Source organism: Azospirillum oryzae (genome assembly GCF_900177515.1).
Lineage (GTDB): Bacteria > Pseudomonadota > Alphaproteobacteria > Azospirillales > Azospirillaceae > Azospirillum > Azospirillum oryzae_A.
This window is the reverse complement of sequence record NZ_FXAK01000007.1, coordinates 165925-223595: the sequence shown is the minus strand read 5'-3', so window position 1 is coordinate 223595 and position 57671 is coordinate 165925. Positions and strand designations below refer to the sequence as shown.

Annotated in this window: 40 protein-coding genes and 4 pseudogenes (2 of these 44 only partly in view); 26 read left to right on the top strand and 18 right to left on the bottom strand. The window is 66.9% G+C overall.

Annotated elements, in window-relative coordinates:
• Positions 1-267, bottom strand: partial view of a sigma-54-dependent transcriptional regulator gene (locus tag B9N97_RS13530; RefSeq protein ID WP_085087231.1) — the 5' end (the start) only. Its footprint begins 1155 nt before the window's first position; 267 of the gene's 1422 nt are visible here — the first part of the coding sequence; its start codon is at positions 265-267; the stop codon falls past the left edge of the window.
• A gap of 237 nt (positions 268-504) precedes the next feature.
• On the opposite strand from B9N97_RS13530, the gene coaBC reads away from it, so the two are divergent.
• The 4 genes from coaBC to B9N97_RS13510 all read left to right on the top strand — a co-directional run bounded on the left by coaBC (position 505) and on the right by B9N97_RS13510 (position 8772).
• Entirely contained in the window at positions 505-1737 is a 1233-nt protein-coding gene (gene coaBC, locus B9N97_RS13525; RefSeq protein ID WP_085087229.1) for a bifunctional phosphopantothenoylcysteine decarboxylase/phosphopantothenate--cysteine ligase CoaBC, read from the top strand.
• 172 nt (positions 1738-1909) lie between these two features.
• A complete protein-coding gene (gene dut / locus B9N97_RS13520) occupies positions 1910-2365 on the top strand; it encodes a dUTP diphosphatase (RefSeq protein ID WP_085087227.1) in 456 nt (151 codons plus the stop codon).
• An 83-nt stretch (positions 2366-2448) separates the two neighbouring features.
• Positions 2449-6300: an ATP-binding protein gene (locus B9N97_RS36740; RefSeq protein ID WP_085087225.1), complete on the top strand. Its 3852-nt coding sequence runs from the start codon at positions 2449-2451 to the stop codon at positions 6298-6300.
• 261 nt (positions 6301-6561) lie between these two features.
• The gene (locus B9N97_RS13510; RefSeq protein ID WP_244560708.1) at positions 6562-8772 is read left to right on the top strand and encodes a PAS domain-containing sensor histidine kinase; all 2211 of its coding nucleotides are present in this window, start codon (positions 6562-6564) and stop codon (positions 8770-8772) included.
• A gap of 28 nt (positions 8773-8800) precedes the next feature.
• On the opposite strand, the gene B9N97_RS13505 is transcribed toward B9N97_RS13510, so the two are convergent.
• Positions 8801-9838 (bottom strand): NAD(P)/FAD-dependent oxidoreductase, encoded by a 1038-nt coding sequence (locus tag B9N97_RS13505; RefSeq protein ID WP_085087221.1) that lies wholly within the window; start codon positions 9836-9838, stop codon positions 8801-8803.
• Positions 9839-10125: 287 nt separating this feature from the next.
• Between B9N97_RS13505 and B9N97_RS13500 the strand changes: the two genes are divergently transcribed.
• The 9 genes from B9N97_RS13500 to trxA all read left to right on the top strand — a co-directional run bounded on the left by B9N97_RS13500 (position 10126) and on the right by trxA (position 20894).
• A complete protein-coding gene (locus tag B9N97_RS13500; RefSeq protein ID WP_085087219.1) occupies positions 10126-10557 on the top strand; it encodes a hypothetical protein in 432 nt (143 codons plus the stop codon).
• Positions 10558-10638: 81 nt separating this feature from the next.
• Positions 10639-11121 (top strand): tRNA (adenosine(37)-N6)-threonylcarbamoyltransferase complex ATPase subunit type 1 TsaE, encoded by a 483-nt coding sequence (gene tsaE, locus B9N97_RS13495; RefSeq protein WP_085087217.1) that lies wholly within the window; start codon positions 10639-10641, stop codon positions 11119-11121.
• Between the two features lie 11 nt (positions 11122-11132).
• Positions 11133-12161: an aminoglycoside phosphotransferase family protein gene (locus B9N97_RS13490; RefSeq protein WP_085087215.1), complete on the top strand. Its 1029-nt coding sequence runs from the start codon at positions 11133-11135 to the stop codon at positions 12159-12161.
• A gap of 1 nt (position 12162) precedes the next feature.
• A complete protein-coding gene (locus B9N97_RS13485; RefSeq protein ID WP_085087212.1) occupies positions 12163-12903 on the top strand; it encodes a nucleotidyltransferase family protein in 741 nt (246 codons plus the stop codon).
• A gap of 163 nt (positions 12904-13066) precedes the next feature.
• A complete protein-coding gene (addB, locus tag B9N97_RS13480; protein WP_085087210.1) occupies positions 13067-16042 on the top strand; it encodes a double-strand break repair protein AddB in 2976 nt (991 codons plus the stop codon).
• A gap of 117 nt (positions 16043-16159) precedes the next feature.
• Positions 16160-16555: a BrnT family toxin gene (locus tag B9N97_RS13475; RefSeq protein ID WP_208621218.1), complete on the top strand. Its 396-nt coding sequence runs from the start codon at positions 16160-16162 to the stop codon at positions 16553-16555.
• Positions 16542-16802: a BrnA antitoxin family protein gene (locus B9N97_RS13470; protein ID WP_244560707.1), complete on the top strand. Its 261-nt coding sequence runs from the start codon at positions 16542-16544 to the stop codon at positions 16800-16802. Before B9N97_RS13475 ends, B9N97_RS13470 begins: the two co-directional genes overlap by 14 nt.
• Before the next feature lie 97 nt (positions 16803-16899).
• A complete protein-coding gene (gene addA / locus B9N97_RS13465) occupies positions 16900-20421 on the top strand; it encodes a double-strand break repair helicase AddA (RefSeq protein WP_085087206.1) in 3522 nt (1173 codons plus the stop codon).
• A gap of 149 nt (positions 20422-20570) precedes the next feature.
• Positions 20571-20894, top strand: coding sequence for a thioredoxin TrxA (trxA, locus tag B9N97_RS13460; RefSeq protein ID WP_085087204.1), 324 nt, complete (start codon positions 20571-20573; stop codon positions 20892-20894).
• A 73-nt stretch (positions 20895-20967) separates the two neighbouring features.
• Here the strand turns inward: trxA and B9N97_RS13455 are convergent, their stop codons facing one another.
• Positions 20968-21825, bottom strand: coding sequence for an alpha/beta fold hydrolase (locus B9N97_RS13455; RefSeq protein ID WP_085087203.1), 858 nt, complete (start codon positions 21823-21825; stop codon positions 20968-20970).
• 181 nt (positions 21826-22006) lie between these two features.
• Positions 22007-22840: a tetratricopeptide repeat protein gene (locus B9N97_RS13450; protein ID WP_085087202.1), complete on the bottom strand. Its 834-nt coding sequence runs from the start codon at positions 22838-22840 to the stop codon at positions 22007-22009.
• A 120-nt stretch (positions 22841-22960) separates the two neighbouring features.
• On the opposite strand from B9N97_RS13450, the gene B9N97_RS13445 reads away from it, so the two are divergent.
• The 5 genes from B9N97_RS13445 (at position 22961) to gyrB (ending at position 30863) form a co-directional block, all read left to right on the top strand.
• Positions 22961-23836, top strand: a complete 876-nt coding sequence (locus B9N97_RS13445; RefSeq protein ID WP_085087201.1) for an SDR family oxidoreductase — start codon at positions 22961-22963, stop codon at positions 23834-23836.
• 170 nt (positions 23837-24006) lie between these two features.
• Positions 24007-25746, top strand: coding sequence for a hypothetical protein (locus B9N97_RS13440; RefSeq protein ID WP_085087200.1), 1740 nt, complete (start codon positions 24007-24009; stop codon positions 25744-25746).
• Between the two features lie 157 nt (positions 25747-25903).
• Complete coding sequence (gene dnaN, locus B9N97_RS13435; protein WP_085087199.1) at positions 25904-27034, top strand: DNA polymerase III subunit beta; 1131 nt, start codon at positions 25904-25906, stop codon at positions 27032-27034.
• A gap of 64 nt (positions 27035-27098) precedes the next feature.
• Positions 27099-28283: a DNA replication/repair protein RecF gene (gene recF, locus B9N97_RS13430; RefSeq protein WP_085087197.1), complete on the top strand. Its 1185-nt coding sequence runs from the start codon at positions 27099-27101 to the stop codon at positions 28281-28283.
• A gap of 90 nt (positions 28284-28373) precedes the next feature.
• A complete protein-coding gene (gene gyrB / locus B9N97_RS13425; RefSeq protein WP_085087195.1) occupies positions 28374-30863 on the top strand; it encodes a DNA topoisomerase (ATP-hydrolyzing) subunit B in 2490 nt (829 codons plus the stop codon).
• Between the two features lie 177 nt (positions 30864-31040).
• On the opposite strand, the gene B9N97_RS13420 is transcribed toward gyrB, so the two are convergent.
• The 7 genes from B9N97_RS13420 to B9N97_RS34985 form a co-directional block, all read right to left on the bottom strand.
• Positions 31041-33140, bottom strand: coding sequence for a site-2 protease family protein (locus tag B9N97_RS13420; protein WP_085087193.1), 2100 nt, complete (start codon positions 33138-33140; stop codon positions 31041-31043).
• A gap of 3 nt (positions 33141-33143) precedes the next feature.
• On the bottom strand, positions 33144-34532 hold the full coding sequence (locus B9N97_RS13415; protein WP_208621217.1) for an efflux RND transporter periplasmic adaptor subunit: 1389 nt from the start codon (positions 34530-34532) through the stop codon (positions 33144-33146).
• 13 nt (positions 34533-34545) lie between these two features.
• The gene (locus B9N97_RS13410) at positions 34546-41685 is read right to left on the bottom strand and encodes a VCBS domain-containing protein (RefSeq protein WP_143266705.1); all 7140 of its coding nucleotides are present in this window, start codon (positions 41683-41685) and stop codon (positions 34546-34548) included.
• Positions 41686-41702: 17 nt separating this feature from the next.
• Positions 41703-42547 (bottom strand): IS5 family transposase gene (locus B9N97_RS13405; protein WP_244560564.1). Its coding sequence is split into 2 segments (ribosomal slippage): positions 41703-42172 and positions 42172-42547, totalling 846 coding nucleotides; the frame shifts between segments, so codons are not numbered across the junction.
• 62 nt (positions 42548-42609) lie between these two features.
• Positions 42610-45159 (bottom strand): Ig-like domain-containing protein, encoded by a 2550-nt coding sequence (locus tag B9N97_RS13400; protein WP_085087188.1) that lies wholly within the window; start codon positions 45157-45159, stop codon positions 42610-42612.
• A 42-nt stretch (positions 45160-45201) separates the two neighbouring features.
• Positions 45202-46011 carry an efflux RND transporter periplasmic adaptor subunit gene (locus B9N97_RS13395; RefSeq protein WP_085087186.1) on the bottom strand — a complete coding sequence of 270 codons (810 nt, stop codon included), beginning with the start codon at positions 46009-46011 and terminating at the stop codon, positions 45202-45204.
• Positions 46012-46013: 2 nt separating this feature from the next.
• Positions 46014-46220, bottom strand: a complete 207-nt coding sequence (locus B9N97_RS34985) for a hypothetical protein (protein ID WP_143266704.1) — start codon at positions 46218-46220, stop codon at positions 46014-46016.
• A 218-nt stretch (positions 46221-46438) separates the two neighbouring features.
• Here B9N97_RS34985 and B9N97_RS13385 point away from each other — a divergent pair, with 218 nt between their 5' ends.
• Positions 46439-47635, top strand: coding sequence for an IS256 family transposase (locus B9N97_RS13385; RefSeq protein ID WP_085085269.1), 1197 nt, complete (start codon positions 46439-46441; stop codon positions 47633-47635).
• Here the strand turns inward: B9N97_RS13385 and B9N97_RS13380 are convergent.
• Positions 47563-48972: a TolC family protein gene (locus B9N97_RS13380; protein WP_085087182.1), complete on the bottom strand. Its 1410-nt coding sequence runs from the start codon at positions 48970-48972 to the stop codon at positions 47563-47565. The two genes, B9N97_RS13385 and B9N97_RS13380, sit on opposite strands and share 73 nt — an antisense overlap.
• Before the next feature lie 544 nt (positions 48973-49516).
• Here B9N97_RS13380 and B9N97_RS13375 point away from each other — a divergent pair.
• Positions 49517-49855: pseudogene (locus B9N97_RS13375) on the top strand (transposase); the annotation flags it as partial.
• Positions 49856-50063: 208 nt separating this feature from the next.
• Here the strand turns inward: B9N97_RS13375 and B9N97_RS13370 are convergent.
• Positions 50064-51116: a DUF1403 family protein gene (locus B9N97_RS13370; RefSeq protein ID WP_167393301.1), complete on the bottom strand. Its 1053-nt coding sequence runs from the start codon at positions 51114-51116 to the stop codon at positions 50064-50066.
• A 447-nt stretch (positions 51117-51563) separates the two neighbouring features.
• Positions 51564-51857 (bottom strand): annotated as a pseudogene (locus tag B9N97_RS36260) (DDE-type integrase/transposase/recombinase); the annotation flags it as partial.
• A 119-nt stretch (positions 51858-51976) separates the two neighbouring features.
• Between B9N97_RS36260 and B9N97_RS34980 the strand changes: the two are divergent.
• Both B9N97_RS34980 and B9N97_RS35630 read left to right on the top strand, forming a co-directional pair.
• Positions 51977-52153, top strand: a pseudogene (locus B9N97_RS34980) (IS256 family transposase); the annotation flags it as partial.
• A complete protein-coding gene (locus B9N97_RS35630) occupies positions 52092-52622 on the top strand; it encodes a hypothetical protein (RefSeq protein ID WP_208621266.1) in 531 nt (176 codons plus the stop codon). The pseudogene B9N97_RS34980 and the gene B9N97_RS35630, both read left to right, overlap by 62 nt.
• Before the next feature lie 10 nt (positions 52623-52632).
• On the opposite strand, the gene B9N97_RS13360 is transcribed toward B9N97_RS35630, so the two are convergent.
• From B9N97_RS13360 to tnpA (B9N97_RS37020), 4 genes and pseudogenes are all read right to left on the bottom strand, one after another.
• Positions 52633-54186, bottom strand: coding sequence for an IS66-like element ISAli15 family transposase (locus B9N97_RS13360; RefSeq protein ID WP_085087174.1), 1554 nt, complete (start codon positions 54184-54186; stop codon positions 52633-52635).
• A gap of 70 nt (positions 54187-54256) precedes the next feature.
• Positions 54257-54613 carry an IS66 family insertion sequence element accessory protein TnpB gene (gene tnpB / locus B9N97_RS13355; RefSeq protein ID WP_085087173.1) on the bottom strand — a complete coding sequence of 119 codons (357 nt, stop codon included), beginning with the start codon at positions 54611-54613 and terminating at the stop codon, positions 54257-54259.
• On the bottom strand, positions 54610-54993 hold the full coding sequence (gene tnpA / locus B9N97_RS36735; protein WP_085087171.1) for an IS66-like element accessory protein TnpA: 384 nt from the start codon (positions 54991-54993) through the stop codon (positions 54610-54612). The genes tnpB and tnpA (B9N97_RS36735) overlap by 4 nt, the downstream gene beginning before the upstream one ends.
• A gap of 42 nt (positions 54994-55035) precedes the next feature.
• Positions 55036-55185: pseudogene (tnpA, locus tag B9N97_RS37020) on the bottom strand (IS66 family insertion sequence element accessory protein TnpA); the annotation flags it as partial.
• Positions 55186-55243: 58 nt separating this feature from the next.
• Between tnpA (B9N97_RS37020) and B9N97_RS35625 the strand changes: the two are divergent.
• The 4 genes from B9N97_RS35625 to istA all read left to right on the top strand — a co-directional run.
• On the top strand, positions 55244-55450 hold the full coding sequence (locus B9N97_RS35625) for a hypothetical protein (protein ID WP_167393299.1): 207 nt from the start codon (positions 55244-55246) through the stop codon (positions 55448-55450).
• A 70-nt stretch (positions 55451-55520) separates the two neighbouring features.
• Positions 55521-55763, top strand: coding sequence for a hypothetical protein (locus tag B9N97_RS13340; protein WP_085087168.1), 243 nt, complete (start codon positions 55521-55523; stop codon positions 55761-55763).
• Positions 55763-57097: an ATP-binding protein gene (locus B9N97_RS13335; protein WP_085087166.1), complete on the top strand. Its 1335-nt coding sequence runs from the start codon at positions 55763-55765 to the stop codon at positions 57095-57097. Before B9N97_RS13340 ends, B9N97_RS13335 begins: the two co-directional genes overlap by 1 nt.
• Positions 57098-57159: 62 nt before the next feature.
• Positions 57160-57671 carry the 5' end (the start) of an IS21 family transposase gene (gene istA / locus B9N97_RS13330; protein ID WP_085084042.1) on the top strand. The gene runs 1009 nt beyond the window's last position, so the window shows 512 of its 1521 coding nt (coding positions 1-512); its start codon is at positions 57160-57162; the stop codon falls past the right edge of the window.

Genomic DNA, 57671 nt, shown 5'->3' with positions numbered 1-57671 from the left:
CACCGAGCCGTGGGCGGTGATGACGATGACGGCGCAGGGCAGCGCCTGGGCGTCGATGCGCTTCAGCACCTCCATCCCGTTCATGTCCGGCAGTTGCAGATCCAGCAGCACGACCATCGGCGCGCCGCCGTTCAGCTGAGCCAGCGCGTCGGCCCCCGTCTCCACCGAGATGACGGTGTGGGATTCCTTTTTCAGGTATTCCGCATAGACACGGGCCAGCGACGGCGTGTCTTCGATCAGCAGGACGGGAATGGAACCTGGCGGCATGCTGTGGGTGACACGCGAAGGGTGGGGACGGAACAGCCCCTATTGTCTAACAGATAATTCTGAAAATCCCACCGTTACGCGCATGGCCGACAGCACGAACACATCGAAATCGCCACCGGACAGAGTGTGTCGCGGCGCCGCCGCTTGCCGGAGGCGGCGCGATGAACTATCAGCAGCGGGCAGGAGACATCGGGAAACGGGCGCCTGAAAACGGGCGGCGGGAAGAGGGGGTTCGCCATGGCCGATCACGCCATTCTGGCCGGCAAGCGCGTGCTGCTGGTCATCGCCGGCGGCATCGCCGCCTACAAGAGCCTGGAACTGATCCGCCGCCTGCGCGAACGCGGCGTGACGGTGCGCGCGGTGCTGACCGAGGCCGGCGCCCGCTTCGTCACCCCGTTGTCGGTACAGGCACTGACCGAGGATACCGTCTACCGCGACCTGTGGTCGCTGACCGACGAGTCGGAGATGGGCCACATCCGCCTGTCGCGCGAGGCCGACCTGCTGGTGGTGGCGCCGGCCACCGCCAACCTGCTGGCGCGCATGGCCGCCGGCATGGCCGACGATCTCGCCGCCACCGTTCTGCTGGCCACCGACAAGCCGGTGATGGTCGCCCCGGCGATGAATGTGCGCATGTGGCAGCATGCCGCGACCCAGGCCAACATGGCACTGCTGGAAAGCCGCGGCGTGCTGCGCGTCGGCCCTAACGACGGGGTGATGGCCTGCAACGAATACGGCCCCGGCCGCATGGCCGAGCCGATGGAGATCGTCGACGCCATCGCCGGCTTCTTCGCGGCGGAGGCGAACCGTCTCCAGGGGCCGCTGGCCGGCCGCCGCGCCATCGTCACCAGCGGCCCGACGCACGAGCCGATCGACCCGGTGCGCTACATCGCCAACCGCTCGTCGGGCAAGCAGGGGCACGCCATCGCCGCGGCGCTGGCGGCGCTGGGGGCCGAGGTGACGCTGGTCAGCGGCCCGACCCGGCTGCCCGACCCCGCCGGCTGCCGCGTCACTCATATCGAGACGGCGCGGGAGATGCTGGCGGCGTGCGAGGCGGCGCTGCCGGCCGACATCGCGGTCTGCGCCGCCGCAGTGGCGGACTGGCGCGTCGATGGTGCGTCCGACCGCAAGCTGAAGAAGGACGGCGGCGGCCCCCCGGCTCTGGCCCTGACCGAGAATCCCGACATCCTCGCCACCCTGTCGCAGCCGGGCGAGCGCCGCCCGGCGCTGGTGGTCGGCTTCGCGGCGGAGACCGGCGACGTGCTGGCCTATGCCACCGCCAAGCGCGCCCGCAAGGGCTGCGACTGGATCGTCGCCAACGACGTCTCCCCCGGCACCGGCACCTTCGGCGGCAGCGACAACACCGTCCACCTGATCCGCGCCGACGGGGTGGAAAGCTGGCCGACCATGCCCAAGGACGCCGTCGCCACCCGGCTGGCCGAGGCGGTGGCGGCGTTTTTCGCGGGGAAGTAGCGTCTACTTTGAGCCCCCACTCTGCGGTGCCCCCACCCTAACCCTCCCCCGCTGGGCGGGGGAGGGGATTGATGCTGATGCAGAAGAGCGGCGGCAGTCCCTCCCCCGCCCAGCGGGGGAGGTTAGGTGGGGGCAATCGTAAGCCTGAACGTCAACACCACAGGACCCACCCATGCCCCCCACCGTCGCCTTCCTCCGCCTGCCCGGCAACGACGACCTGCCGCTGCCTTCCTACGCCACCGACGGAGCGGCCGGGTTCGACCTGCGCGCCGCGGTGCCGGCCGATGCTCCCCTCGTGCTCGATCCCGGCAAGCGGGTGCTGGTGCCGACCGGCTTCGCCGTCGGGCTGCCGGCGGGGTGGGAGATGCAGATCCGGCCGCGCTCCGGGCTGGCGGTGAAGAATGGCGTCACGGTGCTGAACACGCCGGGCACCGTCGATTGCGATTACCGCGGCCCGGTCGGCGTCTGCCTGATCAATCTCGGCGAGGAGCCCTTCACCATCGCCCGCGGCGACCGCATCGCCCAGGCGGTGATCGCCGAGGCGCCGCAGGCGGTGCTGGTCGAGGTCGACTCGCTGGACGAAACCGCACGCGGCGCAGGCGGCTTCGGCTCCACCGGCGTGGCCTGACTTCCCGCTCCCCCACCCCGCTTTCTATGGCATGATCCGTGGGCCGACAGGCATAAGGAACGGCAGCGGGCGAGGGGGTGGGCATGTGGGGTCCCCGGCGGAGCGTGGCGTTCCGCATCCTGGCGGGGTTGACGGTCATCGGCGGGCTGGCCGCGGCGACCAGCGTCGTCGCCGTTTCGCTGTTCTCGCGCTTCCACCAGGGCTACGAGCAGATCGCCACCGCCAAGGTGCCGGGGCTGGTCGCCGCCGCCCAGCTGGTGCAGCAGAGCGGCGCCGTAGCCGCCATCGTCCCGGCCCTGGTCGCCGCCCCCGACCAGGACGCGCGCGATGCGGTGATGGCGCGGATGGACGGGCAGCTGGCAAGGCTGGAGGAGCTGACGGCTCGGCTGATCGCTCTTGGCAGCACCGGGGGCGGCCCCGGGGCCGTCACCATGCGCCATACCGACCGGGCCGGGAACGGCCGCGCGGATCTGGCCGAACTGGACCGCCGCAAGAACGAGCTGGTCGGCACGCTGCTGACCCTGAACGCCCAGGTCCGGCAGCAGTTGTCCCTGAGCGCCGAGACCGGGGCCCGCGCCCAGGCGCTGGCCGCCCTGACCGCCCGGCTGGCGGCGGCCGGCACGCAGGAGGCCGACGCATCATGGCCGATGGAACTACGGGCCGGCCTGCCGGATGCGGAGGCGGCGGACCGCGGCCGCGCGGCGCTGGAACGCTGGCGCCGTGAACTGACCGGGGCGGCGACCACGCTGCTGGCGGCGCTGCGGGCAGAGGGCGACAGCCAGCGCGACAGCAACGGCGACGGCCAGCTAGACCGCCTCCGGGCCGACAGCCGCGCCGCGCTGGACCGGGCGGCCGAGGCGCTGGCCCTGCTGCCGGCCGACCGGGCGGCGCGGCTGGAGCCGCTGCAGCGCGAGGTGGCGGAGCAGGCCTTCGGTCCATCCCCCCTGTTCGCTCTGCGCGAGGCGGAGCTGTCGCTGCAACGGGCGATCAAGCGGTCGACGGCGCGCAACCAGGCGGTTTCCGACCAGCTGGTCGGCATCGTGTCCGACTATTTCCTGGCGGTGGAGCAGGACGTCGCCCGCCGTTCCGACGAGTTCGAGCGGGTGATCCGCGACGGCAAACGGGCGGTGATCGCCATGGCGGTGCTGTCGATCCTGGGGGCCGCCGCCATATTCGCCTACATCCACCGCAACGTGGTGGCGCGGCTGCGCCGGCTGCGCAGCGCCATGCAGGCGGTGGAGACGGCCGAGCCGGCAGGGATGTCGGTTTCGTTGCCCGACCTGGACCTGCCCGCCGTCACCCCGGCCGGCAGCCGGGCCGGCAGCCGGGCCGAAAACGAGGCCGGAAGCAGGGACGAGATCGGCGAGATGGCCCGCGCGCTGGCCTATTTCGTCACCGCCATCCGCGCCCGCGAAAGCGCGCTGGCCGAGGGCGAGCGCCGGCTGCGCACCATCCTGGAGCAGAGCCCGGTCGGCGTCTCCATCCGCCGCGCCGACGGCACCGTCGCCTTCGCCAACGCCCGCGCCGCCGAACTGGCCGGCCGGCCGCTGGAGGAGTTCGTCGGCAGCCGCCACGCGCCGGTCCTGCCCGCCGGGTTAATCGGCCAGGGCAGCCGGGAGCCGGAGAGCGGCGGCGTGCTGGTGCGCGATGCGGAGGCGGCGGTGGTCCGTCCCGACGGCAGCCGGGTCTGGGCGCTGAAGACGCTCCAGCGCACCAGCTTCGAGGGCGAGCCGGCGGTGCTGGCCTGGAGCTACGACATCACCGCGCGCAAGCAGGCGGAGGAGGCGCTGCGCGCCGCCAAGGAGCAGGCGGAGATCGCCGCCCGGTCGAAGGCGGAATTCCTGGCGACGATGAGCCACGAGATCCGCACGCCGATGAACGGCGTGCTGGGCATGCTGGAGCTGATGGCGCTGACCCCGCTGGACGAGGAGCAGCGCACGCTGGTCTCCACAATGCGGGACAGCGGGGCGGCGCTGCTGCGGATCATCGACGACATCCTGGACCTGTCGAAGATCGAGGCCGGGAAGCTGGAGCTGGAGGACCTCGACCTGCGCCCGGCGGAGCTGGTGGAGGGGGTCGCCGACCTGCTGGCGCCGCAGGCCCACCAGAAGGGGCTGGCGCTGATCTGCGACATCGACCGCTCGGTGCCGGATCGGCTGCGCGGCGATTCCGGCCGGCTGCGCCAGATCCTGTTCAACCTGACCGGCAACGCCATCAAGTTCACCGACCGCGGCCGGGTGGTGCTGCGCGTCCACGCCGACGATCCCGACCCTTCCGACCCTTCCGACCCGGCCCGAACCCATCCAGGGGGCCCGGACCATGTCCGCCTGCATGTGGCGGTGGAGGACAGCGGCATCGGCATCGGGCCGGAGGGGCAGGCTCGGCTGTTCCAGCCCTTCAGCCAGGCCGACAGCTCCACCACGCGGCGCTTCGGCGGCACCGGGCTGGGTCTGGCGATCTGCACCCGGCTGGTCGAGCGGATGGGCGGGCGGATCGGCGTCTCCTCGGCGCCCGGCCGCGGATCGACCTTCTGGTTCACGGTGGAGCTGCCGCGCGCGGCGCCGGCGCCCGCCTTGTCACCCGCTCCGGCGCCGCTGGACGGCCTGTCCGTTCTGGTGGTCGACGAGGACGAGGTGCAGCGCGCGGTGCTGGCCCGCTACCTGGAACAGGGCGGCGCGACCGTGACGACCGCCGCGATGATGGCCGACGCCGCATCGAAGCTGGGACGCGGAGGATTCGGGCTTCTGGTCACCACCACGGCGCTGGCCGGGCGGCTGGAGCCGCTGGCCGGCGCCCGCTGTCCCGGCCTGCCGCGGCTTCTGCTGGGCGACGGCAGGACGGGCGGCGGCATGGCGGTCGCCTCTCCCCACGCGGTTTCGGGCCAGATGGCGGGACTGGTGCAGCCGGTCCACCGCACCGCCCTGATCCGCGCCGCCGCGATCCTGACCGGCCGCTGCGCGCCCGATGCCGCCGGCCCCGCCGTGGAGGCCCCCTGCCTGCCGTCATGTCCGCCGCCCTGTCTACCATCGCCGGTTCCCGCCGATCCGGGTCCGATCCTGGTGGCGGAAGACCACCCGACCAACCAGCAGGTCGTGCTGCGCCAGCTGCGCCGGCTCGGCTATGCGGCGGAGCTGACGGCCGACGGCGAGCAGGCGCTGGCGGCGTGGCGGCGTGGACGGCACCGGCTGGTCATCACCGACTGCCACATGCCGGTGATGGACGGCTATGAACTGGCCCGCCGAATCCGGGCGGAAGAGGACGGCCAGCGGGAAGGGGGGCAGCGGGAAGGGGGGCAGCGGGAAGGGGGGCAGCGGGAAGACGGGCAGCGGGAAGGGGGGCAGCGGCACACCCCCATCGTCGCCATGACCGCCAACGCCCTGTCCGGCGAGATGGAACGCTGCCTTGCCGCCGGCATGGACGATTACCTCGCCAAACCGGTGACGCTGGCGCAGCTTGCGCGCGTGCTCGCCCGCTGGCTCGCCCCCCGCATGGTCCCGGAGCTGCGGACGCCGGAGCCGCAGCCGGCGCCGGAGGCGGAAGAGGCGCTGCCGGTGCTCGACCTCGACCATGTGCGCGAGACCTTTGGTTGCACGGAAGGAAGCAGCCTGGATGCCGGCACGCTCGACATGATGGACTTCTTCATCGAGACGACGCGCCCCACGCTGGAGCGGGTGCGGCAGACCCTGGACGCCGGGGAGATGGAGGAGGCGCGGGCCGCCGCCCATTCGGCGGCGGGCGCGGCGCGGACGGCGGGCGCGCGGGCGCTGGCCGCCGCCTGCACCGCACTGGAACGCGCCATCGTCGAGGAGCGCGCCTCCGATGTGGAGCGGCACGCCCGCGCGATGGCCGCCGCCTTCCCGAAGGTCGAAAAGGCGATTCACGACCTGCGCCACACGAAAGAGACGGTGCCCAGCCCGGAAGAGACCATGGCGTAACCGGACGTGCCGGAGCGAAAACTACCTGGGCGGGAAGGAAATCTCGAAAAGGCGCAAAGCGGACGGCTGTTCGCTTGTCGGTGGGAGAGGGCTGAACTACTCTGCGCTTCTTGATTCATTTCGACAGATTCGGCCGGGCCAGCGACAAGCCCGGCGGTCCCGGGGGTGAAAAGCGTGGTCGGTCTCGCTGGCTTCTTTTGGAACAAGGAAACCCGGCGCCAAGCCGATCACGCTGCCGCAGACCGTGACCGATGGCGGGCCATGCTGGCCGCCGCGCCGCATCCCTGGTGCGCCTGGACCGACCAGGGCGACAGCGCGTTATCGGACGAGGCGGCGACCCTTCTGGGCATCTGCAATGCCGACGACCTGACCGTTTGCCTGACGGCGCCGGAATTGGCCCCCGCACTCTCCCGCCTGCGCCGGGACGGCGAGCCCTTCCGCTGCGAGGCGGCGGCGTCCGATGGGCGGCGGCTGGTGCTGACCGGCCGTCGCGGCCAAGCCGGCGATACCCATTGCGACGTGGTCTGGATCGAGGATGTGACCGTCGCCCGCGACGCCGCCAACGACGCCACACGGCGTCAGGAGCAGGCGACCGGAGCCGCGCGCTCCCGCCTTGCCGAGCTGCAGGCGATGGCCGATGCGCTGCCTGTCCCGGTGTGGATGCGCGACCGCTCGCTGCGGCTGTCCTGGTGCAACCGCGCCTATGCCCGCGCCGTCGACGGCGACCCCGACACGGTGGTGGCGGAGGGGCGTGAGCTGACCGCCGCCGGCCGCGCGCTGGCCGAACGGGCGCGCGGCGGCGGCTTCGCCCAGTCCGACCGCGCCCCGGTGGTGATCGGCACCGAACGTCGCCTGCTGGAGGTGACGGAGGCGCCGCTGCCGCTGACCGACGGCGGCGGCACGCTGGTGGTCGGCTATGCCCTCGACCTGACCCCGCTGGAGGAGCTGCGCGGCGAGCTGGACCGCCACCTGACCGCCCATGCCGAGGTGCTGGAGCGCTTGGGCACCGCCATCGCCATCTTCGGCCCCGACACCCGCCTGACCTTCTTCAACCAGGCCTATGCCCGGCTGTGGGAGCTGGACGAGGCTTGGCTGCGCACCGAGCCGACCAACGCCGAACTGCTGGAGGAGCTGCGCGCCCGCCGCCGCCTGCCGGAATATGCCGACTACCAGACCTTCAAGCGCGAGCGGCTGACCCGCTACACCCATCTGGTGGAGCCGGTGGAGGAGATGCTCCACCTGCCCGACGGCACGACGCTGCGCCATCTGGCCGCGCCGCACCCGCAGGGCGGGCTGATCACCATCCTGGAGGACGTGACCAACACGCTGGCGCTGGAATCCTCCTACAACACGCTGATGGCGGTGCAGCAGGAGACGCTGGACAATCTGGCGGAGGGCATCGCCGTGTTCGGCGGCGACGGCCGGCTGAAGCTGTCCAACCCGGCCTTCGCCCGCATCTGGGATCTGGCCGACGGCGACCTGCACGGCGAACCGCACATCGCCGACGTCATCGAGCGCATGCGCCCGCTGCTGGAGATGCCGTCAATTGACAAGGGAGCCGACAGGGGGCCCGACAGGCCGGGCGAGGCCGCCACCTGGGAGGCGGTGAAGGAGGAGCTGATCGGCGCCACGCTGGAACGCAGCGTCCGCTCCGGCCGGGTGGAGCGCAGCGACGGGTCGGTGGTGGAGTTCTCCACCCTGCCGCTGCCCGACGGCGCGGTGCTGAACAGCTATCTCGACGTCACCGACGGCGCCCGGCTGGAGACGGCGCTGCGCGCCTCCAACGCCGCGCTGGAGGCCGCCGACCAGTTGAAGAGCGAGTTCATCGCCAACGTCTCCCACCATCTGCGCACACCGCTGAACGGCATCATCGGCTTCGCCGAGATGCTGGCGAACCAGTATTTCGGCGAGCTGAACGACCGCCAGATGGAGTATGTGCGCAGCATGCTGACCGCCGGCCAGCGCCTGCTGGAACTGATCGACGACGTGGTCGACCTGACCAGCCTGGGGGCCGGCGTCACCACGCTGGACCGCGGCGCGGTCAACCTGCCCGACCTGCTCGAGTCGGTGGCCGGCCTGACCCGCGACTGGGCACGGCGCGAGGGGCTGCGGCTGGAGGTGGTGGCGCCGGAGGCGCTGGGCGAGATGGAGGGCGACGGCAAGCGGCTGAAGCAGGCGCTGTTCACCCTGGTGGTGGGCGCCATCCGCCACCCGCCGCCCGACCGCCGCATCCGCTTGGGCGGCGAGCGGCTGAACGGCAGCATCACCCTGTCGGTCAGCGGCGCCGCGGCGCCCGACGCCGACCCGCAGGGTGCGGCGGCGCTGGGCGTGTCGCTGGCCCGCAACGTGGTTGAGCTGCACGGCGGCCGGCTGGAACTGGACGAGACCGCCGCCGCCGGGGTCTACCGCAACGCCCATGTCCGCTGCATCATGCCGGTGCGGGCCCCGGTGAACGGGGTGAAGGGGGAGTAATACCGCCCTCTCCCGAGGCCCCCTTAACTCACGCCGCGCCGGGCACACCCTTCGAGGTCGAGTATTCGAAGTGCAGCGCCTCGCCGGGATAGACCAGCGGGCGGATGGCGTGGGCGGCCTGCGCTGCTTCGGCGAAGCCGCAGAGGATCAGCTTCAGCTTGCCCGGATATGTCGCGATGTCGCCGATGGCGAAGACGCCCGGAACGTTGGTGGCGCAGCCGGGCTGGGACACTGCGATGTGGCTGCGCTCCAGATCCAGGCCCCAGTCGGCGATGGGGCCGAGATTCATCGACAGGCCGAAGAAGGCGAGCAGCGCATCGGCCGGCAGCGCCTTTTCCTCGCCGTCGAGCGTGGCGACGCGCACGGCGGTCAGCTGGCCGTTCTCGCCGTCCAGGCCGGAGAGCTGATAGGGCACCACCATTTCGATCCGCCCCTCGCGCACCAGGGCTTCCATGCGGGCGACGCTTTCCGGCGCGGCGCGGAACTTCGGACGGCGGTGGACGACATAGACGCGCTCCGCCACGTCGGCCAGGGAGATGGCCCAGTCGACCGCGCTGTCGCCGCCGCCGGCGATCACCACCTTCTTGCCGGCGAAGTCCTGGCGGCGGCGCACCATGTAGAAGACCGACTTGCCCTCAAAGGCCTCCAGCCCGTCGAGGGGCGGGCGGTTGGGGCCGAAGGCGCCGCTGCCGGCGGCGATGATCACCGCCTGGGTGTCGATCTTGGTGCCGATGCTGGTCTCCACCAGCCAGCGCCCGCTGTCCTGGCGGGTCAGCTTCTCCACCTGCTGGCCCAGGTGATAGGTGGGCGAGAAGGGAGCGGCCTGCTCCGCCAGCCGGTCGATCAGGTCGGCCGCCTCGATGGAGGGATGGGCCGGGATGTCGTAGATCGGCTTTTCCGGGTAGAGCGCCGTGCACTGGCCGCCGACCATGTCCAGCGCGTCCACCACATGGCAGCGCATCTTCAGCATGCCGCATTCGAACATGGCGAACAGCCCGACGGGGCCGGCGCCGACGATGACGACATCGGTGGTGAGGACATCGTGGCTGGAGGCGGTCTGCGACATGAAAGCCAATTCCTTGAGACTGGGTGCCGGTGGAGGATGATGCGGAAAGGTCGGCGAACGGTCTTTCCATTGTCCGCATTTCCCGGCCGGGTCAACCCCCCGCAAGGGGAAAGCGGTGCTGTGTCGCGTGCGAGGCAGAACGACGGACCGTCGAAGCCGGGAAACAATTTCGCATAAATTCGCTTAAATTTGTCGATTGCACGCGGCGGTGGCGAAGCGGAAAGTGAAGGTCGGCGGCGGATGGCCGGGCTTTCTTTGCCCGGAGGCCGATCGGGTGGAGGCCCGGAATGAAGGAACTTCGGTGTCTGGTCTTCACCGACCAGGAGGTGGTGCGGGCCGTGCTGGACCGCCGGCGGCGGGTGAAGGACACCTTGCCGGTCGGCACCGTGTCCAAGGTCGTCTATCACCGCAACGAGGGGCCGGAGCAGGAGGGCATCGAAACCCGCCTGAGCATCACCGACGACGACGGTGCCGTGACCGAGCTGGTGCTGGCCGACACCGAGGTGACGGCGGCGCTGGTCGGCTATTGCATGGGCCGGCGCATCCCCCTGCCGGTGGCGTCCGACAAGATGCTGCACCTGATCAACGGCGCGCTGACGCTGATGATCACCATGAACTTCAACAAGGCGCCGCGGCTGGTGGTGGCCGGCGCGGCAGAGGGAGTTGGCGCGGGAGCAGCGGCGGACCGGATGTCGCCGAAGCGGCGGATCGGCCGCTAAGGATCGGTCGCTAAGCCTGCCGCTGACCCACCCTTCTTTCCGGCTTGCGGGCAGGTGGCGGCTTCGCACAGTATCCGCGCCATGTCGGACACTCCCCACTATACCGTCACCCTGCCGCTGCCAAACGAGGCCGCCACCGCGGCGCTGGGCCGCCGGCTGGGCGTCCTGCTGCGGCCGGGCGACCTCGTGGCCCTGCACGGCGATCTCGGCGCCGGCAAGTCGGCGCTGTCGCGGGCCTTGATCCGCAGCGTCACCCATGAGGACGCCGAGGTGCCCTCCCCCACCTTCACCCTGGTGCAGACCTACGACACCGCCATCGGCCCGGTCTGGCATTTCGACCTCTACCGGCTGTCGGGGCCGGACGAGGTGTATGAGCTGGGCTGGGACGACGCGCGGGCCGAGGCGGTGGCGCTGGTGGAATGGCCCGACCGGTTGGGTCCGCTGCTGCCCCCCGACCGGGTCGAGGTGACGATGGAGCATGACGGCCCCGATGCCCGCCGCGCCACGCTGACCGGCCATGGCGCGCTGGCGGCGCGGGTGGCCGCCGCCGACTGGATGCTGTGATGCCCCCCGTAATGTCCGTCGTTTCTTCCGCGCGGGAAGCCGAGATCGTTGCCTTCCTGGCCGCCAACGGCCTGTCCGACGCCGTCCGGGAGCCGCTGGCCGGCGATGCCTCCGCCCGCCGGTATGAGCGCCTGCGCAAGGCGGATGGCGGCACCCTGATCCTGGTGGACACGCCCGCCCCCGCCGACGATCTCGTGCCCTTCATCGCCATCGGCGCCGAACTGGCGGCCATCGGGCTGTCGGTTCCCGCCGTGCTGGCGTCGGATGTGGAACGGGGCTTGGCGATCCAGGAAGATTTCGGAAGCGAAACATTCTCCCGGCTGCTGGCCGACGGTGCCGATCCGCAACCGCTCTACCAGATGGCGACCGACGCGCTGGTGACCATCCATCGCGGCTGGCCCGAGGAAGCGGCGCAACGGCTGGCCCTGCCCGTCTACGATCCGGACCTGTTCATCGCGCAGACCCGGCTGTTCATCGACGCCTACATGCCGGTGGCGACGGGGAAGCCGTTGAGCGACGATGATCGTTCCGCTTTCGATACGGCTTGGCGGACGGTGCTGGAGCCGGTCTGCGCCGGTGCGCCGTCGCTTCTGCTGCGCGACTACCATGTCGACAATCTCATGCGGCTGGATCGGCCGGGGGTGCGGGCCGCCGGCCTGATCGACTTCCAGAGCGCCGGCTGGGGGCCGCGGGCCTACGACCTCGTGTCGCTGCTGGAGGATGCGCGGCGCGACGTGGCGCCCGATCTGGCCGAGGCGATGGTCGCCCGCTATCTCACCGCTTTTCCCGAGACCGACCCCGCCGCCTTCCGCCGCGCCATGGCGGTGCTGGGGGCGGCGCGCCACACGCGGATCGTCGCCATCTTCGTCCGTCTGGCGCTGAGCCAGGGCCGGCGGTCCTACCTTGTCCATCTGCCGCGGGTCTGGCGCCTGCTGGAGGCCCAACTGGCGAAGCCGGAGCTGGCGCCGGTCGCCGCCTGGTTCGACCGCCATCTGCCGCCCGAGACCCGCGCCGCCTTCGTCGTTCCGGAGACGATCTGAGATGACCGTGACCATTCCCCAAACAGCGATGGTGCTGGCCGCCGGCCAGGGCCTGCGCATGCGACCGCTGACCGACCACAGGCCGAAGCCGCTGATCCCGGTGCTGGGCAAGCCGATGCTGGACCATGCCCTGGACCGGCTGGCCGAGTCCGGCGTCGGCCGCGCGGTGGTCAACAGCCATTATCTGGGCGCCATGATCGGCGAGCATCTGAAGGGCCGGACCTCCCCCGCCATCACCCTGTCGCCGGAGGACACGCTGCTGGAGACCGGCGGCGGGGTGAAGAACGCCCTGCCCCATCTCGGCACCGCGCCGATCTACACGGTGAACGCCGACATCTTCTGGCTGGACGGGCCGGTGCCGGCCCTGCGCCGCCTGGCATCGCACTGGAACCCGGCGGAGATGGACGCGCTGCTCCTGCTGATGGCGACGACCAAGTCGGTCGGCTATGACGGGCTCGGCGACTATCACATGGACCCGCTGGGTGGCCTGACCCGCCGGGCCGAGCGCGAGTTGGCGCCCTTCGTCTATGCCGGGGTGCAGATCGTCAAGCCGGAGCTGTTCGCGGCCGACACCCCCGACGGCGCCTTCTCCACCAACCTGATCTGGGACCGCGCCCAGGCGGCGGGGCGGCTGTTCGGCCTTGCCCATGACGGGCTGTGGTTCCACATCGGCACCCCCACCGGGCTGAAAGAGGCGGAGGATCTGCTGGCCATCGGCGGCGTGCGGGCGGTGGCGCATTGAGGGCTGGGCTGAGCTATACTCAACGGGACGTTTTGCCCCCTCCTTAATCCTCCCCCGCTGGGCGGGGGAGGAGACTGCCGCCGCTCTCCCGAACAAGCACCTGCCCCCTCCCCCGCCCAGCGGGGGAGGGTTGGGGTGGGGGCAAGCGATACACGGACCTTTCATGCTTCCCGATAGCCCCATCCCCAAAGTCTACAGCATCCCCGCGGGCGCTCCCTTCGTCGACATGCTGGCGGCGGGGATCATGGAGCGGGTGGGCGGCGACCCGATGGCGCTGGCCGGGGTCACCGTGCTGCTGCCGACCCGGCGCGCCTGCCGGGCGCTGCAGGCGGCCTTCCTGCGGCGGTCGGGCGGGCAGCCGACGCTGCTGCCGCGGATGGCGCCGCTGGGCGAACTGGACGCCGGCGACCTCAGCCTGACCGAGGAGGAGTTGCCCGACGTCCCGCTCGACCTGCCGGAGGCGATCTCGCCGCTGAACCGGCAGATGACGCTGGCGCGGCTGATCCTGGGCGCCGAGGGGTTGTCGGCTACGACGGCGCAAGCGGTGCGGCTGGGCGCCGACCTCGGCCGGCTGATCGACGCGGTGTGGACCGAACGCGCCGGCTTCGAAAAACTCGAGTCGCTGGTGCCGGAGGATTATGCCGAGCACTGGCAGGTCACGCTGAGGTTCCTGCGCATCATCACCGAGGTGTGGCCCGCCATCCTCGAGTCGACCGGGGAGACCGACCCGGCCAAGCGCCGCAATCTGGCGCTGGAGACACAGGCCGCCCTCTGGCAGGCCGCCCCGCCGCCGGGCATGGTGATCGCCGCCGGCTCCACCGGCTCCATCGCCGCGACGACGGAGCTGCTGTCGGTCATCGCCCGGATGCCGCAGGGGGCGGTGGTGCTGCCCGGCCTGGACACCGGGGCCGACGACACGATCTGGGACGCCATCGCCGGCGACGAATCCCACCCGCAGCACGGCCTGTCGCAGTTGATCCATCTGCTGGGCGTCACCCGCGCCGAGGTGCAGCCCTGGACCGACGCGACCGAGCCGCGCGGCCCCCGCGCCCGCCTGATCGCCGAGGCGATGCGGCCGGCGGCCACCACCGAGGGCTGGCGCGAGCTGTCCGGGGTGGATGCCACCGCGCTGGAGGGGCTGACCCGCATCGACGCCGCCACCTCGGAGGAGGAGGCGCAGGTCATCGCGCTGCTGATGCGCCATGCGCTGGAGACTCCGAGCAAGAGGGCAGCGTTGGTCACCCCCGACCGCAACCTGGGCCGCCGGGTCGCCATGGCCTTGGCGCGCTGGGGCATCCTGGTCAACGACTCCGGCGGCCAGCCGCTCGCCCACACCGCGGTCGGCACCTATCTGCGGCTGACGGCGGAGCTGGTGGCGAGCCGCGTCCATCCGCTGGCCCTGCTGGCCCTGGCCAAGCACCCGATGGCGGCGGGCGGCCGCGACTCAGGAGATTTCCGCGCCGCCGCCCGCGCGCTGGAGCGCGTCGTGCTGCGCGGCCCCCGCCCCGCCGAGGGGTTCGACGGCGTTCTGGCGGCGCTGGAGCAGGCCGACCGCTTCGACCATGAGGAGCAGCAGGAGTTCCTGCGCGGCTGGCTGGTCGACATCGGCCAGCGCGCCGCCCCCTTCCTGGAGGCGCTGACCAGCGAAACCCCACTGGCCGACCTCGTCCGCGCCCATGTCGCCTTCTGCGAATCGCTGGCCGCCGACGACAAACTGACCGGGGCGGAGCGGCTGTGGCGCCAGGATGACGGCGAAGAAGCGGCGCGCTTCGTCCACGACCTGCTCGATGCGGCGGAGGGTTTCCCGGCGATCCCGGCCAAGGATTACCCGGCTCTGCTCGACGCACTGATGAGTGCGCGGGCGGTGCGCCCCCGTTACGGCCTGCACCCGCGCCTGTCCATCCTCGGCCCGATGGAGGCCCGCCTCCAGCATCTCGAACTGGTCATCCTCGGCGGGCTGAACGAGGGAACATGGCCGCCGGCGGCGTCCGCCGATCCGTGGATGTCGCGGCCGATGCGGCGCGATTTCGGCCTGCCCAGCCCGGAACGGCTGGTCGGCATGTCGGCCCACGACTTCGCCCATGCCTGCGGCGCGCCGGAGGTGGTGCTGACCCGCGCCGCGCGGGTGGAGGGCACGCCGACGGTGCCGTCGCGCTGGCTCCTGCGGCTGGAAACCGTGCTGAAGGCGCTGGGGCTGGACGGCGTCATCGAGGAGCGCGGGGCCTGCTGGCTCGGCTGGGCGCGCGGGCTGGACGAACCGGATCGCGTGCAGCCGGTGGCGGCACCGGAGCCGCGCCCGCCGCTGACCGCCCGGCCGCGCAAGCTGTCGGTGACGGAGATCGAGACCTGGATGCGCGATCCCTACGCCATCTATGCCCGGCACGCCTTGCGGCTGCGCGCACTCGACCCCATCGCCGCCGATCCGGGGGCGTCCGACCGCGGCCAGATTATCCACGACACGCTCGACGCCTTCGTCCGCGAGTATCCCGGCCCGCTGCCGCATGACGCGCTCGACCGGCTGATCGCGCTGGGGCGGGATCGCTTCGGCCCGCTTCTGCGCAGCCATCCCGACGTCTGGGCCTTCTGGTGGCCGCGCTTCGAGCGGGTGGCCGGCTGGTTCGTCGATCTGGAGCGCGAGCGCCGCCCCCGCCTGCGCCCGCTGGCGACCGAGGTGCCGGGCCGGCTGGAGCTGTCCGGCCCAGGCGGCCCCTTCACCCTGACCGCCAAGGCCGACCGCATCGACCGCGGCCCCGACGGGCTGGTGGTGATCGACTACAAGACTGGCACCCCGCCGAGCGCGCGGGAGATCGAACTCGGCTTCGCCCCGCAGCTGCCGCTGGAGGCCGCCATCGCGGCGGCGGGCGGGTTCAGCGGGGTGGACCAAGGCGCGGTGGCGGAGCTGACCTTCTGGCGCCTGTCCGGCGGCGACCCGGCCGGCGAGGAGAAGCCGGTGAAGGGCAATCCCGCCGCATTAGGCGAGGAGGCGCGGGCCGGGCTGGAGGCGCTGATCGCCCAGTTCGACGACCCGAACACCCCCTACCGCTCCCGCCCGCGCCCGGCGATGGCGCCGCGCTACACCGACTATGCGCATCTGGCCCGCGTCCAGGAATGGTCGTCGGGCGGCGGGGAGGGAGAGTAAGCGCTCAAGAAGTCAACCTGAAGATTGATTGGCTCTCCCCACTTCCATACACTTGCATGTGGTCTTTCAATTTCCGGCAGCACATCGACCGGATCGGGGGACGGGGTAAGGCATCTCATGACCGACCGTGACGGCGTCGGTGAGGTTGCCGCAACCCGATTTATCGTACCCCCGCAAAATCTCTTGTTGCCCGGATTTTACGGGGGTACGATAATTCTTCTGAAGATTACATTCGATCCCGCCAAGCGTGACCGGACCCTGAGCGAGCGGGGCCTCGACTTCGCCGACGCGATAGAGATCTTCGCTGGCAGAACGATCGATATTCCGGACGAGCGGTTCGACTATGGCGAGACCCGCATCATATCGGTCGGGCATCTGCGAGGGCGGATGGTGATCGTGGTCTGGACGCCGGCGGGAGACGCACGCCGCATCATTTCGATGAGGAAGGCCAATGACCGGGAGCAAACGCGCTTTGGGCAGCGACTCTGTGAAGAGCAATTTGGCGAAGGTTGACGAACACGTCATCCAGTCCGAGGAATACGACGAAATCCCGGAGATCACGGATGAGATGTTCGCACGCGGCACGGTGATGGACGGTGGCAAGCCGGCCCGCCGCGGTCGCCCGCCGGCGGAAGCACCTAAGGAAGCGATCAAGCTGAGGCTGGACGCCGATGTGCTGAAGCATTTCCGCGACACCGGACCGGGATGGCAGACGCGCATCAATGCCGCGTTGCGGCAAGCAGCCGGCCTGTCGAATTGACGGTTTGCCCGACCCCGCCACTTGATCTTTCGCCCTTGCCCTGCCCCCGGCATCTGGACCAGCATCCGGCCCTGCCCCGGCACCGGAAGCTCTGCCCATGACCATGACCGACCTGTCCCCCCGTACTCTGCCGCTCGATCCCAACGTGGCGCAGCGGCGGGCGTCCGATCCGACGGCGTCCGTGTGGGTCGGGGCGTCGGCCGGGTCGGGGAAGACCAAGGTGCTGACCGACCGGGTGCTGCGGCTGATGCTGTCGGGCACACCACCGGCGCGCATCCTGTGCCTGACCTTCACCAAGGCCGCCGCGGCGGAGATGGCGATCCGCATCAACCGGACGCTCGGCCTGTGGGCCACCCTGCCTGACGAGTCGCTGGAGGATCGGCTGGCCGACCTGTGCGGCGAGCGGCCCAGCATGGAGGCGCGGCTGAACGCAAGGCGCCTGTTCGCCCAGGTGGTGGACTGCCCCGGCGGCATGAAGATCCAGACCATCCACGCCTTCTGCCAGTCGCTGCTGCGCCGCTTCCCGCTGGAAGCCGAGCTGGCGCCGCATTTCGACGTGATGGACGACCGCACCGCCGACGGGCTCCTGACCGAGGCGCGCGACGCCGTGCTGCATGCCGGCCGGACCGAGCCGGACAGCCCGCTCGGCCGCGCCATGGGCCGGCTGACCGGCGACCTGAACGCCGAAGACTTTGCCGATCTGCTGGCGGAGCTGGCCAGCCAGCGCGGACAGGTGGAGAAGCTGTTCGAGCGCTTCCACGGGCTGGACGGGCTGATCGACGCCATCCACGACCGGCTGGGCGTGCCGCCCGGCGTGACCGAGGAGTCGATCCTGACCCACGCCTGCCATGACGATAATTGCGACCCGCCGGCCCTGCGCGAGGCCTGCCGGGCGCTGTCGGGCGGCAGCGCCGGCGATCAGGAGCGCGGCATCGCCATCCAGCACTGGCTGGACGCCGCCGACCGCCGGGTCCGCGCCTTCGAAGCCTACAAGCGCCTGTTCCTGACGGCGGAGGGCAGCCCGCGCAAGACTCTGATCACCAAGAAGCCGGCCACCGCCTACCCGCAGGCGCTCTTGTCCCTGCAGAAGGAGGCGGAGCGGCTGGTCGAGATATCGGAGCGGGTGAAGACCGCCGGGGTCGCCGCCTCGACCACCGCGCTGCTGACCCTGGCGCAGGCGATGCTGGACGCCTACCGCGACCGCAAGGCGGCGCGCGCCCTGCTGGACTACGACGACCTGATCCTGGCTGCCAACCGGCTGCTGAGCGGCAAGGACGGCACGCCGCGCGTGCCCTGGGTGCTCTACAAGCTGGACGGCGGCCTCGACCATATCCTGATCGACGAGGCGCAGGACACCAACCCCGACCAGTGGGCCATCGTCGCATCCCTGGCCGGCGAGTTCTTCGCCGAGCTGGAGGCCGCGGCACCCGACGGCAAGATCCGCACCGTCTTCGCGGTGGGCGACGAGAAGCAGTCGATCTTCAGCTTCCAGCGCGCCGATCCGGCCGAATTCGCCCGCATGCGCCGCCATTTCCAGGACAAGGCGGAATCGGCCGAGCGGCTGTGGGCCGGAGTGGACCTCGACATCTCCTTCCGCTCGACCTCCGCGGTGCTGGAGACGGTGGATGCCGTCTTCGCCATCGACCGCGCCCGCGACGGCGTGGCGTCCGACGCCAGCCCGGTCATCCGCCACCGCGCCTTCCGCCGCGGGCAGGCCGGTCTGGTCGAACTGTGGCCGCCGGTGAAGCCGGTGGAGGCGACGGAGACGCCGGCCTGGGCGCCGCCGGTGGCGCACGAGTCCGCCGACTCGCCGTCGGCCCGCCTCGCCTCGGTCATCGCGGCGACGGTGCATCGCTGGATCGACAGCGGCGAGACGCTGGAGGCCAAGGGCCGGCCGGTGCAGCCCGGCGACGTCATGGTCCTGGTCCGCCGCCGCACCGCCTTCGTCACCGAACTGGTCCGCGCGCTGAAGGACCGCGGCGTGCCGGTGGCCGGCGTCGACCGCATGGTGCTGACCGAACAGCTGGCGGTGATGGATCTGGTGGCGCTGGCCGATTTCCTGCTGCTGCCCGACGACGATCTGACGCTCGCCACCGTGCTGAAGGGGCCGCTGATCGGGCTGACCGAGGAGGCGCTGTTCCGCGTCGCCCATGGCCGCCGCGGCACGCTGTGGCGGTCGCTGGTGGCGCTGGCGGAGACGGAGCCGGAATTCCGCCCGGCCCGGCGCTATCTGGGCGACCTGCTGGCGCGCACCGACTTCTCGGCGCCGTACGAGCTGTTCGCCGGGCTGCTGAACCGGCCCTGTCCGGCCGACGGGCGGTCGGGACGGCGTGCGATCCTGAAGCGGCTCGGTCCCGACGCCCAGGACCCGCTGGAGGAGTTCCTGGCCGTCTGCCTCGCCTTCGAGAAGACCGAGCCGCCGTCGCTGCAGAACTTCCTCGCCTGGCTGGCGGCCAGCGACGCGGAGATCAAGCGCGAGCTGGAACAGGGCGGCGGCACCGTGCGGATCATGACCGTCCACGGCTCCAAGGGCTTGCAGGCGCCCATCGTCTTCCTGCCCGACACGCTGGGCAGCCCGACCCAGAGCCCGCCGATCCTGTGGCCGGACGAGGATTGCCCGGTGCCGCTGTTCGCCGCCCGCCGGTCGCAGGAGGACGCGCTGTGCGCCGAGGCGCGGGCGCGGGCCAACCGGCGGCGCGACCAGGAATACCGCCGGTTGCTCTATGTCGCGCTGACCCGGGCGGAGGACCGCCTCTACATCTGCGGCCATCAGGGCAAGCGCGAGCCGTCTGACGATTGCTGGTACCGGCTGGTCGAGGAGGCGATGCGCGACAACGGCGTGCCGCACAGCTTCGACTTCACCGATCTCTGCCCGCATGGCTGGGCCGGCGACGGCTGGCGGCTGATCGGCCCGCAGACCGCCGCGGTGCCGCGCCATGTCGAGACGGAGGAGAGCGCGTCGGCCGAGCCGCCGCCGCCCTGGATCGCCGAACCGCCGCCGGGCGAGCCCGAACCGTCGCGGCCCCTCACCCCGTCGCGCCCCGATGGCGAGGAGCCGGCGGTCCGCTCGCCGCTCGGCAACGACGACGGCCAGCGTTTCCGCCGCGGCCTGCTGGTGCACCGGCTGCTGCAGACCTTGCCCAATCTGGCGGAGGAGGCGCGGGATGCCGCCTGCCGCCGCTTCCTGGCCCGCCCGGCGCACAAGCTGACGCCGGAACAGCAGGACGCCATCGCGCGCGAGACGCTGGCGGTGCTGAGCCATGCGGAGTTCGCGCATCTGTTCGGCCCGGACTCGCGGGCGGAGGTGCCGCTGGTCGGCGTGGTGGCGCTGGGCGACGGCAGCCGGGCGCTGGCCGGCCGCATCGACCGGCTGGCGCTGACCGGCGATACGGTGTGGATCGTCGACTACAAGACCAACCGGCCGCCGCCACGGGATCTGGAAGACGTGCCAATGGTTTACCGGCGGCAGATGGCGGCCTACCGCGAGGCCTTGCGGGCGGTCTATCCGGGTCGCCGGGTGCGCTGCGTGCTGCTGTGGACCGACGGTCCCTACACCATGGAGCTGCCGCCCTCGGTGCTCGACGCGGCGGCGGCCGGACTGGGCCCAAGGCCGGGGTGAGGGGTGGCCGGCGGGTCCCCCGAAAGATGGGGTGACTTGACCGGCCGGGCGCCTCCGCCCTACATTTTGCTCAATTCCACTGACGGGGCGATGGCCGCCGGCCTTCCACAACCGGTCCGCGGCGCTTCCGAATCCAGGCAAGAGGTCACATGAGCACCACCATCAAGGTTACCGACGACAGCTTCGAGCAGGACGTCCTGAAGGCCACCGGCCCGGTCCTGGTCGATTTCTGGGCGGAATGGTGCGGCCCCTGCAAGATGATCGCCCCGGCGCTCGACGAGCTGGCCGGCGAGTATGACGGCAAGGTCACCGTCGCCAAGCTGAACATCGACGAGAACCCGGACACCCCGACCAAGTACGGCGTGCGCGGCATCCCGACGCTGATGCTGTTCAAGGGCGGCAGCGTCGCCGCCACCAAGATCGGCGCCCTGCCCAAGGGTGCGCTGTTCCAGTGGGTCGACTCGGCGCTGTAAGCGTCCTGCTACGCTCCAGGTAAGGAAAAGCCCCGCCCGCGGTCGCCGCGGCGGGGCTTTTTCGTTTGTCCGGTCAGGCGCCGAGGAATTCCAGAAGCTCCCGCGCCAGTTCTTCGGGCGCCTCCTCCGCCATGTGGTGGCCGCAATCCAGGCCGCGCCCGCGCAGATCCGGCGCCCAGGGCCGCCAGACCGCCAGAACGTCGCCGTAAAGCTCCTCCAGATCGTCCCGCAACGACCATAAGGCCAGCAGCGGACAGCTCAGCCGCCGGCCGGCCGCGCGATCGGCCGCATCGTGGTCGCGGTCGATGCCCAGCCCGGCGCGGTAATCCTCCAGCATGCCGTGCACGGTGGCCGGATCGTGGATGGCCGCGCGGAAATCACGGTAGGCCTCCTCCCCCATCGCCTCCGCCGAGCCGCCGTACCAAGCGTCGGGATCGGCCAGGATGGCGCGCTCCGGCTTGTCCGGCTGAGCGAAGAAGAACCAGTGCCACCATGCCTGGGCGAAGCGGGCATTGCACCGCTCCAGAGCTTCCAGAATCGGCACGCCATCGAGCAGGGCGAGGCGGGTGATGGCGGCCGGATGGTCCATTGCCAGACGGAACGCGGTGTAGGAGCCACGGTCGTGGCCGACCACGGCGAAGCGCTCGAAGCCGAGATGCCGCATCAGGGCGAGGCAATCCAGCGCCTTGGCCCGTTTGGACGAGTTGGCATGGTCGGGCCGGTCCGCCGGCTTCGACGACTGGCCGAACCCCCGCAGGTCTGGACAGACCACGCTGTGGGATGCCGCCAGCAGCGGGGCCACCCGGTGCCAGGTCGCATGGGTGCGCGGATGGCCGTGGAGCAGCAGGACCGGGCTGCCCCGCCCGCCATGACGGACCCGCAGGGTCGCGTCCGGCAGTTCGACGGTCTCCAGCGTGAATCCTTCGAACATCCTGCCCTCCCCGGCTTTGCCTGGGAGAACCGCGGCATGGGCGGCGGAGTTCCTCCCGCGGCGCCGGTCAGGACAGCAGCAGGGCCAGACGGCAAAACGGGCCGCCGGAGAGACTCCAGCGGCCCGCTGCCTGCATCGGAAAAGCCTTGAGGCCATCCGTTTCTGCGCGGATGCCCAGGTATTAAGGAGACTTCGGCTTTGCCGTATCCTTACCTGCGTCCTTGCCTTTCCCCCCGGCAAGCTCCGCCGTCCGGGCGAGGTTGTCGGCGGCGGCGCGGCCCCATTCGCTGTCGGGGGACACGCGGCGGGCCAGCGACCAGTCGTCGCGCGCGGCGGGCAGATTGCCGCCCAGCGCCTTGACGTTGCCGCGCAGCAGGATCGCCTCCGGATCGCCGGGCTTCAGTTCCAGCGCATGGTCGATGTCGGCCAGCGCCTGCCGATAGTTGGACAGCGCCTTTTGGGCGGTGGCGCGGTAGAGATAGGCGTCCGCCCGCCGCGGGTCGCGGGCCAGCGCCGCGTCGAGGTCGGCGATGGCGTCCCAGAAGCGTTCACCCTCGGCACGGGCGAAGGCGCGGTCGATCAGCAGGTCGACGTCGCCCGGCGTCTTGTCCAGCGCTGCGCTGTAGAGCCGTTCCGCCCGCCCCTGGTCGCCGGCGCGCAGCCACGCCCAGCCGGCCCGGCCGAGCAGCGAGGCGGCAGCCCGGGGATCGTCCTTGCCCAGCGTCGGCACCAGCGCCTCCATCTGGGTTCCGGCCGCCTTGAACTCACCGGCGTGGAACTGCGCCAGCGCGTAGCAGAGCTTGGCGAAGTCGCCGCCGCCCTGCTCCTGCCAGCGCTTGGCGTCGGCCTTGGCGCCGTCGGGGTTGGCCTCCGCCTTGGCAGCGCAGGCCTGAAGCTCGCGGTTGCGGTCGAGGCCGGAGGACGGCCCGGAGGAGGCCGCCTGCGAGGGAGCCGGCAGGACGGCGAGAAGCCCCAGCGCGAGGGCGGCGGAAAGGTAAGGATTGCGTCGGGTCATGGTGCCTTTACACTCCGCCATCGCCGGGCGGGGTGCAAGCCCCCCACGCCAATCCGGTGACCCAGCCCCAGTGTTACACAGTTCACCGCCCGTCCTGCCGCCCCAACCGGAACGCCCGCGATGACCGATCCCCGCCTTTTCGTCTTCGGACCCGGCTACAGCGCCCGCGTCTTCGCCGACAGGCTGCGCGCCGAGGGATGGCGCGTCGCCGCCACCTGCCGCAGCGAGGAGAAGAAGGCGGAGTTGGAGGCCCAGGGCATCGAGGCCTTCCTGTTCGACCGCGGCCGGCCTCTGGCCGATGCCAAGGCGGCGCTGGCCGGCACCACCCACCTGTTGGTCAGCATCCCGCCGGACGGCAAGGGCGACCCGGTGCTGGACCAGCATGCCCGCGATCTGGCCGACCTGCGCACGCTGGACTGGGCCGGCTATCTCTCCACCACCGGCGTCTACGGCGACACCGGCGGCGAGTGGGTCAGCGAGGCGTCCTGGCTGAAGCCGACCGGCGAGCGGCAGAAGCGGCGGGTGGAGGCCGAACGCGGCTGGCTGAACCTCTACCGCCAATACGGCGTGCCGATGCATCTGTTCCGGTTGGCCGGAATCTACGGCCCCGGCCGCAGCGCCATCGATTCGGTGCGCGACGGCATCGCCAAGCGGGTGGACAAGCCGGGGCAGGTCTTCTGCCGCATCCATGTCGACGACATCGCCAACACGCTGCGTGCGTCGATGGCGCGGCCGACGCTGGGCGCCATCTACAACGTCGCCGACGACCTGCCCAGCCCGTCGCACGAGGTGGTCGAGTATGCCTGCCGCCTGCTGGGGGTGGAGCCGCCGCCGCTGGTGCCCTTCGATCAGGCGGAGATGTCGCCGATGGCCGCCAGCTTCTACGCCGACTGCCGCCGGGTGAAGAACGACCGCATCAAGCGCCAGCTTGGCATCGCCCTGACCTATCCCGACTACCGCGCCGGGTTGGAGGCGCAGCTGGCGGCCGGGCTGTAGCCGAAGACTCGGACAATCGGTAAACCTGAGATTACAAAGCAATTACCCGTCATATTCCGATAATCATAAAAACCCGGCCAAAGACACGCATGGAAATAGCAAAGGTTATTTAATAATCTCCCGGGATCATGAGCGTCCAGGCGACGACGATCCTGCGAGGTGTTGGGCGCATGAGCAGCACGCCGACGGTCACGACCCCCCTCCCCTCCGCCGGTCTTCCGGCGGCCAAGGACATGGCGGCCAGGGACATGATGGATGCCACCGCTTTCCGCCGCCAGATGGACGAGGTCGTCGCCCGCATCCCCATGCACGCCATCCGGTCGGTGCTGGACGCGGTGGAAGGGGCGCCCAGCCCGAACGGCGAGCGGGCGCGGCATCTGCGCGACGCGCTGGTCGATCATTTCAACCGGCTGCGGCCGATGAAGGCGCGGCGGCTGTTCACCAGCCTGTTCGAACCTTTCCTGGTCGACGACCCGATCCTCTACCGCTCGCCCGAGTCGGTGCCGGCGCTGATCCAGCGGGTCGACATGGGCGGCATCTGGGCGGCGCTGACCCGTTATGCCTTTCCGGGCCTTGCGGCGGAGGTGCAGAGCCGGCTGGACGCCATGGCGCGCGAGGCGATGCTGGACGCCGTGCTGGCCAGCCCCGACGCCATGGTGATGCGCGAGCTGATGCGGAAGGAGGCCCTGGACTTCCTCTACGCCATGGCCGGCGACCGCAAGCTGACCGACCGCTTCCTGGCGCTGGCCAACGAGGAGGCGCACCACGACGCCCGGCTGCGCACCCAGTATCTCGGCCGTAAGGCGCCGATCGACAGTGACCTGCTGGGCTTCGTCCGCGCCCTGCTGGAGCACAACGAGGTGCTGGTGCCGCTGACCGAGCGGATGCGCCGCGACATCGAGGATATGCAGGGCGCCGGCGACCCCCGGTCGGCCGAGGTGGATTGCCAGTCGGCGCTGATGGTCGGCTTCGTCCGCCGGGTGCGCGATCTCGGCCTGCCCTTCCGCGACCAGTCGCAGGTGCTGGCCTGGTTCGCCCCGCTCTATGGGCTGAACGTCAAGCGGCGCTACGACGTGTTCCTGCGCCATGTGCGCGAGCATGTCGGTTCGGGCGGCCCGGCGGTGCGCGAGTCGCACCCGCTGCTGCGCGCCCTGCTCTGTCATTTCCAGGCCGCCTGCACCACGATCCGCGAGGTGGTGGACGGCATGTTCGGCGATATGGAAATCCAGGACGGCGGCGTGCTGTCGGCCCCCGCCCCGACCCGCGCCCTGCTGCACGAGGCGGTGGAGCGTTTCGACCGGGCGCTGACGGCGCTGTCCGGCACCGGCTTCCTCGCCAGCCGCTCGACCGGCCCAGCGCTGCGGGCGGAACTGGCGGCGGTCAGCCGCGAGTTGACCGGCACGGTGATGCCGGCGCTGGCCGCCCGGCTGCAGGCGGCGATGAACGCCCGCCACACGCCGGTGCCCGACCATGAGGACATCGTCTGGCTGCTGGAGCTGGTGTGGCGCTGGGGCCGTTATCTCGGCAATGCCGGCTACGCCAACCCGGAGCTGAAGTCGCTGCGCCTCTACGCGGTGGAGACCGGCCGCCTCGCCTTCATCCAGGCGATGAAGGCCGAACCGCAGGAAAAGCCGGCCCACCGCATGGCGCACATGCTGCGCATCCGCCGGCTGATGGCGGCGATGGGCGAGACGGTGGACGGCTGGATCAGCCCGGTCAGCCAGGGCCTGCACCGGGTCGTTTACAGCTATCTGGAGGATGTGGACGAGATCGCCGACGACGAATGGGCGGTGATCGACGCCTTCGTCGCCAGCGTCCGCAGCGAACTGAGCCGGTCGCGCAACTGGCAGAGCGCGGACTTCGTCGACATTCTGCGGCTGCATGAGGGACGGCGGCGGGGGGAGGGGTGAGCCCCCTCGACCGATGGCCCCGGCCGCAACAATTTGGTTCGACGCAACCATCGATGTGGTATGATGCGCGCCCGCTCGGGGCGGGACGGCCGGACAACGGCCCGCAACCCCGGTGGTTCCGCATTCCAGTCACTCCTCCCGCCGAGACGACGCCAGCATGAACATCACCATCGAACGCGCCGCCCTTCTCCGTTCCCTGGGTCACGTGCAGAGTGTGGTCGAGCGGCGGAACACCATTCCGATCCTGTCCAACGTCCTGCTGCGCGCGGGCGACGGCGAACTGTCGCTGGCCGCCACCGACATGGATCTGGAGATCGTCGAGACCGTCCCGGCGACGGTCGGCCGTCCCGGCGGCACCACCGCCCCGGCCCATACCCTGTTCGACATCGTCCGCAAGCTGCCCGACGGCAGCCAGGTGGAACTGGACATCGCCGGCGACGGCACCATCCTGACGCTGCGCGCCGGCCGGTCGCAGTTCAAGCTGTCCTGCCTGCCGGTGGAGGATTTCCCGCAGCTGTCCAGCGGCGAGCTGAAGCACAATTTCTCGGTCGCCGCCGCCGACCTGCGCGGGCTGATCGACCGCACCCGCTTCGCCATCTCCACCGAGGAGACGCGCTATTACCTGAATGGCATCTACCTGCACGCCGCCAAGAGCAAGATGGGCAGCCTGGAGACGCCGGTGCTGCGCGCCGTCGCCACCGACGGCCACCGGCTGGCGCGGGTCGAGATGCCGCTGCCGGACGGGGCCGAGGGCATTCCCGGCGTCATCATCCCGCGCAAGACCGTCACCGAGATCCGCAAGCTGGTGGACGAGGCCGCCGACCGCATCGAGCTGTCGCTGTCCGACAACAAGATCCGCTTCGGCTTCGACAGCGTCGTCGTCACCTCCAAGCTGATCGACGGCACCTTCCCGGACTATGAGCGGGTGATCCCGGTCGGCAACGACAAGGTGATGGAGGTGGACGCCAAGCTGTTCGCCGCCGCCGTCGACCGCGTCGCCACCATCTCCACCGAGAAGAGCCGGGCGGTGAAGCTGTCGCTCGTCCGCGGCGCGCTGACCCTGTCGGCCACCAGCCCGGAATCGGGCAGCGCCACCGAGGAGCTGGAGGTCAATTACGCCGAGTCCCCGCTGGAAATCGGCTTCAACTCTCGCTATCTGCTGGACATCACGCAGCAGATCGAGGGCGAGGGCGCCCAGTTCACGCTGGCCGACGCCGCGTCGCCGACCATCATCCGCGACGTCGCCGACTCCACCGCGCTCTACGTCCTGATGCCGATGCGTGTGTGATGGGGCTGCGGGGATCCTCCCCGCCCCAGGCGGAACGGACCAGTTGCAGCACACGGCAGTTTCGATGAGCGGCGGCACCCCGGTGTCCGCCCCCACCCAGGCTTTGGCCCCGGCTCTTGCGGTGCGGCGGATGACGCTGACGCGCTTCCGCGGCTATGAGTCGGCGCGGCTGGAGCCCGACCGCCGGCCCGTCGCCCTGATCGGCCCGAACGGGGCCGGAAAAACCAATCTGCTGGAAGCCGTCAGCTTCCTCGCCCCCGGCCGCGGCATCCGCGGTGCCCGGCTGGCCGAGGTGGAGCGGCTGGGATCGCCCCCCGGCGCCGGCTGGGCGGTGGCGGCGATGCTCGACACCCCGATGGGTCCGGTGGAGATCGGCACCGGCCGCGAACCCCATGACGGCAATAGAACTTCCGACCGCGACCGCCGGCTGGTCCGCATCGACGGCCATCCGGCCAAGGGCCAGACCGCGCTGGCCGACCATGTCGCCATGGTCTGGCTGACCCCGCAGATGGACCGCCTGTTCCTCGAAGGGTCGAGCGGACGGCGCCGTTTCCTCGACCGGCTGGTCTTCGGCTTCGATCCCGCCCATGCCGGGCGGCTGTCGCGATACGAGCATGCGCTGCGCGAACGCGCCCGGCTGCTGCGCGACGGCCGCTTCGACGAGGGCTGGCTCGGCGCGCTGGAGGACCAGATGGCGACCACCGGCATCGCCGTCGCCGCGGCGAGGCGCGAGGTGGTGCAGCGGCTGCGCGCCGCCTGCGCCCGCTCGGTCGGCCCCTTCCCCGGCGCCGACCTCGCCGTCGCCGGCACGGTGGAACGCTGGCTGGACGAGGGGCCGGCGTTGGCGGCGGAGGATGCGCTGCGCGACAGCTTGCGTTCCGGCCGCCGCGCCGATGCCGACGGCGGCGGCGCCACGGTGGGGCCGCACAAGAGCGACCTCGCCGTCCGCCATGCGCCCAAGGACATGCCGGCGGCGCTCTGTTCCACCGGCGAGCAGAAGGCCCTGCTGATCGCCATCGTGCTGGCCAACGCCCGGCTGCTGGCGGCCGAACGCGGGGCGGCGCCCATCCTGCTGCTGGACGAGGTGGCTGCCCATCTCGACCCGGAGCGGCGCGCGGCGCTGTTCGGCGAAATCCTGGCATTGGGCGCCCAGGCCTGGATGACCGGCACCGACGAGGGGGTTTTCGACCCGCTTGGGGACGACGCCCGCCGGTTCCGCATCGAAGACGCCCACATCCGCCCCGGATAGGGGTGGAAATCCGGGAAAAGCCCCGGAAAAAAAGCATGCTGACGCACGCTAAACCGCCGAATCCACAACCGAATCTGTTATAGTCGACGCATGGCACAGGAAGCACTGAAGAACGACCTCCCGCAGTCGGAGCCCCAACAGGCGGACTATGGGGCGGAGTCGATCACCGTTCTGCGCGGGCTCGATGCCGTGCGCAAACGCCCCGGCATGTACATCGGCGACACCGACGACGGGTCCGGCCTGCACCACATGGTGTACGAGGTGGTCGACAACGCCATCGACGAGGCGTTGGCCGGCTATTGCGACAAGGTCGAGGTTCTGCTGAACGCCGACGGATCGGTCACGGTGCGCGACAATGGACGCGGCATCCCGACCGACATCCATTCGGAGGAAGGCGTCTCGGCGGCCGAGGTCGTGATGACCCAGCTCCATGCCGGCGGCAAGTTCAACCAGAACAGCTACAAGGTCTCCGGCGGCCTGCACGGCGTCGGCGTGTCGGTGGTGAACGCGCTGTCCGAAACGCTGGATCTCCGCATCTGGCGCGGCGGCCGCACCTGGACCATGCGCTTCCGCCACGGCGTCGCCGAGGCGCCGCTGGCCGATGTCGGCGAGGCGCCGATGGTGCCGGAGAAGGGCAAGCAGCTGTCGGGCACCGAAGTCACCTTCATGCCCTCGGCCGAGACCTTCACCAACATCGAGTTCGATTACGCCACGCTGGAACACCGGCTGCGCGAACTGGCCTTCCTCAACTCCGGCGTCCGTCTGGTGCTGACCGACGCGCGCGGGGTGGAGCCGAAGGTGCAGGACCTGCATTACGAAGGCGGCCTGGAAGCCTTCGTCAGCTGGCTCGACCGCTCCAAGGCGCCGCTGCACAAGCCGGCGATCACCCTGAAGAACGAGCGCCCGACCGAGCATGGCGGCGTGGTGACGGTGGAATGCGCGCTGCAGTGGAACGACAGCTACCACGAGACGACGCTCTGCTTCACCAACAACATCCCGCAGAAGGACGGCGGCACCCACCTCGCCGGCTTCCGCGCGGCGCTGACGCGTGCCATCAACAACTACGCCAACGAATCCGGCATCGCCAAGAAGGAGAAGGTCAACCTGTCGGGCGACGACGCCCGTGAAGGCCTGACCTGTGTCCTGTCGGTGAAGGTGCCCGATCCGAAATTCTCTAGCCAGACCAAGGACAAGCTGGTCTCGTCGGAAGTCCGTCCCGTCGTCGAGGCGGTGGTGGGCGAGGCTCTGGCCCAGTATTTCGAGGAGCATCCGGCCGACGCCCGTCGCGTCGTCCAGAAGGTGGTGGAGGCCGCCGCCGCCCGCGAGGCCGCCCGCAAGGCGCGCGAGCTGACCCGCCGCAAGGGCGCGCTCGACATGGCCTCGCTGCCCGGCAAGCTGGCCGACTGCCAGGAACGCGACCCGGCATCGTCGGAGCTGTTCATCGTCGAGGGCGACTCGGCCGGCGGCTCGGCCAAGCAGGGCCGCTCGCGCCAGTTCCAGGCCATCCTGCCGCTGCGCGGCAAGATCCTGAACGTGGAGCGCGCCCGCTTCGACAAGATGCTGGGCTCGGCGGAGATCGGCACGCTGATCGCGGCGCTCGGCACCGGCATCGGCCGCGACGAGTTCAACGCCGACAAGACACGCTACCACAAGATCATCATCATGACCGACGCGGACGTGGACGGCAGCCACATCCGCACCCTGCTGCTGACCTTCTTCTTCCGGCAGATGCCGGAGCTGATCGAACGCGGCTATCTCTACATCGCCCAGCCGCCGCTCTACCGCATCAAGCGCGGCAACGCCAAGGAACGCTATCTGAAGGACGACCGGGCGCTCGAAGAGTATCTGGTCGAGGCGGCCTTGGGCGACCTGTCGGTGCAGCTGTCCGACGGCACCCTGCTGATCGGCGAGCAGTTGTCCGGTCTGGTCGATCAGGCCCGCACCGCGCGCCCGGCGATCGACACGCTGTCGCGCAAGGTCGGCAACGCCATGGTGGTGGAGCAGGCCTCGGTCGCCGGCGCCCTGTCCGCCGCGCTGGCCGACGACAAGGCGGCGGCGGAAGCCGCGGCCAAGGCGGTGGCCGAGCGGATGAACGCGATGGACGCCGACGGTGGCTGGCGCGGCGAAGCTCTGCCCCAGGGCGGCTATGCGGTGATCCGCGCCCGCCGCGGCGTCACCCACCGCCATCTGTTCGACGCCGACCTGCTGAAGAGCGGCGAGGCCCGCCGTCTCGACGGGCTGGCCGCCGACCTGAAGCGGGTGTTCGGCACCGCCGGCAAGGCGTTCGAGAAGCAGAAGGAAACCCGCGCCCTGACCGGCCCGGTCGCCCTGTTCGACACGGTGATGGAACTGGGCCGCCGCGGCGTCACCATCCAGCGCTACAAGGGCCTGGGCGAGATGAACCCGGACCAGCTGTGGGAAACCACGCTGGACCCGACCAAGCGCTCGCTGCTGCAGGTCCGCGTCAGCCACGCCGATCAGGCCGAGGAGGTCTTCTCCACCCTGATGGGCGACATCGTCGAACCGCGCCGCGAGTTCATCCAGGACAACGCGCTGAAGGTGTCGAACCTGGACGTGTGATCGGGCTATCTGGTCAGTTAAGCAAAGAATGAGAAACCGAATCCTAAGTTTGAGAAACTTTTAACCGTCCTATCATCGGAGACGACGGGATCCATCTCCGGAACTGGAGAGCGAGCAAAGAGGGCGGGGCCATAAAGGCTCCGCCCTTTCTGTTTGCGCTGCCGGTGGTCTATGCGGTCAAAATCCTGCTTCGCGCACAAACAGCCCAATGGCGGATTTCAGAAATTCTTCAGCAAGAGGTTTGGAGGCGCCGAATGCGACAACGTCACCTCGCTGCAGCATCGGCTGAGGGAATTGTTTCGGCTCTGCCAATGACAAGACAACTCTATAGAGGGCGGTTTCCGGGACCAGTCCGCCGGCTGTCTCCCTGACCAAGGTCTTTCCACCAGATGTGGATGCTAGAATTCCCTCCGGCAGAACTCTCGCCGCATCCTGGTCGATGAAATCGACTTTGAGGGAAACCCTATCCGTACCTGATTGCTCCGGATAGAAAACCGCAAGATCGCCAACAGAGAGTCGGGTAATTTCGCCTTCCGGAAGGTAAGTGATCACCTGCCAAGACGACAGATCGGCAACGGATGCAATCGCTTCTTTCTTCTTTACCCAAACATCAGGCTGAATGCCCGGATCGGAGAGGAGGAAAACCCCAGCGGAAGGCGCCTTTATCTGATAGCGGTTCTTCTCGGAAGTCATGCCGGCCAGCTCGGCCTCAAGGCGGGCACGTGTTGCCTGGATCAAAGGCAACTGCCCGCGCAAATCGGCGTTCACGCCGGCGGCGTTCGACTGCCACGACGCGGTCATCGCCTGGACCGTCTTCAGCCTCTGGCGATAGGCAAGGTCGGGCGCTTCCAATTCGAAGAGCACATCGTCCTTGCCGACAACGCTGCCTCCGACAATCGGCATCTTGACGATGCGCGCGCCATCGGGCGCATACACCGAGTAGTAGTTGGTCGGCCGCAGCAGCCCCTGGCTGTGGATGCGCCGATCCCACGGCACCACTCCTGCGGTGATCAGCACTGCAAGTGCGGCGATCAAGACTACCACGCGCCGCGCCGCCAGGATGCGTGTTGCATTCCGTCCCCACACGGCAAGCTCCTTCCAGATCGGCTGCAGAATGAACCACCAAAGCTCAATGGCACCCAGGAGCGGCCCGATCGGTTTGGGAGCCATCGAGTAGACGAGAACGGCAATGCCGGAGAACACCACAAGCCGGTAGATCCCTGTCACGGCGGCGAAGAGGATCAGGCCATGACGCAGAGGGTTTGCCAACGCCTCCGGTGGCTCGTCGCTCAAACCGAACAACAGTTCACGCAGCCTCCAACGCGCAAGCGCAAAGGCACGTTGATGCAGGTTTGAAACGCCCAACCAGTCCATCAGCAGGAAATATCCGTCGAACCGCATAAACGGCGATGCGTTCACCAGCACCGTGGTGATCCAGGTGGTGGTCGCAAGCATGAACAGCCCGCTGCGGATCATCCCGTCAGGCACCACAGTCCATAGGGCTGTCGCCCAAGCTGCCAGCAAGAGCTCCGTTCGAATGCCGGCCGCTCCGACAGCAAGGCGTTGCCGGCGGTCGTTGAGCCGCCAGACCTCCGTCACATCGGTGTACGCGACCGGGAACAGCACCAGGAAGGCCACGCCCATCGTCGGCACCCGGCAGCCATACCGCTTGGCAGTGAAGGCATGTCCCAGTTCGTGAAGAAGCTTGGCGAATACCAGTGCGATCAGAAAGCCGGCAAGCCCCTGAGGCGAAAATGTATCCACCAGTGTGGTCACGAAGGTTTCCCACTGGCGGGAGATTTCGATGATTCCACCAATGAGCGCCGCCAGGGTCAGCCACAGAAAGCCACGGGAGAACAGCGGCTCGACCAGCGGCAGCATACGGCTCAACCAGCGATCCGGACGGCAGAGCGGCAAGCGGAAGAACAGGTAATGGTGCAGAATCCAGGTGGCAAGGGAGGTTTTGCATTTGGTCACCTGCTCCCGATACCAGCGGGTTCCCTGTTCCGTTGGATTGCAGATCAGCTCGTTGTCGACCAGGAAACGCAGGATATCCTTCACATCATCGCGTTCCGCGACAATGGTTGTTTCGGCATCGATCGCCGCTACGATGGCATCGGGGTCACCGAGGTCCCACCGGCACAGCACCTCGAAGCTTAACCAATCGAGGCTGAAGAAGGCGTTGCGGACCGGATCGTGCAACGCCCAGGTCGGTGCACCCTCCCTGGTCGGGAGGCCGGGGTGCAGTGTCAGCTCCTCCCGCAAAGCCGGCAGCATGGCCTACAGACCCAGCCACGCCCGCGCATCGGCGAACGGCCGGCGCAACGCCCAGTAAACCAGCGGAACCCGCTCGCCCTCCAGTTTCGCGGTCCCTTTCAGGCCGGTGCGCGCTGTCTGCGGCTCACCCATCAGCGTCGCGCGGACGCGGTAAGCATAGTGGCCATCGGGACGGCGCACCGCTTCGTGGGCGATGTAATGCAGCGACGCGCTCAATGGTTGGAGCGGATCGGCGTTCAAGTAGAGCGTCACCGGAGCTCCGGAAGGAAGTGGAACGGCATTGGCCGGCGCCAGCCACGCCTCCACCTCCACCTGCTTTTCGTCGGCGACCATCATCACCCGCTCTCCCGTCACCAGGGGACGGCCGATCCACTCCGTCGGGTCGTCGAAGAGCGCGATGCCGTCGCGGGGAGCGGTGACGATGCTCCGGCTCTCCAAGCTGCGCAAATAATCGACTTCCACGCTCTTCTCGGCAACCTGTCCCTGCAGAACCGCCAGATGCGATTTGCTCTGCTCATCGAACAGGGCTTGCTGGGCACGCTGCCGGTATTCGGTGCGGACGGTGTCCAACGCCTTCTCGGCGATCAGCAGCTTGCCGGCGATGCTGGTGCGGTCGAAGGTGAAAAGAGGGTCATTCGCCTTGACGCGCTGCCCCGGCGTTACCGCGATGCTGTCGATCACCCCGTCCAGGGGCGACCGCACGATCGAGGGAGCCAGCGGCACCAGCTCCGCTGGAGCCAACACCGTCAATTTGACCGGCAGGAAAAGGCTACAAAAGGCCGCCGCAACCGCCCAGAGTTTCCAACTCCTTGCCCAGCGCGACAGCCGTCCTCGAACGGTTTCGCTTTGCCGTTCGTCTCCGGAACCGGAGTGCCGCCGCCAGAGCCCGGTGCGCTGATGAAGCGCCCAGGCGTGCCCCCAGATCGCGGCCCATTCCGCCACCAAATCCACTTCGGCCAGCGTCCAGGGGTGGTTTCGAGCCAGGAGCAGGGCACCGTCAGGAGCCTTGCCCGAACTTGGTAGCGGGAGCCAAAGCGCTTCCGGTGGCAACCACTCGCCCCACTGGGCGGCACCGTCGGCCGGCAGGTCTCCGGCCTCTATCGAGCGTGGGCTTTCTCTCGACTGTGTGCGGTCCAGATGGCGGAAGATGGCTTCCAGCCACTGGACATAGGGAATGTTCGCCTCGACCGAGACCACGCCAGACAAGGCATGAACCCTGCCGTCCAGCCACAGCGCGGCTTGGCGATAGGGCGCCAGGCCGTGGGTTTCGTTCACCAGGATGAAGCCGAGTTCGGCGCGGTCGCGCGCCTGCCGGGCTCGCTTGCCGAGATGGAGCAAGGCAGCAAGCGCTTCCGTCTCGGCGTTCACCGGCCGAACGTCATCCAACATCATCTGAGACCATCCATTATGCCAAGCGCCCGCCTGACTTGCTCATCCAGTTGGCGGATGCGGCTTCGCGTGCCTGATGGATAAGTCGTTCGCGATCCGCTTTCCAAGCATGAAGGCCGTGACCTTTAAGCTGCTGCGCCAAGCCCGGCTTGCCGATGAGCTGGGTCTGACGCTGGGGCACATCACCAACCTTCAGATGAACCATGGTTTCCGCCTGGCGCCCGACCCCGTCCCGGGCGACGACTTTCACCTGGAGATCGCCCCTGTATCCTTGAGGGGGGGTGCCGGTGAAGGCCCCTTTCACCGGGTCGAACTTCAGCCAGGACGGCAGCGGCTTTCCATCGATCAGCGAGGCGCTCATCTCGACCCGCGCATTCGGATCGGTGTGCTTGAACGCGTCTACCGGCAGGATATAAGCGATCGACCCGGTCCCGGTTGGAATGAGAACGTCCGGGATCGGCTTGTCGACCCGCAATTCGTACTGAGGGTTCTGGCGCACCGCGTCGTCCGGCCGGCTTGGCAGCGCATTGGTGGAACCGATCTCAGCCGGAACGATGGCAGGCTCAACCAATGGGGCGAAACCGGCGGAAGGCTGCGGCGTTACCACCGGCGAGAGAGCGGCCGGCGTCGAAGCCGGAGTGGATTGAACGACCGGCGTCGCCGTGGCCGGTACTTCGGTCACGACAACGGGGGGCGGCGTGATCTGCGGAACAGCAGGCGTTGCCGGCGTGCTGACCACCTCAGGAACGGTCGGAGTGACCGGCGTCGGCACCACCTCAGGAACGGTCGGCGTCACTGGCGTGGTGACGACCTCCGGGTCCGTGGGGATGACTGGAGTAACCGGAGTGGTTGGAGGCTCGGGCACAGTGGGAGTGACTGGCGGCGTGACGACCACTGTGGGGGGCGTCGGCGCCACATCGTTGTCGGTGATCGTGGCAGTGCCCGTGATCGCACCGATGGTCAAGGTGAAGGTTTCGCTGGCCTCCACGTCTCCATCGTCGACCGTCGGGATCGTGACGGTGAAGCGGGTCACACCGGCAGGAACGCTGATGGTTCCAGCTGTGGCGTCGTAGGTTACGCCATTGCTGAAGGTTGGAGCGGTGCGGAAGTCCGTTCCGGACGTTGCCGTCACCCCAGCCAAACCGAGCACAAAGGTCTCTGTGGCGGAGCTCGCATTCGACAATGCAACGCTGAAGACCGCGCTTTGACCTTCAGTCACGGTGATGCTGTTCACCGTTCCATTTCCAACGTGAGCGATGGTCGGCCGGTCGTCGTCGAGTTGAGTTGGGTAGCCGGTGTCGGTGTTGAGGTTTACCGTTCCGGTGGTGTTGGTCGCCAGATAGACGTCGCCGGCAGCATCGTCGCGGATGGTCGCGGTGCCCTCGGCCGTCGTGCCGGAACTGGCGCGGGTCACCACCAGCTTGAAGGTCTCGGAGCCCTCATAGGTGCTGTCATTGACGATGCTGGTGCGGACCAGCAGCGTGCTGCCGGTCATGGTGACGTCGCTGCCTGCCGTGTAAGTCACCCAGGCAGTGCCGTTGTAGTACTCCAGCCCGGTGCCGAAGTCGGCCGTGCTGGTTGCGGTGCCGTCGGTCAGTGACAGGCGGACCACCTGATTGGCGCTGCCGCTGACGGTGAAGACCGCATAGGGCGAGGCTTCGTTGACACTGATGCTGCTCACCGTCACAGCCCGGTCATCGTCCAGATAGGATGGATAGCCGGTGTCGGTGCCGGTGTTCGCTGTCCCGGTGGTGTTGGTCGACAGGTAGACCGAGCCGGTGCCGTCATCCTTGATCGTGGCGGTGCCTTCGGCCGTCGTGCCGGAGCTGGCGCGGGTCACCACCAGCTTGAAGGTCTCGGAGCCCTCGGAGGTGCTGTCATTGACGATGCTGGTGCGGACCAGCAACGTGCTGCCGGTCATGGTGACGTCGCTGCCCGGCGTGTAAGTCGCCCAGGTGGTGCCGGTGTAGTACTCCAATCCGGTGCCGAAGTCGGCCGTGCTGGTTGCGGTGCCGTCGGTCAGTGACAGGCGGACCACCTGATTGGCGCTGCCGCTGACGGTGAACACCGCGTAGGGCGAAGCTTCGTTGACCGAGATGCTGTTCACCGTCACGGCGCGGTCGTCATCCAGATAGGACGGGTAGCCGGTGTCGGTGCTGACGTTTGCCGTTCCGGTGGTGTTGGTCGCCAGGTAGACGTCACCGGCAGCATCGTCGCGGATCGTCGCCGTGCCCTCAGCGGTGGTGCTGGAGCTGGCGCGGGTGACCACCAGCTTGAAGGTCTCGGAGCCCTCGGAGGTGCTGTCGTTGACGATGCTGGTGCGGACCAGCAACGTGCTGCCGGTCATGGTGACGTCGCTGCCCGGCGTGTAAGTCACCCAGGCGGTGCCGGTATAGTACTCCAGCCCGGTACCGAAGTCGGCCGTGCTGGTTGCGGTGCCGTCGGTCAGCGACAGGCGGACCACCTGGTTGGCGCTGCCGCTGACGGTGAAGACCGCATAAGGCGAAGCCTCATTGACGCTGATGCTGCTCACCGTCACAGCCCGGTCATCGTCCAACTGAGCCGGGTAGCCGGTGTCGGTGCCGGTGTTCGCTATCCCGGTGGTGTTGGTCGCCAGGTAGACGTCACCGGCAGCATCGTCGCGAATGGTCGCGGTGCCCTCGGCCGTCGTGCCGGAGCTGGCGCGGGTCACCACCAGCTTGAAGGTCTCGGAGCCCTCATAGGTGCTGTCATTGACGATGCTGGTGCGGACCAGCAGCGTGCTGCCGGTCATGGTGACGTCGCTGCCTGCCGTGTAAGTCACCCAGGCAGTGCCGTTGTAGTACTCCAGCCCGGTGCCGAAGTCGGCCGTGCTGGTTGCGGTGCCGTCGGTCAGTGACAGGCGGACCACCTGATTGGCGCTGCCGCTGACGGTGAAGACCGCATAGGGCGAGGCTTCGTTGACACTGATGCTGCTCACCGTCACAGCCCGGTCATCGTCCAGATAGGATGGATAGCCGGTGTCGGTGCCGGTGTTCGCTGTCCCGGTGGTGTTGGTCGACAGGTAGACCGAGCCGGTGCCGTCATCCTTGATCGTGGCGGTGCCTTCGGCCGTCGTGCCGGAGCTGGCGCGGGTCACCACCAGCTTGAAGGTCTCGGAGCCCTCGGAGGTGCTGTCATTGACGATGCTGGTGCGGACCAGCAACGTGCTGCCGGTCATGGTGACGTCGCTGCCCGGCGTGTAAGTCGCCCAGGTGGTGCCGGTGTAGTACTCCAATCCGGTGCCGAAGTCGGCCGTGCTGGTTGCGGTGCCGTCGGTCAGTGACAGGCGGACCACCTGATTGGCGCTGCCGCTGACGGTGAACACCGCGTAGGGCGAAGCTTCGTTGACCGAGATGCTGTTCACCGTCACGGCGCGGTCGTCATCCAGATAGGACGGGTAGCCGGTGTCGGTGCTGACGTTTGCCGTTCCGGTGGTGTTGGTCGCCAGGTAGACGTCACCGGCAGCATCGTCGCGGATCGTCGCCGTGCCCTCAGCGGTGGTGCTGGAGCTGGCGCGGGTGACCACCAGCTTGAAGGTCTCGGAGCCCTCGGAGGTGCTGTCGTTGACGATGCTGGTGCGGACCAGCAGCGTGCTGCCGGTCATGGTGACGTCGCTGCCTGCCGTGTAGGTCACCCAGGCGGTGCCGTTGTAGTACTCCAGCCCTGTGCCGTAGTCGGCCGTGCTGGTGGCGGTGCCGTCGGTCAGCGACAGGCGGACCACCTGGTTGGTGCTGCCGCTGACGGTGAAGACCGCGTAGGGCGAGGCCTCGTTGACGGTGATGCTGTTCACCGTTACGGCGCGGTCGTCGTCCAGATAGGACGGGTAGCCGGTGTCGGTGCTGGTGTTCGCTGTCCCGGTGGTGTTGGTGCTGAGATAGACCGAGCCGGTGCCGTCATCCTTGATCGTCGCGATGCCTTCGGCCGCCGCAGTTTGACCGGTCAGAGTGGCTTTCAGTTTGAATGTCTCGGCACCTTCATAGACGGCGTCCTGCTCTGCACGAATATCCACGCGGACAAGGATTTTGCCGTTGGCATCAAAGGTCGGAAGGGCTCCGGTCGTGGTGTAATCGACCCAATCGAGCCCATCCCAGACCTTCAAGGTCTGGCTCGTGTTGATCGAGGCGCTGACATTCTCGAGCGTCAGGCTGACCGTCTGCCCGGAGTTGCCCGTCAGGGTGAAGATCGCATAGTCCGACCCTTCGTTCACGGTCGGGCTGCTCACCGACACCGACCGGTCGTCATCGAGAGCGGACGGGTAGCCGGTGTCGGTGCCGACATTGGCGGTGCCAGTGGTGTTGGTGGCAAGATAGACCGAGCCGGTGCCGTCATCGTAGATGGAGGCAGTGCCGTAGACGGTGGTTCCCGAACCCAGCTTCGTAACACCCAGGAGGAAGGCCTCCTGCCCCTCGTAAGTGCTGTCGTTGACGATGCTGGTGCGGACCAGCAGCGTGCTGCCGGTCATGGTGAGATCACTGCCCGGGGTATAAGCCACCCAAGCGGTGCCGTTGTAATACTGCAAGCCGGTTCCATAGTCGGCCGGGCTGGTGGCGGTGCCGTCGGTCAGCGACAGACGCACCACCTGGTTGGCATTGCCGCTGACCGTGAACACGGCGTAGGGCGAGGCTTCGTTGACGGAAATGCTGTTCACCGTCAACGGCCGGTCATCGTCAGGATACTGCGCGATGCCCGTGGTATCGGCCGTGAAGCTGGTGTTCGTCGACAGGTAGATGGCACCGGTCCCATCGTCGATGATGGTTCCAGTGCCATTATAGTTTGCACCGGCCTTGTTGCTGGCGACCAGCTTGACGGTCTCACCACCCTCATAGAGGGAGTCGCCGTAAACGGCCGTGCGGACCAGCAGCACGTCGCCGGTGGGAATGGTGACTGCGCCACCGGTATAGGCGGTCCAGGCAGTGCCGTTGAAGTATTCCAGGTTCGGCGACAGATCGGCACCGATGGTGGCGTCGCCGCTTCCAGTTCCGGTGCTCTGAAGAGCGAGCGTCACCTTCTGGCCGGTTGTGCCGTCCACCTTGAAGAGGAGGTAGGGCGACGTTTCGTTGACGGTGCTTCCCGTGACCACCAAAGCCCGGCTGTCGGCGGTTACCGTCACGTCGACGGTGGAGAGCGCCACCAGACCGGCGGAGTCCGTGGTCTGGACCGTCAGCAGATCGATGCCGCTGTAATCCGCCGCTCCCTGATAGGAGAGTGTGCCCAGCGCACTGTTCAGCTGTGCCTTGGTGCCCGTCAATGTGAGCGTGGCTCCACCGTTCGTCCCGGACGAAACGAGGGCGCCATTCAGGTTGCCGACCGTGAGAGTACCGTTCTGCACGGTCAGCTGAACCGTCAGGCTCGCATCGTCCACATCCGCAACGCTGATGCCGGACAGAGCGACACTGGAGCTTTCCGCAACCGTGACCCCGTTCGACGGTACCGCATTGGTCGGTGCGTCATTGGCACCTTGGATGGTCACGGTGAGCATCGCCGTGCTGGTCGCGCCGTTCGCATCCACCACGCGATAGGTGAAGCTGTCGGTCAGCGTCTGTCCGAATGCCAGAGCCTGGACCGTGGCATTGCTGTTGTCCACCGTGTACACATAACTGCCGTCGGCTCCGACTGTCAGACTGCCGTAGCTGCCCGCGACCGCTGTCCCATTTGCTGAGGTGGTTCCCGTCGTAACCGTGCTGGCCGAGCCGGTCAGGCTGCCGCCAGCCTGAATCGCATTCACCGCTTTCGTGTCACCGGCATCCACATCGGTGTCGTTGGTCAGTACGTTCCCGGACGGGTTCACCCCGGCCGTACCGTTCGCATAACCTCCGGATTCACGGGCAATCGCGGTATCGGCAACCGCAACCGGAGCATCGTTCGCTCCAGTGATTGTAATGGTAAGGGTAGTGACGTCGTCACGCTGCGCGCTGGAGTTCGTGACACGATAAAAGAAGACATCCGTCAGCGTGTCCGACGACAAGCGCAACGCATCGACCGCGGCATTGCTGTTGTTCAATGCGTAGGTGTAGGCCCCGGTGCTGCTGATGGTCAGGGTGCCATAAAGTCCGGTAATCTGTGTGCCGGTTCCGACCAACGTTTCACTGCTGCTGGAGCTGCTGCGCGCCGTCGTGACCGACAGCGTGTCCGTGTTGGACGGCGTTGTGTCGGTGCCGGCCAGCGGCGAACCGGTGCCGGTCACCACATTGCCGGTCACGTTGATGCTGTTTTCGACAATGGTGTTCACGTCGGCGACGGCGTGAGGATCATTGGTGCCGGAACCGAGAACCCTGATGGTCAGGGTCGCATCGGCGGTAGAGCCGGCACTGTCCTGCATCCGGTAGCTAAAGGTCTCCGTCCCTTGCTGTCCCTCGTTCAAGTTCGCGTTGTTGGCTGTCGGCGTATAGGTGTATCCGCCGTTGGCTGCGATCGTGAGCGTGCCGTACCTACCCGTGATGGTCGTGCCGGCTGCGGCGGTGAAGGACAGGGAGGTGTTCGACCCCAGCAACACCGCAACGGCGTTGTTGCTGCTGTCCTTGAGCGTGATCGTGTTCGTCGAGGTGTTTACCGAACCGACAACTGTCCCTGCCGGAATTCCCGTACCCTGCACGGACATCCCGACGTAAACGGTGCCGGCATTGTCCAGCACCACCGAAGCGCTGGGCTGTTGGGTTGTGGAAGATCCATAGACAGACGTCGCAATATCGTTGTTGGAGTTTGTATTATTGGTAAAATGCAACGTAGCGCCGGACGGGATGCTGGTGGAAACAATGCCGCTCAGCTTTACTTGCAATGTTGAAGAGTCGTAAATCGACACAGACAGGTTGTTGTTGGACGAATCCTTAAGGAATACCTTGTTGGACGAATTGTCCAGGTAATAAACGATACTGCCTGTAATGGAGTTGCTCGACGGAGCGGAAGTCAGTGTAATGTAAGTGTTGGTTGACGCGGCTGCAGGCGTACTTCCAAGAGCGGTGGAAAAAATTCCCGTGACGGTTTTCGTTTCCGAATAGGCGTCCTTGTCGGTGTCGTTCGACAGAACGTTGCCCGTCGCCTTGTAGCCCGTCGTGTCGGTGTTGGTGTAGTTGCCGGACCCTGCGATCGACTCTTTTGCGATGTTGTAATCGTTGACTGCCACCGGCGTGTCGTTCACGCCACTGACAGCCCGTTTCAAAAGTCTGGTGAAGGAAGCCGCTTTCGGTTTGGGTGAGCGAGGCGGTGTATCATGATCCTGATGGCGGCAATGGTGACCATGGCCTCGGCGACGTCGGTGCGCTCCTCGTAATCCTTTGACAAGCGTCGCCACCGTCCGAGCCAGCCGAATGATCGTTCGACCACCCAGCGGCGGGGAACGAGGATGAAGCCGCCGCCGGCGATGCGCCGGACGATGATCAGCGTCAGCCCGAGCAGGAAGCAGGCGAGGATCACCGGCATCCGATTGTAGATGCTGTCGGCAAAGATGGCGCGCAGCCAGCAGTAGAGCCGCTTGATCCGCGTCAGCAGCGCTCCGGCGCTGTCGGCGTCCTGAATGTCAGCGGCGTGGACGAGGACGCCGAGCAGGAAGCCCGAGGTGTCGACGGCGATGTGACGCTTGCGGCCCTTGATCTTCTTGGCCGCGTCAAAGCCTCGGGCGCCCCTTTTTCCGTCGTCTTGACGCTCTGGGTGTCGAGGATGGCGGCCGAGGGTGTCGGATCACGGCCTTCCTGCTCGCGCAGCATCACCACCAGATGGTGGCGAAGGGCCTCCCACACGCCGGCTTCCAGGAAGGCGCGGAAGTAGCGGTAAACCGTGGGCCAGGGCGGAAAGGCCGGCGGGGGCGGCAAATGGCGCCATTGGCAGCCGGTCCGCACCACATAGAACAGGGCGTCCAGCAACCGACGCATGTCCGTACTGCGGGGCCGTCCACCGGGCTTGGCTGACGGAATCAGGGGCTCGATCAAGCGGTACTGGTCATCGCTCAGGGCTTGGCCGGCGCCGTAATCGCCAACCAGCCGGCGGTCCTCGGGCGTCCACATCGGCGGCCTCCGGCAGGGTGTGTGTCCCCTGCCAACAGCCTTTACGTCAGACCCTCACCACGTCAGCGACAACTTTCGAAACGGGCTGTGATGGTGATGGTCAGTGTGCTGCTGGCAGTGAGGTTGCCAGGATCGGCGATGGTGTAGGAAAAGCTCTCTGAGAGCACGTCGGTCGATTGGCGCAGAGCCTGGACCGCAGCGTTGGTGTTATCCAGCGCATAGCTGTAGGTGCCGTTCGTCTGAAGGGTCAGCGTGCCATACCGGCCAACCACCACAAAAGGTCCCGACCCGGTCGTAGCACCGACACCGGACGCAGACACCACCGTCCGGGTGTCTCCGTCAGGATCGCTGTCGTTGGTCGAAACATTTCCAGTGACAGTTGCCGCGTCTTCGTTGATGGCATTGGTGTCGGCAACAGCGACAGGCGCATCGTTGACGTTGTTCACCTTGACGGTGATGGTGTTCGGCGTCGGATCGAGGTTGATGCCTCCATTTGCCGTGCCGCCGCTGTCCCGCACCTGGAAGGTGAAGGTGGCATAGCTGGCGCCGAATGCATCGGTCGCGGGCGTGAATTTCAGCTTGGTCAGATCGGTGGCCAGAATCTCCTGACCCGCGATAACGGCGGTTCCGTTCAGCGTAAGCGTACCGGCGGGTGGCAACGTGGTGATGACGACCGACTGCAACGAATTGGCCGGATTGTCCGATGCATCGGTAAAGCCGAACTCGCCGGCCGAGAAGGTGTGGCTGGTATCCTCGTCCATCGTGATGGTCTTGTCGGTCCCGCCCGGCGCGTCATTGACCGGCGTGATGGCGATCGACAACGTCGCGGTCGCCGACACCTGACCGTCGCTTACCGTATAGGTGATGGTGGGCACCGGGCCGGCATAATTGGCGGCAGGCGTGAAGCTGTAGCTTCCGTCGGCCGACAGCGTAAATTGCCCGACATTGGCGATGGAGAAGGCCTGACCCAGTGTGCCGGCGCTGCCGTTGATGCTGAAGCCCGTGACCGCCAAGGCGTTGCCGTCGGCATCGCTGTCGTTCGTCAGCACATTGCCGGTACCGGCCCCGCTGTCCTCAAGAATGGTCAGGCTGTCATTGGACGGGGTGGGCGCGCGATTCGGCACGACAAGCGAATTGAGAGCAGTATCCACGCGATCAGAGGAGCTTCCAACGAACTTGTACGTCTTCGTGACGCCATTATCCGTGAAGCTGCCTGCGACAGAAAGATTGTTGAAGTAATTCTGATCGACGACAAGAATGAAAGCATTGTTGTCCGCGGCATTCCGGTCGCCATCCATGTTACCATCTTGGGTGGCAGTAGACAGATTTCCGAAATTCGCATCATACCAAAAATAGAAGCCACGGACGATGCCTTGGTCCTTGATCGGGCGGCTTACCCAGCCATAATAGTCATTTCCGTTGAGGCTTACTTTCGCGACGACATCATTGCCGGAGAAATAGCTGGAAAGCTGTCCATCGGTAATGACCGTAACGCCAAGAGACGCGTCGATGAAGTGGTGCCGGTTTTGCTCCTTTTCGGCGAGGAAGCCTGCCCCGGTATAGACCTTGTAGGCAGTCAGGAAGGACAGCGTGGCGGTCTCCACCTCATAGGAGAGCCCATCGATCACAACGGATTTGTGATCGTTCTCTACCGCGATCCGAGCCTCGTCCACGTAATTGACCGGAATATTCAAAACCTTGTCGGAGAACGCTTCGCCCTCGTCACCAGCCGTATCGGAGCCGGGATTCAGCCGGCTGTCGATGGCGTGACCATACTCTTCGACCAGAGCCCGTACCCGGGTGCCGTCATCGGTCTGAACATTCCACCAGTCATGGTTGACCAGAATGGTTGGGGTTCCGTTCGGACCACTGGCTGTAAACGCCGCATAGTAATCGCCCATAGCAGCACCATCGACGAACTGAACCGTCAGGTTGAAGCTGCCATTGAGCACTTGGGCGCGTAGGGCTTCCGCACGGGCTATCCAGTCCACACTTAGGGTGGTTTGCACCCCGGGGAAGAGCGTGGCCAACTTGTCCAGACCGTCAGCCGAGCCAAGAAACGAAGCGATCGCCTGCTTGGCTTGCTCTTCGACCGCTGACAGATGCGCTGCATCAGCCGACGCGACGTCGGCAGCATTCGCGAGACCGGCCTCCTGACGCATCGTTTCGGACTGGCTGCCCACATCCGGCTCGGCCGTCTGTTGGACGGTGATGTCCGACGAGGTCGCCGACTGCTGGCCTGTGGCGGGAGCCACGTCTGTCGAGCTGTTCCCCTCTGCCCCACCGGGTTGAGCCCCACTGGGTTGGGTGGTGCCGGTATCGCTTGTCGGCGCCGCCCCGTTGGCAGCCGACGTTTGGGGGCCGGCGTCGCTTGGCGCTGTCTCGGTGGCGGTCGGCCCCGGCTGCGTCGACTGGGAGGTCGCGGTTTGAGTGTCGACCACCGGCGCCGGCGCGGCTGCGGCTTCGGTGTGCTCGGCTGTCGGACTGTCATTGACGGCCGCCGTCGCATCGACGACGGCAGCTCCATCGAACATCATGCGGGGTTCAAGGCGCCGCGCGCTCGGACCATTGCGACGAAGGGTGCGGCGATGCACGGACGGCGGCGTCTTCATGATGATTTGCTTCCTCTTCCCCGAGCCTGAGGTCCCAGTCGATTATTGTTGTGCAGGTGGCGTGATGAGAATTTGGCCACTCATGCCGGCGAGCAGCTCCGGGTACTTGCCGTCGACCACCGCAACAGCTTTCACCGATTGGCTGAGGGGATCGACCCTTGCAGCGGTCCGCACCAGTTTCACCGGATACTCATTCCTGGTGTCATCGATCCGTACCTTGAAGCTGTGCCCAGGCTTGAACCAACTCAACCACTGCGAGGGCACGATGAATTCAAGCTCGAGGGTGCTGTCGTCGATGATTTCGATGAGAGGCTGAGCTGGCTGCACGAACTGCTGTTCGCGGGCTTTGTGTTCGACGATGCGGCCATTGTACGGTGCCGTGAGTTTGCACTTCTCCATCGTCGTCCGCAGATAGGTGACGTCGGCCTTGGCTTTGGTGACTTCAGCCTCGCTGTTGTGGAGCTCGACCATTCCGACCGCGTTCAGCTTGGCCAGCCGTCTCTGTCCATTGAGCATGTTCTCCGCACCTGCCTGCTGCGCCCGAGCCTTGTCGAGCTGTGCTGCCTGCAAAGCGCAGTCGAACTCCAGAAGGACGTCACCGGCCCGGAATGACTGGCCATCACGCAACACGACGCGATTGATCTTGGCCGCGATCTCCGCCGACAGCGTGGCATAGCGCTGTGGCGTCAACTGGGCGCGCATTTCGAGTGGGTTGAACCCAGCGCCGGGCAGCGATTGTGCTGCAGCCGGCACAGCCAGCATCACGGCGCCCATCAAGGCCGCAGCGGCTGCCGCTCTCGTCACCACCGTGCCATTCCGGCCGGTGCGGCCAGCCCTCTGGTGCCTTGCCATGGTCACACCTGGTCCTGAAGGAGGACATGAAGCTTCTGCTTCAAGTCGTCCAAGGTGATGTCATCCAAAGCACCAATGTCCGGCTCCTGGCCGAGAGATGCCTGGATCCGGCTGATCGCTTCATTGACTTTGGCGACCGAATGGTAAAGACGCAGCGAGCTCAAGATCGCCGTCACATTCGCCGACACACGCTCCAGCGATCCGCCCATCTCACTCTGTTCCTGGCTTCGGGCCAGTTCAGCCAGCTTGTTGTCGACGTCGGAGAGGCTGCGTCCCGCGAGGTGGTGTACGAGCTGTGGGTAAGCGGCCCGCCGAAGCGCCCCCAAAAGCTGGCGTAGGCGGGCCGCTTATCCACAGCGGGGCGGTCATCGAAGATCTCCGGTAGGTTCGGGTTGCAACACCTTGAACGCTGCTGGAGAGAACCTCGATGACCATGGACAGAATGGCGCTTCACGAGCTTCTGGAGAAGGGCTCGGATACGGATCTTCTGCGCGAAATGATCGGCTACGTCGCGCAGAGCTTGATGAACCTGGAGGTGGACAGCCTGTGCGGCGCCGAGCATGGCGAACGCACAGCCGAGCGCGTCAACCAGCGCAACGGCTACCGGGAGCGGGCCTGGGATACCCGGGCCGGAACCATCCCCTTGCAGATCCCCAAGCTGCGCAAGGGCTCCTATTTCCCTGGCTTTCTCGAGCCGCGCCGGACAGCGGAGAAGGCGCTCACGGCGGTCATTCAGGAAGCCTACATCCAGGGCGTCTCGACGCGCAGTGTCGATGAGCTGGTCAAGGCCATGGGGATGACCGGCATCTCCAAGAGCCAGGTCAGCCGCTTGTGCGCTGACATCGACGAGCGGGTGCAGTCCTTCCTGAACCGACCACTGGAGGGTGACTGGCCCTACCTGTGGATCGACGCCACCTACGTGAAGGTGCGCGAAGCCGGGCGCATCGTCTCGGTGGCGGTGATAATCGCGGTGGCCGTGAACACCGATGGGCGGCGCGAGGTGCTGGGCATGGACATCGGGCCTTCCGAGGCTGAGGTGTTCTGGACCAAGTTCCTGCGCGCGCTGATGCGGCGCGGCCTGCGCGGCGTGAAGCTGGTCATCTCGGACGCGCATGAGGGCCTCAAGGCGGCCGCCGCGAAGGTGTTCGGGGCGGCGTGGCAGAGGTGCCGGATCCATTTTTATCGCAATGCGATGGCACACGTGGCTGCACCGCAACGCGCGATGGTGGCAGCGGCGATCCGCACGGCTTTCGCCCAGGAGACCGCCAAGGCCGCCCACCGGCAATGGCGCCAAGTCGCCGATAGCCTGCGCGAGCGCTTCCCCAAGCTTGCCACGCTGATGGACGAGGCCGAACACGACGTCCTCGCCTACATGGACTTCCATCCCGACCATTGGACCAAGATCAGCTCGACCAATCCCCTCGAGCGCGTCAACGGCGAGGTCAAGCGGCGCACCGACGTCGTCGTCATATTCCCCAATGAAGCGGCGATCTTCCGACTGGGAGGGGCCATCCTGCTGGAGCAAAATGATGAGTGGGCGGCCAGCCGCCGCTACATGAGCTTGGAGACCATGACGCCGTTGGGGCATACTGACGTCTCCAGGTTGTCCGCTGTGGCAACCTGATCCGGCCCAACCTGCCGGAGAGCGATGACAAACCACTTCGCTCGTACACCACGTGCCGGGGCACGATCGTCGGAGATCGCAATGGCGCGATTGTACTGCTTCAGCGCATCGTCATAGTAATACCGGGCGAGATGCAGTTGAGACAGCACGGCCATCTGAAGCGCCATCCGTTTGGCCTCATTGGCCGTGACATTCATTTCAGCGGCACGGATTTGTGCCGGACCGGACAGAAGATTGAACAGGTTGAAGGCGACGCGGGCGCCTGCCTCTTGCCAAACCTGATTGATCAGGTATTTGTCACCGTCATACTTGTAGCCATAGTCAAACGATAGGTTCGGCAAGAGCTTTAGCAGAGCTTTACGGGTTTCCACTGCGGCAATGCGGGTACTGTAGACCTGCTCCCGCAAGTCGGCATTGTTGAGAAGCGCAATCTCCTCCATCTTCTCGACGTTGGAGGACAGCGCCTTGAAAGCGAAGGAGTCCGGTTCGACCAAACGGATCCGCGACCCTGGCTTGGCCCCGATCAGAGTGGCAAGCTCGATCTCCGCCACCGCCAACTCACGATCGACGTTCTCGAGAAGACGCAGGTTCTCGAGCAAATTGCGTTGATAGCGCAGAGGCTCCGCCGGGCTGCGAATGCGGTCGGCCAACATCTTCCGTGAGTCGGTCAGCGCCCGTTCGGCCTCTTGGATCGTCGATTGCACCTCGTTGCGAAGGCGCTGAGCCGCCAGTGCGCGCCAATAGGTGGTGCGCACATTCTGGATCAGCAGGTGCATGGCCTTGCGGCGGCGCTCGTTGGCAACCAACAGGCGGTCGGCGTTCTGATTGGCGTTGTAGTAGCTGACGCCGAAATCGAGGATGCTCCAAGACAAGCCGATATCGGCAGTCGCCCGCGTTCTATCCGTCGAGATCGACGGATTTGCCAGCGATGGCGCGCCGGTCACGGAGTCGATCGAATCCCGGATATTCTCTTTGTCGCGCCAGGTGTAGCCGGCGGACGTCAGGAGGCGCGGCAGCATGTCATACTTGCTGGCATCCAGTTGCCCGGCAGCCAAGCTCTGTTCCATCAATCTGGTGCGGTAATCAAGGTTCTGCTTGAGGGCACGCGCAACCGCTTCTTCAAGCGTGATCGAACTGGATATCGCGACAGTAGTTTTCTCGATAGCAGCCCGATCCGTCGATACGACAGCGCTCATTTCCGAAGACGTCAACGGCTTCGGAGCGATAGCACATCCAGTGATGAGCATGGAGAGCAGTACTGCTGCGCCAGAAGACTTGGCGGCATTCGATGCCCTGCCCTCATTGAACGTCATCGACTGAGACAACACAGCAAACATGATCTTGATGCCTCGCTTGAATACCGACAGTGAGCTGCTCAGTTTTCCTCTGTTCGCCGGTATGGATGTTTTGATCGGGGGGCACCACCCGGCAGCGGTCGGAGCCAGATTGGCCTGCCTCCGAACCACAAGGATTTTTCTAAAATGATTTCCATTGGTTAAATTTCTATTTCCAAGACGCCTTTGATCTCTAAGACAATTTAATGGAATCTCTGCATCATAATGCAGAGCTCAGGCTCATGCAAAATTGAGCATGATACAAGCGAAGAAAAATTGTGATCATATGCGACATTTTCTGCAGAATTGTATCGCGCTATTTAACTATTAATTAATTCTCTCTCTAGTTGTCGCGCAGGTCTTTTTATTTCTCGCAACAGGTTGCAATATTTCTCCTCAGGGAGAGTAGTTTAATTCGGAACATCCAAGAGGGCTGTGACGGAGCCGGCTGAAGGAATGCCACCAGACGTTGGTGCATAAAGCCCGAGCAGGTGGTGGTCGGGAGAACGAGCGGTTATAGAGGCGTCCCGCTGAAGTCAGGCCGCTGATGCCGTACAAGACCAATGAGCTCCGCCGCCCCAAGATTCCGAAGACCCGGTACTGTGTGGAGAACTGGGCTGCCTACGATGCGGCGCTGCGCCGGCGCGGTGACCTGACGATCTGGCTGACGCCGGAAACGATCACCACTTGGACGCCATTGGCTTCGGGCCGACGCGGCCGGCCAGCGCGCCACTCGGACGAGGCGAGCGAAGCCGGGCTGACGCTACGTCTGGCGCTCGGCCGGCCATGTCTGCAGGCCGAAGGTTTGTGTCGCTTTCTCCTGAAAATTTTCACGCTGCCTGACCAAGATCAACGGCGAACCAACGACTTCCATGTAAACTTTGCGGCTGAATATTTTCATGGGTTCGTCTCTTTTTGCTGAGATCGTTCACGCATCCTGCAGTGTTACGGCGGTAAAAACGCGCGGCCAGAACTGCATCTTGGTGCGGGCGGTCAGATCGGCGACCCATCGATGACTGTAGACCCCTAGCGGAATCCCAGATGATCACTTGAATCACTGCTCATGATTTGCTCACCTATGAAGTGGATTCAGTTCAGGCCAAGGGGCCATACACGCGGAAGGCGTCCCGCCTGGTCAGGAGGTGGAGCGCGCCGGCGGCCACGGCGCGGGAAAGCAGCGAGCGGGTTGCGGCGGCCGATAGGCCGGAGCGCTGCGCCAGGATGGCACCGGTCACCGCCGGTATTTCGGTCAGCAGATCCGCGACCAAGCCGCCGCGTCCGGTGGAGCGCGCCGGCTTCAGGGCCGCGTGCAGGCGCTGATGGGCTGTGCTCAGCTGGCCATGCAGCGCCAGCCCGACCTCTGCCGCCCGCTGACAGGCCTCCAACCAGGCGATCATCGCACTCTCGTCGGCCGGCAGGCGGTCTGGCCGGTAGCGGCCCAGGTGCCCGCGGAAGCCGAGGGCGGGGAACAGGACCGGGCCGGCGGTCGCGCCGAGCCGACCGAGCAGCTGCGGCACCAGGGCGCGACCGACGGCGCCGCCAACCGCGTCGGCGCAGCCGCTGGCCGACCACTGGCCGAGGAAGTCGCCGGCGGCGATCAGCGGCGGCAGGTCGTGCCAGCGGGCCATCGCCTCCGGCGTCAGCGCCCGGGCCAGGGCGGCACGTGCGGCGGCGGGGTCCGGCACCTCGATCAGGCTGGGCGGCAGCCGCTCCTGCAGGAGGCCGGCGGCGATCTCGCCGGGCCGGCCCTTGAGGCGCAGGCGGGCGGCGGCGGCCAGGCGGTTGGCGGTGAAGAGCTGCCGGGGATGGCGGGCGGTGACGGCGCGCAGCAGGCGCAGGGTGCCGGCGGCGAGGGCGACGCGGTCGACGCCCTCGACGGCGCGCTCTTCGTCGGCCGCCAGGGCGCCGACCGTCTGCAGACGGAGCTCGTCGGCGTCGACCGCGATGGAGTCGAGGGCGGCGGAGGCGGCGGCCTCTTCGAGCAGCAGGTGGGCGAGCCAGCCGCGGCGCACGGCGGGCGGGGCGGCGGCCAGCCGGTCGTCGAGCCGGGCCAGCCGGTCGACCGCCGCCGATAGGGCGGGGCCGGCAGCGCCGATTGCCCCGGAAAGCCAGGCGCTTGGCACGGGGGAGTTTGACAGCCGTTGCACGGTTTCCGGACCTCTCAGAGGGCTGAAATACTGGGCATACTGCGGCGAGACGCATGCTAACATGGAGTTAGCCTGCGTATGCTGGAGGATTGCTGGAAGGCGCGCACGGGCGGCCATACTGCGCGAAAATTTCCCTTTTCGCGCAGTACGCCTCCAGCTACGCTCGGCGGCGGACATCCACCGGGAAACCCGGGTTTCGGTTTTCCGGGATCGCTGGACTCAAGCCTGAAATCGCGGGAAGCGGCCGGATTTCGTCCCAGGTTCGCCGGACAGGCGATGCCAGGATCGTTGGATTCGGCCTGGGATCAGTGGACAGGTTCCGTCTCTCAGACCCGCCCGGCATCTCCTTCAGGACCGTATCTCGGTCACGGCAGGATGGCCGGCAGTCCGCTACGGGCGAGGCAGAGCGCGGCCGGTTTGGTTCCGTCCGACAATACGCAGCTTTGCTCACGCTGCGGTTCTCGCGGCCTGCCAGTCGGCGATGGCCTGCGCCCGAAAGGTGCGCAGAGTACGGCGGGAGACCAGGTGGCGCTGAAGGCTGAAGGCGTTGTAGACGGCGGCGTGCAGAGAGACGAAACGCTGGGCCGAGCCTGGAGACTTGAAGCGCTGCATCTTCCTTTCGCATCGCCAGAGCGGCTGACGCGAGACTTCGGCCCGGTTGTTCTGGCGCCGGCCGTGTTTATGGTGCGCCGTCAGACCGATCTCACGAAACGCAGCCTCAGAGGAGCACAGCTTGTCGGTGGGGTCGTGTCCCCGTCCGTGGTGTAGGAGATGTGGGGAACCGGCCTGCCGGGGCGGTCATCGTGGTTCTTCGGTAGAGTCTGGTCACCACACCTCAACCCGACCGAAGGGTGACCACAATGACCGACGAGATGATGGCGCTTCGCGCGCTGCTGGAGAAGAGTCCTGATGCCAACGTGCTGCGCGAGATGATCGGCTTCGCGGCCGAGCGGCTGATGGAACTGGAGGTGCAGGGTGCCCACCGTGAGCGCTCCGCCGAGCGGCTGGTCCAACGCAACGGCTACCGCGAGCGCGACCGTGCGCCTGCTCCCGCTGGACGAAGCGCGCATCCACCGGCTGGCAGCCCACTATGGCGTGGACCGTGCCGACGCCTTCATCGATACCTTGAAGCAAACTGGCCATCTGTTCCTGGCCGGGCGGCCAGGGGACCTGGAATGGCTCGCCGAGTATTGGAAGCGCGAAGGTCGGATCGGCGCGCGCTGGGACATGCTGGAGCTCAACGTCCTGGCGAAGGTGCAGGAAGCCAACGTGGCCCATAGCGAAGCCGACCCCCTCTCGCCGGAAAAGGCGCTGTGGGGTGCCGAACGCCTTGCCGGTGCCACCATCCTGCGCCGCCAACCGGCATCCGGCTTCCGGACCCGGGTCCGCCGTTGCTCCCGGCGCGATCGGCGCTCGATCCGGCCAGCGTGCTTCCAGACTGGCGTGCCCGCGAGATCGCCGCGTTGCTCCGTCGACCCCTGTTCGAAGAAGGTAAGCGGAGCGTGATCGCACCGGATCAGGCGTTGACGGCGGGCTTCCAGTTCCAGGGGAGCAGATCGGCAAGGCGTGCGGCGGGGTAGCCGTTCACCATGCGCTCCAGGATGTCGCGCAGGTAGGCGAACGGCTCGACAGCGTTGAGCTTGCAGGTCTCAACCAGCGAGGCGATCACCGCCCAGCGATGGCCGCCGCCCTCCGAGCCGGCGAAGAGGCTATTCTTCCGGCCGAGGGCTACCGGTCTGATGCAGCGCTCCACCGTGTTGGTATCCATCTCCACCCGGCCGTCATCCAGGTAGACGCACAACGCCTTCCAGCGGCCGAGCGCATAGCGGATCGCCTCGGCCAGCTTGGAGCGGCCCGGCAGGCGGGGAAGTTCGTGCTCCAGCCACGCCTTCAGCTCCGCCACCTGGGAAGCGGCCTCGGCTTGCCGAAGCTGCCGGCGCTCGTCGGCCGTGCGGCCGCGGATGCGCTCTTCGATCGCGTAGAGCCGGGCGATGCGGCGCAGCGCCTCGGCGGCGATCGGCGAACCGTTTTCGGCCAAGTCGTAGAAACGTCGACGCGCATGGCTCCAGCAGGCCGCCAGCACGACCCGGTTGCCGGCAGCCAGCCGTTCGAACCCGGCATAACCGTCCACCTGCAGCACACCGCAGAACTCCCGCAGGTGGGCGGCTGGGCGTTCGCCTTTGCGATCGCTGGTGTAGGCATAAATCACCGCCGGCGGGTCCAGCCCCTGCCAGGGCCGGTCATCGCGGGCATAGGCCCACAGCCGTCCGGTCTTCACCCGGCCGGTTCCCGGCGCCAGCGTCGGCATCGGCGTGTCGTCGGCGAACAGCTTGGCCGAGGCGAACAGGGCCTTGGCCAACTCCTCATGCAGCGCCTCCAGCCACCAACAGGCTTGCCCCGCCCAGCCCGCCAGAACCGAGCGGTCAACAGGGAAGCCATTGCGGGCCAGGATCTGCGCCTGGCGGTAGAAGGGCAGATGATCGCAGTAGCGGCTGGTGATGACGTGCGCCAGCATCGCCGGCGTCGCCATGCCCTTGGCGATCGGCTTCTCCGGGGCCGGCGCCTGATGCAGCGTGCCACAGCCGCGGCAGGCGTATTTGGGCCGGCGGATGCGCAGCACCCGCAGCTGGGCCGGCACGTAGTCGATCATCCGGGCCACCGTCTCGCCGGCCTCATGCAAAGCCCCGCCGCAGCAGGGGCAAACCCCGGCGCCGGACTCCAGCCCGGGCGGCTCGAGCGTGAGATCGTGATGCGGCAGATCATCGGGCAAGTCGCGGCCACGGCTGGGTGGTTCCGCAGGGGCCGACGGTTTCAGTTCAGGGGCTGCGAGTTTGGCCTCGACCCGGGCGATGTCCGCCTCCAGCTCCTCCAACCCGAGATCGAGCTGATCAGGATCGAACCGTTCGGAGCGGCGCCCGAAGACGGTGCGCTGCATCTGCCGAAGCTGCTGACGCAGAGCCTCCAGCTCCGCCAGATCGGCTTTCTGGCGCTCCACGACCTCGGCCAAATCGCGCACCATCTGCTGCAGCAGGGCCGGATCAGCGGGCAGGTTGTCGAGGTCGAAGCGCATGGCCGATTGTACCTTGGATCACGGCCCCAAGCCAGCCAAGCCTGTGGTTTTCCTTCACCTTTTCTCCCATTCATCCCGCTGCGGTCGGCCGCAACACCGGCACGGTGTGACGCCAGTCCAGCCCCTCCAGAAGCAGGGACAGTTCCGCCGGCGTCAGTACCACTGTGCCGCCCGGCGTCCGCGTTGTTGGCCAAACGAAACGGCCACGCTCCAGCCTCTTGGCGAACAGGCACAGGCCGTTCTGATCGGCGTAGAGAATTTTCACGCGTCCAGCCCCTTTCCCTCGGAAGATGTAGAGGTGGCCGCAGAACGGATCCTTGCCCAGCGCCTGCTGCACCAGCAGGGCCAGTCCGTCGAAGCCGCGGCGCATGTCGCAGGGCTCCAGCGCCAGGTAAATGCGCACACCGGCCGGGATCGACAGCATCATGACCGCTCCAGCACGCTGATCACCCGGCGCAGTGCTTCGGCATCGACATCCCGACCGACCCGCAGCCGCCGTCCGCCGGCCAACTCGATCTCGATCATGCTGGCACCGCATGGAGTTGGCGGCGTGAGGGGAAGAGCGGACGTGGTGTCTGCCATCTCCACCGGCGCGAAGATGGGCGTCGGCTCGGCCGGAGTGAGCATCTGGCGGCGCCAGCGGAACAGCAGGCTGGGATCGACCCCGCGCCGGCGGGCGATCAGCGACACGCTCACGCCCGGCTCGCAGGTTTCCGCCACCAGCTGCTCTTTCTCCGCCTGCGACCAATACCGCCGGCGGGGTGCCGCCTCGACGATCTCCATCACCAAGGGAGCGCTCGCCGTCATAGGGACAGCACCAGGACTATCCCTATGACGGCGAGCGCTCACCTCCTCCGCAGCGGCAAAGCGGCGCGACCACCGGCCCAGAGCCCAGCGTCCAATTCCATGGGCTTCAGCATAGGCTTTCAGTGTCAGCCCGCCGCCCTTCCAGGCCTCGACATGACCGCGCCAATAGCTCTCCAGATCCTGACCCAACATCCTCTTACCCCGCTGAGCTGCGACCAGCGGAATATTTCATGGACCATGATCACGTCGGATGTGTCGTCACACAACGCTTACCGAAGAAGCGCCCGGCGGCCGGGTGTGGTGGCACCACGCGTCGACCCAGACCTATCTGGCGGGACGGTGGCTGTTGGGCCTGCTGAAGGCCGGCTGTCCAGTCCCCACGGTGATCAATCTGTTCACCCGCGAGGTCGATGGGCAGCGCCACCTGGTCCCGTCGCTGCGGGAGCTTATAGCCTAGGATAAGCTTCTTATATCAGCACCTTCCCAGGTGGCATATACTCCAGATTACTAGCTACAGAGGTGCATTCATGCCTGACGTTGAGTTTAACAAGAACAAGCCTTTCAAGGATAATCTCGCTCTCTTCTATACGACCCTCTCCGTCGTTGATGAAAAGTTTAGTGTGATTCTGAAATCCCGCTTGGAAGAAATGCTCCCGCTGCGTGAGGGTAATGAGCGCACAAAGAGCAGGGTCAAATTCAACACTGTCATCAGCGCCGAGTTGGCAACGCCGGAGGGCGTAACGGACAACGCCTCGGCGGAGGTGGCGTGATGGCCCGATACTTCCTCTCTGAGCTCAAGATCGAAGGTTTCCGCGGCATCAACAACCATGGCGCACCGCTCAGCCTAAGCTTCAAGAAAGATAGGGTCAATTCGATCTACGCAACGAATGGTCGCGGAAAGAGCTCCATTTATGAAGCTCTCTGCTACGCCATACGCGGTGCGGTGCCCAAGTTCTCCAAAATGCAGGCGTCAGACTGCGCGAACGACTACTATGCTAATATATTTCACCCAAACAAGACTGCGCGTATAGAAATCACATTTGAGCCTGACGACGGTGGCGAATCAGTATGTGTAGTTGTCACACGGGAGCCGTCAGGGAAGAGAACTGTTAATAGCCCTACTGGGCACCTCGATCCAGCGAAGTTTCTTGAAAGCTTCAATGAAGAGTTCACGCTTCTTGATTACGCAACTTTTGTTAACTTTATTGAAAATTCGGCGCTGGAACGAGGCCGATCCTACTCATCACTTATTGGATTGGAGCGATATTCAGAATATCGCCAAGCGCTTCAAGCAATTTCTGATACTCGCAACTTCAACGCAGACTTCGGAGTAGCGGCGCGGAACCAGAAGATCGCCGACGCTAAAAACGCTGCGTTGATTGCCCTAGGCCAATGCGCCTCATCTTACGAAAAGGTTCTGGGTAGTCCATACGATGATAAGGGTGATAGAGAGCTTTCTAAAAAAAGTATAAAGAAAAAGCTTCAAGAGTCTGCCATCCTCTCAACTCAGGTGGCGGGGAAGGCTCTAGAGGATCTGGATTTTGGCGCGCTTCGGGAGACTGTTAGAAAGGCAGAAGGAGGGCCGCTCCGCGACGAATTATCAACTCTTACGCGTGATATTTCGCGATTCAAAGGGTATGAGAGCCTACTAAATTCTCCGGCTCCGGAGTCGCTGGTCAGTATTCTTAGCGCCCGTGATGCAGCTTTGGCTAAGACAGAAGGAGCGCTCCTTAAGGCTGTTTTTGAATCCGTGGATGCTGTTCTAAAGTCACCGGATTGGCAGGATGCATCAAAGTGCCCTGCGTGCGACTCCAATGTTGGCCCAAGCTTGGTTCCTACAATTTCGGGGAAGCTTGCATCCTACACGGAGGTAAACTTGCTTCAAGACAAGGCTGCTACCGTTTGGCAGTCTGACTACTGGCAGGCGCTCAAGAAAGTAGAAGAAGACCCGGCATCTGGCATTGCTGTCGCTGACAGGCTGTTTGCAAGCCTGGACGCTACAATTGGGAACGGACGGGGCACGACGGAGACGGCGAAATCTGCCGAAGCCTGTGCATCGGCCTGCAACACTGGGCCAGTTTCAGGGGTGATCGGCGTCCAATAACCAGCCACCCCTGATCTGGCAGACTACCACCCTGGGTTTGGACGACAGGGTGGCGGACAGGGATGTTGACGGTGGAGACGATCGCACGGATACGACGCGAGCACGCGAAGGGGAAAAGCATCCGGGCCATTGCCCGGTCGCTGAAGGTGTCGCGGGAGACGGTGACGAAATACCTGCGCTCGGGCGAGACGGCGCCGCGCTACGAGCGCCAGCACCAGCCGCTTCCGAAGTTGTCCGGGTTCCAGGAGGAGCTGGAACGGCTGATCACGGAGAACGAGCGGCGGCCAGCCCGCGACCGGCTCGACTACCTGGGGCTCTTCGGACGGCTGAAGGATGCCGGGTTCCAGGGCGGCTACGACACGGTGCGGCGCTACATCAAGCGCTTCAAGCAGCGCCAGCCGCCGAGTGGGCCGGTGAACGCCTACGTTCCGCTCACCTTTGCCCCGGCCGAGGCGTACCAGTTCGACTGGGCGGAAGAGTGGATCATCCTGGACGGCGTGACGACCAAGGTGCAGGTGGCCCATGCCCGCCTGTGCCACAGCCGCATGCCGTTTGTGGCGGTCTACCCGCGCCA

Coding starts and splice junctions, on each gene's coding strand:
- B9N97_RS13450 (WP_085087202.1), bottom strand. CDS start 22,840: ATGACCCGACGCAATCCTTACCTTTCCGCCGCCCTCGCGCTGGGGCTT.
- B9N97_RS13420 (WP_085087193.1), bottom strand. CDS start 33,140: ATGCTGCCGGCTTTGCGGGAGGAGCTGACACTGCACCCCGGCCTCCCG.
- B9N97_RS13510 (WP_244560708.1), top strand. CDS start 6,562: ATGCTGGCCGCCGCGCCGCATCCCTGGTGCGCCTGGACCGACCAGGGC.
- tsaE (WP_085087217.1), top strand. CDS start 10,639: ATGTCGGACACTCCCCACTATACCGTCACCCTGCCGCTGCCAAACGAG.
- B9N97_RS13500 (WP_085087219.1), top strand. CDS start 10,126: ATGAAGGAACTTCGGTGTCTGGTCTTCACCGACCAGGAGGTGGTGCGG.
- dnaN (WP_085087199.1), top strand. CDS start 25,904: ATGAACATCACCATCGAACGCGCCGCCCTTCTCCGTTCCCTGGGTCAC.
- B9N97_RS13335 (WP_085087166.1), top strand. CDS start 55,763: ATGGCCCGATACTTCCTCTCTGAGCTCAAGATCGAAGGTTTCCGCGGC.
- B9N97_RS13505 (WP_085087221.1), bottom strand. CDS start 9,838: ATGTCGCAGACCGCCTCCAGCCACGATGTCCTCACCACCGATGTCGTC.
- B9N97_RS13415 (WP_208621217.1), bottom strand. CDS start 34,532: ATGATGTTGGATGACGTTCGGCCGGTGAACGCCGAGACGGAAGCGCTT.
- B9N97_RS13440 (WP_085087200.1), top strand. CDS start 24,007: ATGAGCAGCACGCCGACGGTCACGACCCCCCTCCCCTCCGCCGGTCTT.
- B9N97_RS13475 (WP_208621218.1), top strand. CDS start 16,160: ATGACCGACCGTGACGGCGTCGGTGAGGTTGCCGCAACCCGATTTATC.
- B9N97_RS13360 (WP_085087174.1), bottom strand. CDS start 54,186: ATGCGCTTCGACCTCGACAACCTGCCCGCTGATCCGGCCCTGCTGCAG.
- B9N97_RS34985 (WP_143266704.1), bottom strand. CDS start 46,220: ATGGGCGGATCGCTGGAGCGTGTGTCGGCGAATGTGACGGCGATCTTG.
- dut (WP_085087227.1), top strand. CDS start 1,910: ATGCCCCCCACCGTCGCCTTCCTCCGCCTGCCCGGCAACGACGACCTG.
- B9N97_RS13380 (WP_085087182.1), bottom strand. CDS start 48,972: ATGTTTGCTGTGTTGTCTCAGTCGATGACGTTCAATGAGGGCAGGGCA.
- tnpA (WP_085087171.1), bottom strand. CDS start 54,993: ATGACGGCGAGCGCTCCCTTGGTGATGGAGATCGTCGAGGCGGCACCC.
- trxA (WP_085087204.1), top strand. CDS start 20,571: ATGAGCACCACCATCAAGGTTACCGACGACAGCTTCGAGCAGGACGTC.
- gyrB (WP_085087195.1), top strand. CDS start 28,374: ATGGCACAGGAAGCACTGAAGAACGACCTCCCGCAGTCGGAGCCCCAA.
- B9N97_RS35625 (WP_167393299.1), top strand. CDS start 55,244: ATGTGTCGTCACACAACGCTTACCGAAGAAGCGCCCGGCGGCCGGGTG.
- B9N97_RS13340 (WP_085087168.1), top strand. CDS start 55,521: ATGCCTGACGTTGAGTTTAACAAGAACAAGCCTTTCAAGGATAATCTC.
- B9N97_RS36740 (WP_085087225.1), top strand. CDS start 2,449: ATGTGGGGTCCCCGGCGGAGCGTGGCGTTCCGCATCCTGGCGGGGTTG.
- B9N97_RS13395 (WP_085087186.1), bottom strand. CDS start 46,011: ATGGCAAGGCACCAGAGGGCTGGCCGCACCGGCCGGAATGGCACGGTG.
- coaBC (WP_085087229.1), top strand. CDS start 505: ATGGCCGATCACGCCATTCTGGCCGGCAAGCGCGTGCTGCTGGTCATC.
- B9N97_RS13490 (WP_085087215.1), top strand. CDS start 11,133: ATGTCCGTCGTTTCTTCCGCGCGGGAAGCCGAGATCGTTGCCTTCCTG.
- B9N97_RS13485 (WP_085087212.1), top strand. CDS start 12,163: ATGACCGTGACCATTCCCCAAACAGCGATGGTGCTGGCCGCCGGCCAG.
- B9N97_RS13445 (WP_085087201.1), top strand. CDS start 22,961: ATGACCGATCCCCGCCTTTTCGTCTTCGGACCCGGCTACAGCGCCCGC.
- tnpB (WP_085087173.1), bottom strand. CDS start 54,613: ATGATGCTGTCGATCCCGGCCGGTGTGCGCATTTACCTGGCGCTGGAG.
- addB (WP_085087210.1), top strand. CDS start 13,067: ATGCTTCCCGATAGCCCCATCCCCAAAGTCTACAGCATCCCCGCGGGC.
- B9N97_RS13400 (WP_085087188.1), bottom strand. CDS start 45,159: ATGAAGACGCCGCCGTCCGTGCATCGCCGCACCCTTCGTCGCAATGGT.
- B9N97_RS13455 (WP_085087203.1), bottom strand. CDS start 21,825: ATGTTCGAAGGATTCACGCTGGAGACCGTCGAACTGCCGGACGCGACC.
- addA (WP_085087206.1), top strand. CDS start 16,900: ATGACCATGACCGACCTGTCCCCCCGTACTCTGCCGCTCGATCCCAAC.
- recF (WP_085087197.1), top strand. CDS start 27,099: ATGAGCGGCGGCACCCCGGTGTCCGCCCCCACCCAGGCTTTGGCCCCG.
- B9N97_RS13385 (WP_085085269.1), top strand. CDS start 46,439: ATGACCATGGACAGAATGGCGCTTCACGAGCTTCTGGAGAAGGGCTCG.